Origin of the sequence: Acidovorax sp. 59 (assembly GCF_002754175.1) — a bacterium.
Classification (GTDB): Bacteria; Pseudomonadota; Gammaproteobacteria; order Burkholderiales; family Burkholderiaceae_C; genus Acidovorax; species Acidovorax delafieldii.
On record NZ_PEET01000001.1, the window covers coordinates 3,867,737 to 3,925,065 of the forward strand.

The window sequence follows — 57,329 nt, forward strand, 5'->3', positions numbered from 1 at the left end:
CCGCGCAGAAAACGGAACACGGGCGAATCCTGCGTAGCGGGCGGCTGCTGCAAAAAGTCGCCGATGTCGTTGCCCGCGCTGAAGATCGCCACGTCGCCCTGGAACACCACCACACGCACGCTGGCATCGGCCTTGGCGGCGTCGAGCGCATCGGCCATGGCGGCGTACATGTCGCGCGTGATGGAGTTCTTCTTGTCCACGCGATTGAAGGTGATGGTGGTCACGCCCGCTTCGGAGTGGACGAGGATGTCTTGGGTGGCTTCGGTCATGGTGGTGAAGGTTCCGGGTCGGATGGATTGGGACGAGAGGAATGCGGTACGGCACAGGGCAACAGGCCGACTTCCTATTCCTTGTAGTAAACGATCTGATGGCTGGTGGCCAGCATGGTGCCAGCCTCGTTCCACAGCTGCACGGTCTGGTCAAAGAAACCATTGCGGAATTCCTGCCCGCGCGCCTGGCCGAGCAGGAAGCCCGTGCCCGTGGCCTGCAGCTGCTCTGCCGTGGCGTGGAAGTACACGGTGATCGACACCGTGCCCGCAGGCACCTGGCGCGCACGGCGCAGCCACACGCGGGGGAAGAACACATCAGCCAATGCGGACAGCGCCACGAAGTCGATCGGCCGCGGAGGTGTGTCGCGCATCCACAGCTGCGTCAGGCTGTGGTCGCCGCTGCCGTCCCAGGTGCGCGGGATGAAGCCAGCGATGGGGCGCATCTCGTAGCGATTGAGCCATTCCACAGCGCCCAAGGGGGCGACGATGGCTTTTTGCTCTGCAGGTGGGGGCACCTGCGGCATGGGCACATCGCCCACGCTCCAGGTCTCGCGGCGCACGGCCGTGACGGCGGTGGCCGTGGTGGTGACCACCTGCGCGCCGTCGGCACCGGCCTGCAGGATCGACAGCGTCCAGTGCTGGGTAGAGCGGTTGGTGCGCACGGGCGTTGCCTGCACCGTGAACGCACCAGCTGTCAAAGCGCCCGCGTAGTTGACGGTGAGCGACAACGGGTCGCCGAGCCGGTCAGGGTGCTGCAGGATGGCCTGCAGCAGCGTGGCGGCGGTAATGCCGCCAAACGGGCCGACCATGTTCCAGTAGCCGGGGTGGGTCTGCCCTTCGTACTGGCCCGTCGCAGCGGACAAAGCCGTCAGTTGCAGCGCCTCGTCCAGCGGGTGGGTAGCGGAGGACGAAGACGCAGACGAAGAAGTGGATGAAGAGGAAGTCATGCTGCAAGTGTGCCGCGAAACGACCGCTCAGGCCGTCGTACCGGAGACTTCGCCGTGGGGCATTCCGCCGCCACCCAGGGCGGCCAGCGCAGCCGCTGCGCGCGGCCACAGGCTTTGGCGGAACTGGTCGCGAAAGAAACCAAAGTGCCCAATGCGCCGCACCTGCAGGTCGGCCGGTGTGATGCTCTCCACCCGGCGCTCGGTGTTGGCGTACAGGTTCACCAGGTTGTGCGTGCCACGCAAGGTCATCAGCTCGTCGTCCGCCATCGACAGCGCCAGCACCGGGAACCGCACCGCGCCATAACTCTGCGCCACCGCAGGCCCCTCAGCCCCCACGCTGTAAGCGGGGTCCAGACACCAGCGCCGCCACTGCAGGATCACCCCCGCAGGCAGGTCGCCCACCTTCTTGAGCGTGCGCCCCGGAAAGTACCCGCACAGCCGCGTGGCCAGCGGCACCAGCACCCACCAGAAATACGGAACGATCCGCTTGAGCTGAGGCGCGTTGTCACGCCAGTAGCCGCTGCCTGCGGCCACGCTGAGCAGGCCCGCCACCTGCTCGGGCTTTTTCAGCAAGCCCGGCAACTGCGCGCCCAGGCTGTGGCCCAGCAAATACAGCGGCTGCGACGGCAGCGCGGCCTTGGCGGCAGAAATCACCGCCTCATAGTCCTGCGCCCAATCAAACAGATCCGCCTTCACATCGCGCATCGCTCCCTGCAGCGAATCGCCGTGGCCTCGGTAGTCAAACGTGGTGACCCGAAACCCCTGCTGCGCCATCCACAACGCAAAGGCCTCGTAATACGACTGCCGCACCCCCATCGCGCCGCCGATGACGACGCTGGCGCGCGGTGCGCCCTCGGGTTCATAAACACGCAGCGCCAATGACACTGCCCCGTTCACCTGCAAGGTTTGCTTGTTCATGTCTGTCTCCTTGGTTCGAAACCGATCTGCGCCGGCTTGAAAAGAAAACTATCACTGAGAGGGCAGAACCCTGGCTTCGACAAGCTCAGCCCGAACGGTTTGGGTGAGAGCAATCAAGTCTTGCCCCGTCCATTCCCCTGTCTTCACACCCCGCCCTCAAGGGCGTAGCGAGCGACTTTCAGGCGAGGCGGACGGAGCGCAGCAACCGGAACGTACTTGCGGTACGTGAGGATTGCGAGCACCGCCCAACGACCCATGAAAGCCGCGCAGTAGCCAGTTAACTCACAGCGCTTCGATGATGCCGGCGGCGCCTTGGCCGGTACCTACACACATCGTGACCATGCCGTACTTCAGCTTGTGGCGGCGCAGCGCATGCACCACCGTCGCCGCACGGATGGCACCGGTGGCGCCCAACGGGTGCCCCAATGCAATTGCGCCACCCATGGGGTTCACGTTCGCAGGGTTCAGACCCAGCGTATTGATCACCGCCAGCGACTGGGCCGCAAACGCTTCGTTCAGCTCGTACCAGCCGATGTCATCGCTCTTGAGACCCGCATAACGCAGGGCCGCCGGAATCGCTTCGATGGGGCCAATGCCCATGATCTCGGGCGGCACGCCGCGCGCTGCGTAGCTCACAAAACGCGCCAGGGGCGTCAGGCCAAACTGCTTCACGGCCTTTTCGCTTGCCACGATGAGGGCACCGGCACCGTCGCTGGTCTGCGAGCTGTTGCCCGCCGTGACGCTGCCGCGTGCCGCAAACACGGGCTTGAGCTTGGCCAGGCCTTCCAGGGACGTATCGGGACGAGGGCCTTCGTCCAGGCTCACGGTGCGGCGCTTTTCCACCACTTCGCCGTTAGCGAGGTTGGGCGAACGCTCCACGATTTCGAAGGGCGTGATTTCGTCGCTGAACTCACCGGCCTTTTGCGCCTTGATGGCGCGCAGGTGGGATTCGAGGGCGAACGCGTCTTGCGCTTCGCGGCTCACCTTCCACTGCTGGGCCACCTTTTCGGCGGTCAGGCCCATGCCGTAGGCGATGCCCACGTTTTCGTCCTTGGCAAAAATCTCGGCGTTGAACGAGGGCTTGTTGCCGCCCATGGGCACCAGGCTCATGGACTCGGCGCCACCGGCGATCAGCACGTCGGCCTCGCCCACGCGGATGCGGTCGGCGGCCATCTGCAGCGCGGTGATGCCCGATGCGCAGAAGCGGTTCACGGTCACGCCGCCCACGGGGTGGTCGAACGCCAGGCCCACGGCAATGCGGGCCATGTTCATGCCCTGCTCACCTTCGGGGAAGGAGCAGCCAATGATGGCGTCTTCAATCGCCTTGGGGTCCAGCGTGGGCACCTGCAGCATCGCGCTCTTGATCGCGGCGACCAGCAGGTCGTCAGGCCGTGTGTTTTTGAAATAGCCGCGGCCCGAGCGCCCGATGGGCGTGCGCGTGGCGGCGACGATGTAGGCGTCCTGGACTTGTTTTTGAGCCATGGTGAAACTCCTTCAATTCTTGGGGGGGCGGCTGGAAGGAACCCAGGCCCACGTAAATACACATTCGACCGGCTCCACACCGGCTTCGTCGGTCACGGTGACCTTCACCTGCACCTCGCCCTTGTCGCTGGCCAACATGGCGGCGCGCTGCTCGGCGGTGAGCGTGGCCACGGCTTTGAGGCCGCCCGTGGCGCGCTTCTTGAACGCCATGCTCAGCTCCTTGGCCAGCGGCAGGCAGTCGTCGCGCACGTTCATGCCCACGACCATGCCGGTGGCCGTTTCAGCCAGCAGGTTCATGGCCGAGGCGTGCACACCACCAATGTGGTTTTGCACACGGTGCTCGTTGGCAAGATGCACTTCGACCCGCTCAGGCGTGAGCGACACGAACTTCACCCCGGCCGTGCCGGTAAAGGGCACAGCCCGGCGCAAGATGATGTTCTGCACGAACCCGCGCATGAAGGCGGGGGCCTCGTCCAGGCGCATCAGCGAGCGCTGCAATTTGTTGGGGGCGTGTTCGCTCATGTCGGTCTACCGGTATCCATCGACGTCCGGATCAGTTGCGAACCGGCTTGCCGGTAGACAACATGCCCAGGATGCGCTCATGCGTCTTGGGCTGGGCGATCAGGTGGCAGAACACCTTGCGCTCCAGCGTGAGCAGGTATTCCTCGCTCACCATCGAGCCAGCATCCACATCGCCGCCACAGACCACTTCGGCGATCATGGCGCCGATCTTGAAGTCGTAGGCGCTGATGAAGCCGCCGTCGCGCATGTTCACCAGCTGGGCCTTGATGGTGGCCAGACCGCTGCGGCCGGCCACGGGGAACAGGCGCTTGTGCGGCGCACGCCAGCCGCTCGCGGCCATGGACTTGGCTTCGTTGATGGCGACGAACAACAGCTCATCCTTGTGGGGCACGATCACGTCGCTGTCCAGCAGGTAACCCAGCTTGCGCGACTCCAGAGCGCTGGTGCCCACCTTGGCCATGGCGGCGGCGGTGAAGCCTTCGGTCAGGAAAGGCAGGATGTCCTTGGATGTGGAAGCTGCCATGTTCTCGGCCGCGCGGCGGGCGATGTAGGTCAGGCCGCCGGCGCCGGGCACCAGGCCCACGCCCACTTCGACCAGGCCGATGTAGCTTTCCATGTGGGCCACGCGCTTGGCCGAATACACAGCCAGCTCGCAACCACCGCCCAGCGCCATGCCGTGGATGGCCGCGACGACAGGCACCTGCGCATAGCGAATGCGCATCATCAGGTTTTGCAGCTCCTGCTCGATGCTTTCCACCGCATCGGCGCCGCCGACCATGAAGGCGGGCATCGTGGCTTCCAGGTCCGCACCCACGCTGAAAGGCGCGTCGCCGGACCAGATGACCATGCCTTGGTACTCGGACTCGGCCAGTTCCAGCGCTTCCATCAGCGCTTCCATCACCTCGGGGCTGATGGCGTGCATCTTGTTCTTGATGCTGGCGATGAGCACCCGCCCACCGAAGGGGCTTCCATCCTCGTCCAGCGTCCAGGTGCGCAGGGCTTTCGATTCAGCAATCGTGGTGCCAGCGGTGCGCCAGTCGGGCAGGCTGGTTTCGCCCAGCAGAGCCTCGGGGAAGATCTGACGCTCGTACACGGGCAGCTGGCGGCGGGGCACAAACTTGTTCTGCGATGCACTCCACGAACCTTGCGCGGTGTGCACGCCACCGGCTTCGGCCACGGGGCCCTTGAACACCCACTCGGGCAGCGGTGCCTTGCACAGCGCCTTGCCAGCGTCGATGTCCTCCTGGATCATCTTCGCGACTTCGAGCCAACCGGCTTCCTGCCACAGCTCGAAGGGGCCCTGCTTCATGCCAAAGCCCCAGCGCATGGCCTGGTCCACGTCGCGTGCGTTGTCGGCGATGGTGCCCAGGTGCACGGCAGCGTAGTGGAAGCTGTTGCGCAGGATGGCCCAGAGGAACTGGCCGGGCGCACCTTCGGCGTTGCGCAGCAGGCGCAGGCGCTCGGCAGCGGGCTTCTTGAGCATGCGGGCATACACCTCGTCGGCCTTCTGGCCGGCGGGCACGTACTCTTCGCTTTCCAGCTCGAAACGCATCACATCGCGGCCGACCTTCTTGAAGAAACCGGCCTTGGTCTTCTGCCCCAGGTTGCCCAGCTCCAGCAGCTTTTTCAGCACGGCGGGCGTGCCAAAGCTTTCGTAGAACGGATCGGTCTCAATGCTCAGGTTGTCCTGCAGCGTCTTGATCACGTGGGCCATGGTGTCCAGGCCCACCACGTCAGCGGTGCGGAAGGTGCCGCTGGATGCACGGCCCAGCTTCTTGCCCGTGAGGTCGTCCACCACGTCATAGGTCAGGCCAAAGTTCTCGACCTCTTTCATCGTGGCCAGCATGCCCGCGATGCCCACGCGGTTGGCCACGAAGTTGGGGGTGTCGTGTGCGCGCACCACGCCCTTGCCCAGGCCGCTGGTGACAAAGGCTTCGAGCTGGTCCAGCACTTCTGGCTGGGTGGTGGGCGTGTTGATCAGCTCCACCAGCGTCATGTAGCGTGGGGGATTGAAGAAATGGATGCCGCAGAAGCGGGGCTTGATGCTCTCGGGCAGCACTTCGGAGAGCTTGGTGATCGACAGGCCCGAGGTGTTGGACGCCAGGATGGCGTGCTTGGCCACGTGGGGCGCGATCTTGGTGTACAGGTCGAGCTTCCAGTCCATGCGCTCGGCAATGGCCTCGATCACGAGGTCGCATTCCTTGAGCAGGTGCATGTGCTCTTCGTAGTTGGCCTGCTGGATCAGCGCCGCGTCGTCGGCCACGCCCAGGGGCGAGGGCTTGAGCTTTTTCAGGCCTTCGACGGCCTTGGTGACGATGCCGTTCTTCGGGCCTTCCTTGGCGGGCAGGTCGAACAGCACCACGGGCACCTTCACGTTGACGAGGTGGGCGGCAATCTGCGCGCCCATCACGCCTGCGCCGAGCACGGCGACTTTTTTCACTTGGAATCGGGACATGGGTTGGGTTCCTGGTTGGGGCGTTGCGCAACACCGCAGGGGGCGCGCAATGCCACGGGAATGGGGTTTACTGGACGCGGATCCAGGTTTGCGTGCGGCCGAACGGGCCGATCGAGCCGCGCACTTCGAGCTTCTTGCCGCCCTCGACGGGGGTCATGCGCAGGGTGTAGTTGCGGCCGTTCTCAGGGTCGAGAATCTTGCCGCCCTCCCACACCTCTTTGCCGTCGGCCTTCTTTGCGCCACGGATGATCTCCAAGCCCACCAAGGGCTTGCCCTTGCGGTCGTCGGAGCACTCCTCGCAGACATCCTCGGGCTTGGCGTCCTTGGACAGGCGCTTTTCCAGCGCTCCGTGCAGCACGCCGCCACCAATGTCGCGGATGCGGATCTCGGCCTTGGCCTCGCCGGTCTTGTCATCGATGTTGCGCCACAGGCCTTCGGGCGTCATCTGCGCCCAGGCCGGCAGCGCACCCGCTACCAAAACAATAGCTGCTACCGCTTTGAACATCTGCGCTCCCTGGCAAAAAGGCTTGAAATCCGCATCCGGCACCGATCAGGCCAGGGCCAGATCGGTGTCCATCAGCACCTTGCTGCCGGCGCGGGCGGTGCGCATCAGCGTGGCGGTTTCGGGGAACAGCTTGGCGAAGTAGAAACGTGCGGTCTGCAGCTTGGCGCCGTAGAACGGGTCGGTGTTGCCGGCGGCGATCTCGCGCAGGGCGACCTGGGCCATGCGGGCGAACAGGTAGCCGAACACCAGGTGGCCGGCCACGCGCAGATAGTCCACCGCAGCAGCACCCACTTCGTCGGGGTTTTGCATGCCCTTGAAGCCGATCTCGGTGGTGAACTTGGTCATCTGGTCACCCAGCATGGCCACCGGGTTGATGAACTCAGCCATCTTCTCGTTCACACCCTCTTCTTCCACCAGCTTACCGATCAGCTTGCCCAGCTTTTTCAGCGTGGCGCCGTTGTTGCCCAGGATCTTGCGGCCCAGCAGGTCCAGCGACTGGATGGTGTTGGTGCCTTCATAGATCATGTTGATGCGGTTGTCCCGCACGTACTGCTCCATGCCCCATTCCTTGATGAAGCCGTGGCCGCCGAAGACCTGCATGCACGCGTTGGTGCTGATGTGGCCGTTGTCGGTGATGAAGGCCTTGACGATGGGGGTCAGCAGGGCCACGAGTTCTTCGGAATCCTTGCGCACCTTTTCATCGGGGTGGCTGTGCACCTTGTCCAGCAACAGCGTGCAGAAGATCTGCAGCGCGCGGCCACCTTCGGCGTAGGCCTTGGCGGTGAGCAACATCTTGCGCACATCGGGGTGCACGATGATGGGGTCGGCGTCCTTGTCCTTGGCCTTGGGGCCCGACAGGCTGCGCGACTGGATGCGGTCCTTGGCATAGGCCAGCGCGTTCTGGTAAGCCACTTCCGTCAGGCCCAGCGACTGGTTGCCCACACCCAGGCGGGCGGCGTTCATCATCACGAACATGGCAGCCAGGCCCTTGTTGGGCTGGCCCACCATGGTGCCGATGGCGCCGTCCAGTGCGATCTGCGCGGTGGCGTTGCCGTGGATACCCATCTTGTGCTCCAGGCCCGTGCAGAAGATGGGGTTGCGCTCGCCCAGCGAGCCGTCGGCATTCACGTTGAACTTGGGCACCACAAACAGGCTGATGCCCTTGCTGCCCTTGGGCGCATCGGGCAGGCGGGCCAGCACTAGGTGAACGATGTTGGCGGCCATGTCGTGCTCGCCGGCGCTGATGAAGATCTTGTTGCCGGTGATCTTGTAGGTGCCGTCAGGCAGAGGCTCGGCCTTGGTGCGCATCAGGCCCAGGTCGGTACCGCAGTGGGGTTCGGTCAGGCACATGGTGCCGGTCCATTCGCCGCTGGTCAGCTTGGGCAGGTACAGGGCCTTCTGGGCGTCGGTGCCATGGGCGTGCAGGGCTTCGTAGGCGCCGTGCGACAGGCCGGGGTACATCGTCCAGGCCTGGTTGGCCGAGTTCAGCATCTCGTACAGGCACTGGTTCAGCACGAAGGGCAGGCCCTGGCCGCCATAGGTGGGGTCGCAGCTCAGTGCAGCCCATCCACCCTCGACGTACTTGGCATAGGCGTCCTTGAAGCCGGTGGGGGTCTTCACTTCGTGCGTGGTCTTGTTCAGCACGCAGCCTTCGGTGTCGCCGCTGATGTTGAGCGGGAACGCGACTTCGGAAGCAAACTTGCCGGCCTCTTCGATCACGGCATTGATGGTGTCCACATCCACTTCGGCGTGGGGTGGCATCGCCTTGAATTCATCACTGACCTTGAGCACTTCGTGCATGACGAATTGCATGTCGCGCAGGGGCGGCGTATAGGTAGGCATGGGTTTACTCCTTGGATGTGGTGGTTTGGTTGGAAACTTTGCGGCGCGCCACTGTGGGTGCCTTGGCTGCCGCTGTCGGCGCGCTGTAGCGCGCCAGAATGTTGTGAAAGCCCACGACAGCCCGGTCGATGGAGCCCGGGGTCTGCAGGAACCGCGCCTCGTAGTGCAGCGCGAGGATCAGGCCGTGGATCTCGAAGAGCATCTGCTCTTCCTTGGTGTCGGCACGCAGCTCGCCCAGTTCCTTGCACTGCTCGATGGCGCGGCGCATGGCGGCATGCCAGGTCAGCACCGAACTGGCCAGCGCATCGCGCACGGGGCCGGTACGGTCATCGAACTCGACCGCGCCGCTGATGTAAATGCAGCCCGAGTCGATTTCGATGGAGGTGCGCTTCATCCAGTTGTCGAACAGCGCCGACAAACGCGCCACGCCACGGGGGGCGGACATGGCGGGGTAGAACACTTCCTGCTCGAAGCGGGTGTGGTACTCGCGGATCACCGAAATCTGCAGCTCTTCGCGGGAGCCAAAGTGGGCGAAAACGCCCGACTTGCTCATGCCCGTGACATCGGCCAGCGCCCCGATGGACAGGCCTTCCAGCCCGATGTGCGTGGCCAAGCCCAGCGCGGCCTCGACGATGGCCGCCTTGGTCTGCTGGCCTTTTTGCAAGGCACGGCCGGTACCACTGCGAGCACGCGGGATGCGGGTGACCTGGCGGGATTCGGGGATGGAGGACATGGGCACGAATAAAAACGAACGTTCGTTCTATTCTGCAGCAAATTCCCTGCAGCCCCCAAGCCCCCGGAAAAAATAGGGAGCCCCATCCAAACCACCCGTTGCAGCCGCGCCACCCCCGCCGTGACGCGCCGCCTCAACAGCGCGGACCGCTACAACATCAGCGCAAGGCTGGCTTCCAGGTGCTCGGTGGGCAGGCGCCGAAACCCCGAGCGGGCGTAGCACTGCAGGCGCCCGACCACAAAGGCCGTCAACACGCTGGCCGCCACCTGGGCATCGACTGTGGGCGTGCTGGATGCGGCTGCACTCGCGCGCAGGCACTGGCGCAGGGTGGATTCGATGCGGTCAAAGAACTGGTTCATGCGCTGCTGCAAGCGCTCGTGCTCGAACACCAGTGCGTCGCCCACCATGACCCGCACCATGCCCGGGTTGCGTTCGCCAAACTGCAGCACCAGCGCCACGATGCGCGCCGCCTGGCGCGCGCCCACGTCGGCAGGCTGTGTGGGGTCGGGCACGTCGCGCCCCGTGATCTGCTGCACCAGTGTGAACACCGACTGCTCGATGAAATCGATCAAGCCCTCGAACATTTGCGCCTTGCTGGCGAAATGGCGGTACAGCGCCGCCTCGCTGACCGACAGGCGCGCGGCCAGCGCGGCAGTGGTGATGCGCTCGGCCCCAGGCTGCTCCAGCATGGCGGCCAGGGCCTGCAGGATCTGGACGCGCCGTTCCCCGGGCTTGGGCCGCTTGCGTGCAGCCGCAACATCACCCGCTTCGGCGGTACTGGCAGGCTCGGGGAGGGGCGAGATTTCAGACATGCAGGACAGGGACTCCGGTGGGGCCCTGCTCCCGGTGCGCATGCCACTGGGCATGGTCGGATCACGGCAGGGCGTGGATCACGATGTCACATCTTGCCGCAGCCAGGAGGGGCCGGGCCGCCACCTGTTTGCACAAGTCAATCGTGTGTGGAAATGATTCTCGCACAGGCCCCTTGTCGGTCCGGACGGCCCGGGGCCCCGCACGACTACAGCGGAAACACCACCGTCACCAGCAGCCCGCGCCCCTGGGGGCCCGTGCCCAGCGTCAGTGCGGCACGGTGTACCCGGGCAATCTCGTCCGCAATGGCCAGGCCCAGGCCCGTGCCCTCGCCTCCCGCGCCGGGCACGCGGTAGAACCGCTGCAACACGCGGGTGCGCTCAGACTCCGGCACGCCAGGGCCGTCGTCCTCCACCTCCACGTAGGGCCGGGGCGGGCCCGCGCGCCCCTGGCGCAGTCCGCAGCGGATGGTGACCACGCCTCCTGCAGGTGTGTATTTGATGGCGTTGTCCACCAGGTTGGACAGCAGCTCGCGCAGCAGCCAGCCATGGCCTGTCACATGCACCAGCTGGACATCGAGCCCGAGGTCCAGGCCCTTGCCGGTGGCTGCGTCCAAAAATGTTTCCAGCAGCGACTCGCACAGATCCTTGAGGTCCACCCGCTGCGGCGGCTGCGCGTCCAGGCTGCGGGCGTCCGCGCGAGACAACGCCAGCAGCTGGTGCGCCAGCTGAGAGGTGCGGCGCGTGGCGTTGCGCAGCTTCTCGATCTGATCCGCTCCCAAAACAATAGCACCTTGTGCACGATCTTCATGCGCTAGCGGCATTTTCCGGTCGAAATCCGGGAATGACGTGCGTGGCGGCGCTGCCGCCTTGGCCATCATGGCCCAGGCCTCCACCTGGGCCTGCAAGCCCGCCAGCGGCGTGCGCAACTGGTGCGCCGCGTCGGCCACAAAACGCCGCTGCCCTTCGGCCTGTGCGTTGACCAGCGCAAACAGGCGGTTGAGCGAGTGCACCAGGGGCCGCACCTCGTCGGGCGAGGCGGCCTCGTCGATGGGACTGAGATCGCGGGGAGAGCGGCGCTCCACCGCCTCCGCAAGCCCCACCAGGGGTTTGAAGGCCTGCCGCACCGCCCAATGGATCGCAAAACCCGCGGCAATCAGCAATACGAGGTTGGGCAACAACACCCTCAGTAGCAGTTGCTGCGCCCATTTCTGGCGAGGGTCCGACCCGTCGGCGAGGGCCACGACCAGTTCGCCCGCCCCCGTGCGCCCGCGTTGCGCCGCCACCCGGTACGTCACGCCGCCGAACTCCACGCTGTGGAACTCCGGGGCCTGTGTGGTGGGCACGGCGCCGTGTACCCAGCCCTCTCCGAGCAACAGGCGCCCCGAGGTATCGCGCACGCTATAGGCCGCAAAGCCCGCGTTCTGGCGCAAAAACTCTTCGATGGGCGGCGCCAGCAGCAGCAGCGGTGGGTCGTTGTCGTGGATGGGCGGCGCCAGCACCGAATCGGCGAGCGCGGGCAGCAGCCGCACCAGACGCTGGTCGTGCTGGCCAGCTGCCTCATCGGCCGACCGGTAGTCCAGCCAGACCCCTGCCAGCACCAGCACACACAGGGGCAGTACCAGCATCAGCAGCAGCCGGGTGCGCAGGTCCGATGTCATGGCGCGCAGGCCGGGCCGCCGGGAAGAGTTTTTCCAAAGCATGGCGAGGCGGCGAACTGGGCGCGGAGAATCCCTGCTCAGGTTGCCTGCAGTTCAAGCCGGTAGCCAAAGCCCCGTATGGACCGCAGCGCCACACCGTGGGGTTCCAGCTTGCCCCGCAAGCGCGAGACATACACCTCCACCGCGTTGGGGGTGATCTCCTTGTCCCACCCCGTCAGCGCTTGCAGCAGCTTGTCTTTGCTAGCAGGCTTGGGGGCGTTGATGAGCAGGTATTCGAGCACCGTCCACTCGCGCGGGCCCAGTTCGATGACCTGCTCGCCAGCCGGTGTGCGCATGCTGGCCCGGCGCCCGGCCGTGTCCAGCTCCAGCGGGCCAAAACTCAGCACGGCCGTGGTCGCAGCCTGGGAACGGCGCAACAGCGCACGCAGGCGCGCCAGCAGCTCGGGCAGCTCGAACGGCTTGACCATGTAGTCATCCGCCCCCAGATCCAGCCCCTGCACCCGGTCATGCAGCGCGTCACGCGCCGTCAGTATCAAAACTGGCATGGCGGGGCTTGCCATGTCTGGACGGCGCAGGCGGCGTGTCAGCTCCAGGCCGTCCATGGCGGGCAGCCCGATGTCGATGATGGCTGCGTCAAACGACTCGGCGCGCAGCACCTCTTCGGCCCGCTCGCCACTGCCCACCCAGTCCACCGCATAACCCGCATCGGTGAGCCCCAGCTTGATGCCGCTGGCCACCATCACATCGTCTTCGACCAACAGCAGACGCATGGAGACCTCACGCTGGGTCAGTGAGAGCGGATCATGGTGCCGTAGGCCTGGTCAGTCAGGATCTCCAGCAGCATGGCATGGGGCACACGCCCGTCAATGATGTGCACCGCATTTACACCCGCCTTGGCGGCATCCAGCGCACCGGCAATCTTGGGCAGCATGCCGCCCGAGATAGTGCCGTCGGCAAACAGCTCGTCGATGCGGCGGGCTGTCAGGTCGGTCAACAGGTTGCCGGCCTTGTCGAGCACACCGGGGGTGTTGGTCAGCAGCATCAGTTTTTCAGCCTGCAACACCGTGGCCAGTTTGCTGGCCACCACATCCGCATTGATGTTGTAGCTTTCGTTGTTCTCGCCAAAGCCAATCGGGCTGATGACGGGAATGAACGCATCGTCTTGCAGCGCCTTCACCACGCTGGGGTCGATGGAAACGATGTCACCCACCTGGCCCACGTCGTGTTCGATGGTGGGATCCTTGCTGTCCACCATCTTGAGCTTTTGTGCGCGAATCATGCCGCCGTCACGGCCGGTCAAGCCCACGGCCTTGCCACCGGCCTGGTTGATCAGTCCCACGATGTCCTGCTGCACCTCGCCGGCCAGCACCCATTCGACCACTTCCATGGTCTCGGCATCGGTCACACGCATGCCCTGGATGAACTCGCCCTTCTTGCCCAGTCGGTTGAGCGCGGTTTCGATTTGCGGGCCGCCACCGTGCACCACCACCGGGTTCATGCCCACCAGCTTGAGCAGCACCACGTCCTCGGCAAAGTCGGCCTGCAGGGCCGGGTCCGTCATGGCGTTGCCGCCGTACTTGATCACCATGGTCTTGCCATGGAACTTGCGGATGTAGGGCAGCGCCTGGGCCAGGATTTCAGCCTTGTCGCGTGGGGCAATCGAAAGAAGGTCGGTCATGGAGGCGTGCCATCCGGAGAAAACTGTGAGGCGCAAATTGTGCCGCATTCGCCAGGCGCGCGAACACAAGAAGGCTTCAGTGGCGCAGCCAGTTCGGCACTTTGAACCGCACGATGGCCAGATAGGCCATAACATAGCTAACCACAAAAAGCCCGCAAAACGCCATGAGCAGGGGCGTGTTGTTCCAGAACAGCACTGCAGGCACCACCGTCAGGAGCGTAAAACCCCACAGATAGGGCGACGTACGGTTGTTGCGCATCAGCACCCGGCGGGACTCATCATCGTGAAACACCCCACGAACAATGCGGCGGTAGATGAGCTGGTGAAAATGCAGCGCATCGGCCACGCCCGGTGAAACGCCCCGCACCGCCTTGCGGTAAATGGAGAAAATCGTCTCCCACACCGGGTAGATCAGCAGAAGCATCGGGAACCAAGGCGATACGTCCGCATTGCGCTGCACCAGCGAGATGCTGGCCATGGCAATCACCACGCCCCACACATAGGCCCCCCCATCTCCGGCAAACAACATGCCGCGCGGATAGTTCCAGACCAAAAAACCGCCTGTGGCTGCAGCAGTGGATACCAGCAGCGCCGCCAGTGCCCGGTCACCCACCTGCAGCGCCACGTGCGCCAAAGCGAGGCACACGATCAAGGCAACCATTCCCGCCAGCCCGTTGTAGCCGTCGATGATATTGAAGGCATGGGGCAGGCCTGCGACTGCAAGCACGACTATGGCGATGCCAAGCCAGGGGGCAGCAACCAGGACAGCATCAAGCCAGGGCCAGCCCAGGCGTGGCAGATTGATACCCAAAAGCCATACCGCCAATGCGCCAGATGCCCCGGTCAAAGTGAGGCGGTAACGCACTGAAAGGCGCTGGGTAAGGTCTTCCGCAATGCCACCGATCACTGCGGGGAGCAGCACAACCATCCACGCTCCCACCCATACGTCTAGACGCAGCGACGCAGGATCCCCCCAATGGGAGGATTGAGCCACCCCCAAACCCCAACTAACCACCATCCCCAGAACCAAAGCTGCTCCACCCAAGCGTGGCACATGACCATGATGGAAGCGCTGGGGCATAGCGTCGCCATAAGCAGCAGCATGATCCTTGCACCAGCGGACTATCAAACCTGCGGCCAATGTCGCAACAATAAAACTAACCAGACACAAGAGAATCATAAGAGTGACGCCGCAGGGAAACTTGCGACCACGCGCCGGTACACTACACAAGGTGCGATTGCAAATGCAAGCCGAATATTTCCCAAGAGGACTAAGCACTTCATAAAAGAGCGAAATTTCAAGGTGCGGCAGCGGAAGCCTTGATGACCGCCTGCGAGAAACCCAAGCCTGGCTTTGCCCTTAAGACATCTGCCATAGCCCAGTAAAGCGCATCTGACCCAAAAGCTACATTTTGGGGGTCCAAAGAGAAGAGATTGATCCCGGGTTCGAAAAGCTTCCCCTTCACCCGCGGCTCCATAAAGAAGGATATGAATCGCGCGCCCTCCTCGTGGTGGCGAGTCAGAATTTCATTCAAATCATTTGCAGACATCGCCTTCAACGGATGGAACTCCGTTACTCCGTAAGCCCTGCTTCCTCCGTGCGCGCCCATGCCTGCCACCTTGGAGCGGCGTGATCGCAGCCAGTCGATCACCTCAGGGCCGTATGTCGCTCGCCCATACAGACTAACGCCAAGCTGCATTCCGGTAGCGTCGCCCAGAGAGTCATCGATGGCAAACCTAGAAGCGTCCCACCCAGGATTTGTGAACGGAACGATCTGATGGGTGTAAACAGGCCCTCCCCCTAGACAGGAGCGCTTTACTACACCAGCAAAATGTTTCAAATACTGGGTAACTTGATTTTGACGATAGTCATGCCAATGCTTGACCAAGGGGTTGTAGTACAGCGATAACTGGTCACTTGGTGTATCCACCCAGAAATTTGTATTTGACTGCTTCGCGCCCATGGGTGGCAATGGCGCCTGCGGCACCGCCACCACCGGTGCTTGGTCTCGTCCGATAATGCCTACCCAGCGTCCTGCCAAGTATTGCATTGCGCCACCATCAGTCGGTTCCAGCGCGATGTCGATGCGATGCATCCCCTTTGCCAACTCAGAGTAGTCAAAGTCGTACCGCCAGCCTACATCCGCTGAACCAACGGCAGGAACCGCCGCAAACACATCTTGCCGCGCCTGATTCGCAGGAACTCGTGCTACAGGCAGCCCATCTACAAAAACGTGAATCCACGGTGTCCGGTGTGGGGATGCTTTTGCCACATGAGCCCAGCCCGAAATAGGCAGCATACCTGTGGCATAAGAGTCAATGTGATCCTGATACCGAGTCATTCGTTGCGTACGTATGTCCTTTGCTGGGGGCACGACCTCGTCAAAAGACCCGTAGTCGCCACCCACTGCTTCATTGAGAGCACGCAAATTGATAAAACGTGTCCGCAAGAATTGACGGAACCCCAGAATCGACTTGTCACTGTAATCAGACACTTGATAAGAAGTAGACATCCCCATACCCGCCTCAAAGTCAGGAAAAAGGTGATGCAGCTCACCGAGCACCGTGACGCCGTGAACCTTCTGGCGATCCTGTGACGGCAGCCGGCACACTTGCTCCAGCACCGCGTTGATCGCCACTTCCCGCATGTGGGTCAGATCGTTGTCGCGATTTGCCAGACTCCATGGATAGATATCGAGGTGGTAATACCGCCCCTTGTCCATGGGCCTGCCCGCCGGACCAAACGCCAAGTTACGAGGATCGGCACCAAGTTGCTTTTCCAGCGCGCCTCCGACGGCAAAATGCGTCGAAAACAAATACAGAACCATCGAACGCGCTGATCGGTGTATGGTGTTGGCAACTCGTTTCGCGGCGGCGTCATCAATCATCCAACGCCCGTCTGCAGAAAGCGTGAACAATCGCAACAAAGGCACGTTTAGCGTGTAGCCCAGCTCGTAACGACCGTCTGCACTTGTGCTTGGTCCCAAGGAGTCCAGCGTGCCATCGATCAAGCCCGCCGCCGAGTCCGTATCACCTCCGCAGGTTTCGATATTGGACGCCATCCCGCGAGACAGGATGCAGTTGTCCAGCGCACCAATCATGGGCAATAACAACAAACGCTTTCGCGTCAACTCTCGTTGCATCCCCCAGCCCAGCAAAGCAAGACATATGAGTAGCGAACAGGTAAAAGCGATAGCCCACCCAGAGCGCCTCCTCACACCACACCCACTCTGCTGTCGTTGATTCATTCGACTCTCTTCATTCTTCATCTAAAAAACGGCGTTGCTCACCTTTTAGTAGCTTCGACCGCTACCCTCACTCTGCGGGCACCTGCGGATTCAAGCAACCCGCTACCTCGCAGACGTTCACAACTACTGCAGCCGCCGCTTTAACAGGCACCGCAAAGCGCCCCCTGAGTAAGCTGCGTCCACTTGTTGCCCAACTCTTCAAGCGGCGTCTTTGCGGGGTGATCGTTGATCAGAGGTCTCGCATTATCAGCCCTGACGGCATAATCCCTGGATGCCTTCCCTTGCAGAGCTACACCACGTCTATACCCGCGACATTCAGCCAGACGAGCACACATCGTTGAATTTTCTGGCTCACCATATTCCTGCGGGATCGAGCGTTTTAGACCTTGGATGTGGAACGGGCGCCCTTGGGCGCTGGCTCGTCAACCGTGGTCACACCGTGTTGGATGGCGTGACATTCAACAGCGCAGAAGCAGACATTGCGCGAACAAACTACCGGCAGATTGTGGAGGGAGACCTTGAAACGCTTGACCTGCTGACGGCGTTTGCGTCGCGCCACTACGACGTGATCGTGTGTGCTGATGTACTGGAGCATCTCAAGAACCCTGCTGTCGTCTTGGAGCAATGCAAGACCCTGCTTTCGCCCGAAGGGCGCTTGTTGATCTCCGTTCCCAACGCAGCCTACGCAGGCCTCATTGCCGAGTTGATGCACGGCCAATTCAGATACCGAGATGAAGGCTTGCTCGACAAAACGCATTTGCGGTTCTTTACACGCAGCAGCCTCCTGGATTTTCTGGAACTGGGTGGCTGGCAAGTTGCCTCTACGGAGACAGTGCGGCGAGAGCTTGTCGAGTCCGAGTTCACCCAACCCTTCGATGCAATCCCGCCATCTGTAGCCCGCTATCTGCTGACGCAACCGGATGCGCTGACCTATCAATTCGTCGTCACAGCGAGACTGAAGGCAGACTCCAAAGTAGAGGCAAGTGTCTTTGAAAACTCCATTGCAATGCCCGCTCGGGCAGAAACAGCAAAATTCAGCATGGAGCTGTTCTGGAACACTGGGACAGGCTATACGCAGGCGCAGAAAGCCCATGCGACAGGCATCATTGGCAAACAACATCAGACGGTCCAATTCGCCATTGCTCCGTCCACCGCTTCGCCGTATCTCACACTGCGCCTTGACCCTGCCGATAGACCAGGATTTCTGCATCTGCACGCATTGCGTGTGACCGACGCGCTCGGTGCCACTCTTTGGGAGTGGAAAGGTTGCGGCGATTGGGAGTCTGAAGCTGTTTGCACATTCCCTGCCTCGCATCAAATTCATTGGACCCAGCTTGGTTTCCCGACTTCTGTCCCGTTGCTGCTGTTGCTGGAGGACGATCCATGGTTCGAGCTTCCCATTGATGAGACCAGTCTTGCAATTTTGTCCGCCCGAGGGGGGCTGCTGGAAGTCACCGTCGGTTGGCCTATGTCGGCAGACTATCTTCAAGCAACCCACGCAATGCGAGACATCCGGCGCGCTTATGCCGAACAGTGCACGCATGCCGAAATATTGGCGTCCGAAAAGCATTCTCTGCAAGTTGAGCTGGTGCACACACGACAAGAAAATGACAGCTGGAAAGAAAAAACACGTACTGCACTTCAAGAGCGTGCTGCACTCATCGACACGCAAAACAAAACCCAGCGTTCACTGGAGGAACTGCAAACACACCTGCAGTGGATTGAAAACTCAACCGTATTTCGCCTCACCCGACCTCTGGTACGCCTGAAGATGGCGCTCAACAAATACATGCCATCGCCATCAACCACTCCTGCGCCCGCCCGGCAAGTGGCCGAGCGCGCACCGTCGCTAGCACAGCCCGTAGACGTTATCGTTCCAGTCTATAAAGGACTTTTTGATACACAGAGATGCATTACGTCGGTGCTCAACAGCACTTGCCAGACACCCTGGCGCTTGGTGGTTATCAATGACGCCAGCCCGGAGCCCGAGGTGACAGCTTGGCTGCGCGACATTGCGGCGTCAGAACCACGAATACTGCTTTTGGAAAATCCAGAAAACCTGGGTTTCGTTGGCACAGTCAACCGCGGCATGGCACTGTCTGAGCAGGCAGATGTACTACTGCTCAACAGCGACACTGAAGTAGCCAACAATTGGCTGGACAGGTTATGCGCCACCGCCCATGCAAATGGGCGCAACGGAACTGTCACCCCCCTCTCTAACAACGCCACCATCTGTAGTTATCCACGCTTTTGTGAGCCAAACGCACTGGTACCTGGTCACACCACTGCATCGCTGGATGCGCTGATAGCAGAAACCAACCCTGGGGTGTCAGTAGATGTACCGACCGGCGTTGGCTTTTGCATGTATATACGGCGCGACTGCCTTAATGCAGTGGGACTTTTTGATGTTCCCAACTTCGGCAAGGGCTACGGGGAAGAGAATGATTTTTGCCGAAGGGCACATTCTCTTGGATGGCGCAATCTGCAAGCGCTCGATACTTTCGTACTACATTCGGGAGGCGTAAGTTTCGGTGCCAGTAAAAGCCAGCGTGAATTGGACGCTATGGAGACATTGAGGCGCCTTCATCCCGAATATGAAGGCGCTGTGATGCGCTTTATCGCAGATGATCCATCGCTACCTTACCGCCGTGCACTTGACATTGCACGACTGCAGGCAAACCCTCTGCCCAAAATCCTATGCGTCATGCATGACCGTGCAGGGGGAACGCTGCGACATGTGCGCGAACTCGCCACCGCGTTGAGTGAGTCAGCCGTGATGTTGACACTCACACCGACACCCGGCTCTCGCGTACGCCTGGCTATGGCCCAGAGTACGGAAGAGTTTGCGCTGGAGTTTCATGTGCAAGAGCAACTCGACGCCCTGTTGTCAATACTCCGCTCCATTGGGGTATCGCTCGTGCACTTTCATCACCTGCTCGGGCACTCAGCCGCGATCAAAAGCCTTCCCCAGCGCCTTGGCATTCCATTTGACTTCACGGCCCACGATCACTACAGCTATTGCCCACAGATATCGCTCACAGATCATCACAACCGTTACTGTGGCGAGAAGGGTGTGGAGCAATGCAAAGATTGCCTTGCAAAGTCACCCGCACCCGGGGGTGTGAATATCGTTACCTGGAGAAACAATAGTCGCGATTTTTTACGACAAGCGCGACATATCCTGGCCCCCACCGCAGACATGGCGATGCGGATGGAGAGGTTTGTGCCTGAAGCGGACATTCGTCACGCGCCACACCTGGACATGGGGAGCATCACACTGCCAGCCATCGTCCGGCGCCCTCCTCGCCGTGCTGCCACCGCGCCCCTGAAAATAGTAGTCCTAGGCGCACTCAGCAGCATCAAGGGGGCAGATGTTCTCGAAGGGGTGGCCATCGCTGCGGCTAAAGCCAATGCACCGGTGGAGTTTCATTTGTTGGGATACGGCTATCGCAGCCTTAAGACCCGACCCAGAGCGCATCTCAGCGTCCACGGTGAATACGCCGACGCAGATCTTCCAAGCTTGCTGGACTGGCTGCAGCCTGACTTGGCTTGGTTCCCCGCACAATGGCCAGAGACATACAGCTACACACTGAGTGCCTGTCTACAAGCGGGGCTACCCATCGTCGCGTCCGACTTGGGCGCGTTCCCAGAGCGATTGTCAGGACGTAGTTGGTCGTGGGTATTGCCCTGGGACACTACAACTGACGCATGGCTCGACTTCTTTGTAATTCTGCATCGCGACTATCTGGTTGGCGACAAGCCCGCACCCCAGTGTCGACAATACGCTCCCTTGTGGCAGTCAGCCATGCCCCAATGGGACTATTCCAACGAATACCTGCGCACCAGCATCAGTAGCGCGAAACCCTCAAAGAGCATCACCGAAGAGAAGTCGCACCTAGACGCAGTGAGCTTGGCGGCTTTTCTGCCGGGGCGTAATCGCACCCAACCTCAGCAGGCAACGCTCGCGCTTCGACGAACCTTATTGACTATTGTGATTCGCCTCCGTTCTAGCCCTGGGTTGAGGCAAGCTGCGCGCTGGGTGCCACTTCGTTGGCAAACACGTGTAAAGAACTGGCTTGTGCGTTGAACCAACAGCCATCGGATTGACGAATCGTCAGCCTGCCGATTCCCGAAAACCCGACGCCCCCTCATGAGAGGACTGTTGCGGATCAAAATCCAGCCAACAATGGCATTGATTTTTTGACTTCAAATGGTTCTTTTTTGATACTTCATCGCTGTAAACATCGCTTTTTTGCCACCGATTTTCAGGAGAATCATTTGAAAACTACCCGATCCTTTGTGGTAGGTGCCGCACTCGCCTTCATCACCTATTCAAGCTTTGCCACCAGTCCCTACGATGGCATCTACGCAGACATGGCGTCGGCCAATTCGTATGTTTCTGTGCATACCAACGCCGATCAAATGATTGTTACGCAGTATGAAATTCTTCCCGCGTCGGGCGTTTTGTTCACCTCTCAACTTGGCTCAGTTATGCCCAGGCAGGTGAACACATGGCAGCTGCTGCAAGGAACCTTGACCGGCAGCACCGCATCGCTGAGCGGTCAACTGATGTTCAACCAGTGCAATGTTCGCCTGAATGCCACCTTTACCAACACAAGCCTCGTTGCAACGGTTACCAGCGCATCGTCGTCGGGAGCCGGTACATCTTCCACCATGAACTGCCCCGCACTCACAACGCTAGGCCCGCTTCGGTTCAACAAGATATTCTGAACGCCGTTTTGATTGACCAGCCCGGCATTGAATCAATTGCTGCATTGAGTAGATGCTTGGGTACGGTTCTCTTTGGAGAACGTCTCGACGACACGAACACCTGCACTTCGCACTTTGTAACCACCCAAGCCTTATGGGTGCGACGTGCTAGCCTTTGAAAAAGCGCTTCGCCTCAGACCAAAAATGCCACGCCTCAGGCTCTCGCTGGAGGACAGCCTCCAGCTCCGCAAACACTGCGTCGATGAGCGGAGACACCTCGTCGTAAACACCCAAGGAAATGATATTGAGCTGACGCCTACCGGTCTGAAAGTCGAAGCCGGTGATGTAGACATAAACAGGGACGCGGTGATCCACCGCCAAACGATGCAACGCACGCGGCACCGAAGCTTCAAGGCCCAGCAACCGTATCCGCTCAGCACTGTTTGATTGATCAGTAGGCACATCGATAGCGGCAAGTACTTGGCCCCCAGCCCGTAGTGCTTTGATGGCAGGCCGCAAGCTGCCAGACACATCTAAGGGCTCGCAACCCAACGCCTTGTGCACTGTAGCTGTGCGTGCACGGGCATACCACCCCAGCACGGCGCGCCCCAGGAAAGGAGCCCCCTCGGTCGAGGCAACCAAAGCGCGCGGAAGCAGCCCGCCCCGCGCAGCATGGCGCAGGCCCCACATGCCCGCGCCCCAGTGAAAAGTGAACAACATTGCAGCTTGGCTTGGGGGAGGCCACGCGCCTTGAACATCCAGGTGCGTGTCCATCCATTGGTCCTGCTGAGTTCTGGCAAGGTAATGGTCCGCATGGTCTGTCCAGGTCACCAAACGGCGATGCATCAGCCATGCGCGTTCATCGGACACCGGAAACCGAGCCTTGTATTCTGCCAACGCTTGTATGGCTGCTACGCGGTAGGCTGGCAACCAAATCAATATGCGCCGCGCCACACGGTATGCGACCGACCACGGCAGCACCGCAGCCAACGCGGGTAGAGCCACCAACTCAATGGCATCCTTACACTCAGTTCTTATCCGTCGAAGGCGACGCAGCACATGCAAGTTCATGCACGTTAGCTCCAGTAGTGGGGGAGTCGCACCAGTCCCGGAGTCTGGGTGGGATAAACAAACGTGAAAGTGATACACGCCTTCCATTCATCGCACACCACTAGCCCCTTTGCATCAAACAGGTAGGCGCTGACCACATATTCGCCGGTGTGCAACGGCAAGTCGGGGAAGGTAAGCGAGATCTCCCACAGCCCTGCCGCCAACTGGCGCGGCACCACACCTTCTACATGCGAGGCTAGCGATGTGATGCCTACGCCATGGGACTGCTCCAGCATCACTCCGATGCTGGGTGCGACGTCGCCAGGCGCAGTGTGTGCGCGCACAGTCACCACTAGATCGGGCGAGCAAAGCAAGGGCGGTGTGGATTGGTCAAGACTGGCCACATCAACGCTCACGAGGTGCGATGACGTTACGGCAGTACCTGCGCCGGGCACGCCCACTTGGTCACTCTTGCTGTTGTCACCTGCTCCATCACCTGCCTCGGCAACAGCGACAATTGCACGCCCGTGTTTGCCATCGGATGCGGAATGGGGGCCACCCGAAGATGCCTCCGGCGTCCCACCTGAGACTGACTGGTCATCGTCCTCCAAACCAGGGGCGTTCCGCGCCATCTGGGTGTGCTGGCGCAAACTGGCTTCGTAGGAGGCGAGCACCGCCTCTGTACTGCCAAACTGACGTACCTGACCATGCTCCATCCAGAGGGCTACATCACACAGCTGACGAACATGGTAAAGACTGTGCGAGCAAAACAAGATGGTGCAACCATTCCGGCGGAATTCCTCTATGCGCTCTACGCACTTCTTCTGAAAGTTCTGGTCGCCTACGGCCAAGGCCTCGTCCACAATCAGCAACTCTGGCTGCACCGCAGTCACCAAAGCGAAAGCCAAGCGCACCACCATGCCAGATGAATAGGTTTTGACTGTACGGTCGATGGCGTTGCCCAGCTCTGAAAAAGCAATGATCTCTGATTCCAACGCGACAATGGTGTCAGCGTCGAGCCCGATCAGCCCCCCTGCAAAGCGCAGGTTGTCACGTCCAGAGAAGTCGGGATGAAAGCCCGCACCCAACTCTAGGATGGCAGTGATACGCCCTATGCACTGTGCCGAGCCTTCCGTGGGCTGCAATGTGCCAGCCAGCAGTTTGAGCAAAGTGCTTTTACCAGCGCCATTGTTGCCCACCACGCCCAGACACTGCCCTGGGTACAACCGAAAACTCACGTTGCGCAATGCCCAATGGCTGCGGTGCAAAGAGGCTCCCGTGATCAGTGCACGTAGCCGTTTGCGCGGATGGTCGTATAGCTTGTAGCCCTTGCCCAGCCCTTGCACATTCAGCACAGGTACCGAGGCCGCGGCCATTTCGTGCGGCGTGGCGGGCGGGCGGCCGAATTGATTAGGGCTTTGTGTCATAGCCAGTCCACCAATTCATCGCGACTGCGACGCAGCAAAGGAGACAACACTGCGCAAGCAGCACCAAACCAGACCACCATGCCAACGCAAGACTGCCAACTGGGCCACTGGCCTTGCAGCAAAACGTTTTGGTAGGCCAACACCCACGCGGTCATGGGGTTGAGCCACAGTAGCCAGCGCCAGTCCGCAGGGAATAGCGTTACCGGAAACAAGATAGGCGACAAAAACACACCCACGGACAAAGCAAACGTGACGATTTGTACCGTGTCACGCAATGCCGCCGCCATGATGGCCAATATATAGGCCAGTAAAAAGACCAGCGCAAATTGCGTGACGACCAGCAGCGGCAGGCTTACCAGCGCCAAGGCTCCACGGTGCAATGGCACGTACGCCAGGGCCAATAACACCAACAGAGGCATATACACCGCAGCACTGGCCAGAACGGTGCGCAGCACCATCAGCACAGGAGGTAGCGCATTTTTTTGCAGCAAGTGACCCGAATCGATGAGGCTGCTGGTGCCACGGCCTACAGCCTCGCAAAACGCTTGCCATGGCAACATACCCACAATGAGGAACGTTCCTACGGCCTTGGTGGGAGCCGCATCGCCCAGGCGCATGGCAAACACTACGTCAAACACGAGGTAGTACGCAGCCACCGTCAACAGTGGCTGCACATAGACCCATGCAAGCCCCCCGGCTGTGCCCGAGTGGCGCGCAGCCAATTCGCGCCACACCATGACGCTCAGCATGGCACGCATTGCCCATGCTGCACGCAAGTTTTGCCACATGTTGTACTGATGTTCTATTCGTTATAGGCGGCGAACGCAAAGGCCAGCCTGATTACTGTCGTTACAGTCATTTTTTACGTTCAATCAACGACTGCCGACTGCGCATCACACAAGACATAACCAACATAGGACGCGCAGCGTTACTTACCCGGCTGCTGGTTCGCCACATAGGCTTCTAGAACTTCTGGGTGCGCCTTTGCACGCTGCATGATCTGTTGACCTGCTTTGATGCGCCCTTCAGTCAGTATCTTTTGCGTCACCTCTTGCAGCAAAGCACTCCGAACCTCTTCAAACGGCTGCTTGCCGGCCTCTTTGCGGTCCGTCACCTTGATAATGTGATAGCCAAATTGGGTTTTGACCAGACCGCTAAGTTCACCCACCTTGAGCTGAAAGGCGACCTCTTCAAACTGCTTGGCCATGCGGCCACGCACAAAGAAGCCCAGATCACCTCCTTTGGAACCACTGCCCAGATCTTGCGAGCTTGCCTTGGCTAGCTCTGCAAAATCTTTACCCCCCTTGAGGTCCGCCAACAGTTCCGCCGCCTTGGCTTCGGCATTTTCTTCCGTGGCAAGAACCAGGATATGACTGGCTTTGACTTCTTCTGGAATTTCAAACCGCTTGGTTTCTGCACGATAAACGTCGCGGGCCCGTTGCTCCAGCACCATGTCGCTGGGTCGATTGGACTGGTCTAGCTGGGCCAATTGAATATCCGACAACACGCGGTCCTTACCCAGCTGCAGCGCGGCCTGATTGAAAGGAATTTGGGCCAAACCTGCGACCTCTGCCTGTTTGGCCAGCGCGCGGCGCATCAACAGGTTAGAGGCTAATTGGGCCAGCCTTTCGGGCTGCTGCATGAAACCGGACCGCACATCGGGGGGCGCCTTGGACAGCTCGGCCTCAAGGTCCAGCATCGTGATGCTGACGCCGTCCGCCTCGATGACCACGGCGGGCGCTGGCTTCGCATTCTGGGCCCAGACGGCGTTACATGACAAGGCGAGGGCCAACAAAGTAACCGACGAAGAAAGCTTGAACAAACGGATGCTGCGGATCATACAAAAAGGATCATTCAGTCAATCAAAATTACCCAAGGACAACAAATGTGGGCAGTCTGTGAGCGTACAAGATACAAATTTGGCCTGTGGCCTTGAATAACAGGCGACAGGCCAAAAAAGGTAAAAAAGGCGGGAAAATTCCCGCCTTTTTCAAGAAACCACCGAAGTGGTCTTATGCACTACCAACCGAATTAACGGGTGAAGCGGTGGGGCCACACGGCGCCGAACGCGCTGGACTTGGCGAAAGCCGCACCCAGAACTGGCAGACCGGCGTTAGCCAAGCCAGAAGTACCCAGGCTGATCCAGCCTTCGTTAGCGGTCACATTCAGGTTTTGCAGTGCCACCGAAGCGGACAGCGAGCCAGAAGCAGTGTTCGTGCCATTATTGATGGCCAGAACCGAGGTTTCGCCGCAGAAGCGAATGTTAGACACGGTGCCGGGAGAGATCACAAACTGGCTGGAGGTCGTGGTTTCTTCGCGATCCCACTGATTCACGCCAGCGGCGCCCGTATCAGCTGCCACGCACACTTGGTTGTTCACCAACGAGGTGTTGGTTGCGCTGAAGAAGTTAGCAGCACCAGCAGCAGCCGTCCAATCCGAATAAACGCGGCTGTTAGTCGACAGCGGGCTGGTGAAACGATAATTCACAGCCACGTTGTAACGACGGGTAGGCATAGAGAACACCCAATCCGTGGTAGCACCGATGGAAGTGGTCGTCAGGTACTCGTTAGACACCGACTTAGCAGCCAGAGCCGTGGTCAGCGCAAACGCTTGTGACAGAGGTGCCGTCGCAGAAACGGCAGTCACGTAAGGCGTCGACAGGTCAGGCAGATCGTAGTACGAAGCCGAGATGAAAGGCGTCGTGCTAGCAACTGCGCCCACGGCGCCAGAAGCTGCGTCCGTTGCAACACGGTTAGCACCGCGCAGCAGAGGATCAGCAGTAACAGTGTCAATTGCGATGGCTGGCGTGCTGGAAGGACCGGCAGCATCATCAGACTGCGGGAAGAACACCACGTTAGCATTGATGTCAGCGGCACCCGCGCCCGTTGCACGGACAGCAGTAGCAGCACCGGAGAACGTCGCAGTCTTGACGGTGTCGATGATGGTCCAGTTAGCCATCAGCTTGCCGGTGGGGTTGGTCAAACCTTTACCCAGGGCAGTTGTAGGAGCATTTGCAGCGCCGGTACCCAGAGCTGTCGTGTCCGCCTTCAGCGTATCCAGTACGGTTGTCGTGCAAGGCGCAACACCGTTCACATGCTTGATTGCAGTGAACAATGGGCTGACTGCAGGAGTGGTGCCGCCAGTTGGCTGCTGCTCAATCACACCAGCCTTGAAGATGTCAGCCATCGCCAAGATTTCAATGTAACCTTCACGGGTTTCATTGGCCTTTTGAGCATCCGTCAGAGCGGGGTTCAAACGAGCAGTTGGGAACGAGTTCTTTTGCGTTGCAACGATGGATGGCAACGTGCAAGACTTATCAGCGGTTTCCAGCTGCGAGCGACCATCTGCGCCTTGACTCACCTTGGCAGCCCACACGTCACCAGGAGACAGTGCAAGCGTGAAGTCAAAAATATCGTCGGAGTTGGAAGCACCGCGGAAACGCACCTTCACCAGCTTACCATTCACGGTGTCGGTGTTAGTGATGTTCATCAGCGTTGCGTTCGTGCCCTGCGTCGTGAAGTAAGGCACCACCAAGATGTGACCAGTACCAGCTTCATTGATGCTCAGCGTTGTGGCAGCGTTTGCAGCTGGCACGTGCACACCAGCGTTAGCCACACCAGCCAAGCCAAGGCCACCAATCATGGCAGCAATGCTTGCAGAGAGAATACTTTTTTTCATTGATAACTCCGTTAAAAAAGTTGGTAAGCGCAACTACCAGGATTGTTTACGCTTCGAAATGTTAGCACAGGGTCTGAAGGATTAGTCTTCAGAGACTACCAGCCGCTCTGAGTTGTGCACAAAAAGCAACAGGCAACAGCATGAGCTTTAAAAACAGTCACTCGATAGGACAGTCTCCCTTCAGATTGCTTGCACCAACAAGCAGATCAAGCCCAGCGGCGCATACTTTAGATGAGCGCGTGCAACACACTGCGCAGCACACCCCCACCACAATACAATCCACCACTGCCGTATCCGGTCAGGGCTTCTCGTAATAGTACCAGCGGCCACTCTCATTGAGCCATGTTTCGGTGAAGAAGGTGCTGATTGTGTCGCCTTTGCCACGCCCAAAGGGCGAGGCAACAGTCAGCTCAATGCGCACCTCGCATTTTTCTGATTCGCAGGTGGTGCTAGCCACTTCGGCACGCCGCCATTGCACGGCGCCTTTGAACTGGGATTGGTATTCACGCAGGTCATGCAGACTGCGATAGGCGGGGGTGAGCATGTCATAGGCTTTTTGCCACTGCCCATCAATGAGGTAGCCCCAACGTTGGCTCGCCAGCAGAGATGTTTGCTGCTCGGGCGTCATCGCGGTCGTTGCGCAGCCCGAAAGAACCACTGTAGCAGCCACAAGTGCTGCCGCGCAGGTGCGGCACGCAAGAGAAAGCGCGGACATCGTTGTCATTCCAAAATCTCCTTGTTAGCAAATAAATCCATCAGTCACGCTGGTCGATATGGTGCCCCACCCGGCGGGTGATCGCTGCACCGGACACAGGCAAGCCCAGGATTGGACGCGATGTTCAGTCGCACGCGAATGCCAATCGACTCCCGGTGCAGAGCGACGTGAATATGGCGGCGTCCTGCCGCATTCCAAGCACGTCACAATTCTTTGGCTGCCAAACAGCTCCTTCGTATCTGGAAAAAACGCAGCGCCGCAACACCCAACAGCTGCTGGCAATAGCAAACCAAAACGCGAAGGCCCGAACCCTCACAGTAACAGCTCCCGCCTACTTGGAACGGACGCGCCGCTGGCTCAAACAAAATTAACACTTTGGGACGCGCCCGATGTACTCTGAACGCCACCACTTGGTTTACTGACGGGGAGAAGTAACACTACCGTCAGACATCCCAACACCCTGAGGGGCAGAAGGGGCAGAACGAGGCTGCGGTGTACCTACGGCTGGAGCTAGGCCACGCATGCGCTCGCGCAGGTCGTCGCTTACCTCTCGGATATCGATGTCGGTACGCACCACGCGCGGGGTTATGACCACAAGCAGTTCCGTCCTGCTGCCAATGTTGGAGGTTGAGCCAAACAAATTGCCTAAAACGGGAATGCTGTGCAGGATGGGGACTCCCGATTTAGACGTGGTGTTGTTACTCTGAATCAAGCCCCCCATCACAATGGACTCGCCAGAGCGCACGGCAAGCTTGCTGGACAACTGGCGCTGCAAAAAGGCCCGCTGGCCGCTGACCTCGTCTTTTTGTCCCACGTCTGTGACGGACTGATCTACCTGCATGGTGACTACATTGCCAGAGTTCACTGAAGGCGTCACCATAAGGTTGACGCCTGTGTCCTTGTATTGGATGCTAGTGCGCACAATGCCGTCGCTAGTTACGGTTTCGCCAGCCTGAATGGGAGTTTGCGTGCCCACGGCAATGGAAGCCATATGGTTGTCCAGCACCATCAAAGATGGACTGGCAATGACCTTGACCATCGTCTTCTTAGACAATGCATTGAGCACTGCACGCACATTGCCAGCCGGGTTTTTGAGCGTGTAAGAGAAACCTGCAAGCGCACCGCCCAGCACACCGCCCGCGCTGGTGCTCAACGCACCGCTGCCGGTGTAGCCAGTGTTGGCACGGCTGTCGCTAAACGCCCATTGCAGGCCATATTCGAGGTCGTCATTCAACGTGACCTCGACAATGCTGGCTTCGATCAGCACCTGGGTCAGCGGCAAATCAAGACGCTTGAGCGTGGCTTCGATCTTTGCGTACTCGGCCTTGGTGCTCCACACGAGCAGAGAGTTGTTTAGCTCATCGGCCATCACCCGTATGCTTCCAAGGGTTGCCACCGCTGCGCCCTGGGTTTGCGTTGCTGTAGCGGCTGTGTTACCCAGCGAGCCCACACTGCGACCACTCAGCGTGCCCCCGCCTGCGCCAGAGAACGTGCTGCCGCTGCGTATGCCTGTGCTGTTACCCAGGTTGCTGCCATAGAGGCCTGAGTTGGTGCCACCAAAAACACTGTTGGGTGTGGAGGATGCACCAAACCCTGATGTCATGCCAGTCGCATTACCCAAGCCAGGCGCAACGCCGGTGTTGGTAAATGCGCTGTTCGTTGGTGCGGCAGTGCCGCCAAAGATGCCGCTCAATACCGACGCAAGATGGCGGGCGTTGACGTTCTGCACTTGATAGATGAACAACTGGGGCTCCGTGCTGTTGCCTCCTGGCTGATCCAGCTTGTCAATCCAACGCCGCGCTTCATCCAGGTAGGCCGCCCGGGGGGTGACCACCAAAATGCTGTTGAGTCGCTCCATCGGCAGCACACGGAACGCGCCGAAGAGGGGATTGGACTCTGCCATACCACCAGATGGCACCACACCACCCGCGCTTGCGCTAGGGCGCGCCGTAGCCGTCGAGCTGCCCGCCGCGCCGCCAGATACGACAGAGGACGCAGCACCAGAGCCCCCTCCCAAAATAGACAGCGCGGCCTCTACCTCTTTGACAGACACATACTTGAGCGGAAACACCCCCACCGACATACCTTTAAGAAGATCAACGTCAAAGGTGTTGACGAGGTCCAACCATCCCTCGGCCTGCGTGCGGGTACCGGCAAGCACCAGGAGATTTCGCAGGTTGTCCACCCGGACAATGGCCTCAGGCGGCGCCATGGGGCGCAATATGGCGGCCATTTCTGATGCACCAATGTAGTTGAGCCTTACCACGATGGCGCCGCTGCCAGGCGGCAGCGGCGCCCCGGCCACAGCCTGGCGCACCGCCGGCACGATGCCTCGCACAGCCTCCGCCTTGCCGACATGGTAGGTGCCACGCGTGTCTCGTGCCATGACAAGCCCGTTGGCTTGCAGAGCACTTTCGAGCAAGAGTACGGCCTGATCCGGAGAAATATCGCCATTGGTGGACAGAGTGACAGAGCCCGTCAGTGGTTGATGCAGGACATAGTCGGCTTTGAGCACGTCTTTCAGGACGATGGTCGCAAACTCTGCGATGGGCGCTTCTTCAAACTTGAAGCCCGTCGCGCCCACAGGCAGTGCCGTGGTGGCGCGGGGGGGGGCTATCACGGTGTCATTGCCGCGCATGATTCGGGGTTCCACGCTGGGAGCCGCATCCGCCGGTTGCGGGAGTTGTTCTGGTGACTGGGCAAAGGTCACGCCCACATACACGGAAAGGCATGCAACTGCCAGCCGTTTGAATTGATCCATGGTCGAAATACTCATTCTTTGACGGGGGGAAGCCCAGCTTTGCGAAACAGTTCGTTGCGTTGGCGCAGCCGCTCACGGGCAGCCTCTTGCTCTTGTTGTTGAATGGACACGAGGTCAGGACGGCCACCGATTGACGGCGACGCAGCAACAGGCGCAGGACTGCCTGCGGCAGCGGGCGGCTGCGGTCCAAACACATGCACTAGGCGGACGCTACGAGTCTCATCACCACGAGCAAAAGTGACTTCTCGTCCCTCGATGGACTGTACCGTCCACTCACCCAGCGGTTCGTTGAGGCGAACCCTGCGAACTTTGTCGTTCACCCGCGCCACGATGCCACTGAAATCAGGGCCTTTAAAAATGCCATACAGGGTCAGCCCAGCCAACGGATCTGGCTTTGGCGCCTCAGGAGCGGCATCAGGGGGAGGCGGCGGGCGCCGGTCGGGCGCAAACAAGGGGCGATCCAAAATAGCCACATATGCGCCGACCCCAGCACCCTGCTTTGTCTCCAGCCCAGCAGGCAGCTTGGGCGCAGGCATGTCGGGGGTAATCGGCGCAGGAGGAGTCCAGGCATGAGACCGCAGTTGACCAGAAGGCGCCACCCACATCCATGCGAGCCCTCCACTCAAGGCGATCATCAAGACCACCAATGCTCTGAATGCGGTCATGAGCGGACTCGCAGGACGAAGAGATTGACTTGTGCAGCAAGACGCTGCGCGGATTTAGGCTTGACTGCACCGATGGTTTGAATGGACAAGTTGTCCACCCACACCGTTGGCGATTGCTTGTCCAGTAGCGCCATGGCGTTTTGCAGGCCAGCAAGGTCGCCCTCTACCCGCAGCGCTATCCCTATGCGGTCAAAGACCTGCTGCTCTTTGGCCGGCAATACCTGGATACTTCCAATGTCGAGTTTGCTATCGGCGAAAAGGGTGCGTATGCGCTGCTGCGCGTCGTTGCCAGCCTGAACAGCATCCTGTGCGTTTGGATAAGCCTGGCCTGCCAATAGCGCTTTTGCAGATGCCTCGGCCTGTGCCAGGCTGTCTTTGCCCTTTTGCAAACCAGATAACCTGGCAAAGCGGGGCTCCAGTTGTGACAATTGGTCCTGTGCCCAGCGGTGCTTGTTCCAAACAAACACCCCCGCGATCACAGGGATCGCCAGCAAGATCGCAAGAATGATCGCCTGCAGTACGGCTATGCGAGGAGGAATTCGGTTCAAGGCTTGGCTCCCGAAGATGCGGCTGGCATCGAGGGTGATGGCGATGCAGAAGCTAACCCACTGGCCTGGGTAAGGTCTACCAGCAGTTCGATGCTGAAGCTCTCTTTGATTGCACCGAGGGGTTTGACTGCCGCTGAAGGGGCCTTGACGTCCTTAAATCCAGGCTGCGCGCCCAGTTGTTGCATCAAGGCCGCTGCGTTACCCGTTTGCCCCACCAACAAGACTTTAGGTGGCTTTCCCGGGCCTTCTGGCGCGGACAATTGAAAAGATTGCAACGAGGTGTCGTCAGGGAGCGCGCGGGTAATCATGTCCAGGATTTGGAGCGCCGCCCCCGGGGGAACTGCATACTCAGGAAGGGCCTGCAGAAAACCTTGCGCCCTGACGTAGGCTTCGCGCTGCTGAATCAATGGAGCAACCTGCTTTTGCAAGGCCGTGTACTGATCGACCGCATCTAGGGCGCGCAGACGCAACTGCAGGGTGGGCGTTACCAGCAACCCTGCCAACAGCAGCACCGTACCGGAACACAACACAGCGTTTACTCGCTGCCACCGGCTCTGGTAAGCAAGGCGCCGAGCCTCCCCAAACCCGGGAAGGACCGCAGGCCGCCCATTCCCCATATCCACCCACACCTCCGGACTGACCGCATTGGACGCTATGGCCTCTGTCGATTGCATGGCTGCAAGATGCGCTTGAACCATGCTGCGCGATGTAAGGACAACAGCAATGCGGCGCCCCTGGCTGAGTGTTGCTTGTCCGGCGTCACGCTCACGATCATTTATGTCACTGCTGACCCATAACAATTCATCCCAAGGAAAAGGGCTCAGGTTCTGCACCTCGAACAACAAGGCCCCCTCTGAAGCAGCGCTGGGCAATGGTGGTAGTTGAACCACGTGGCGCAACAGCAGGTCGTCAGGCACTTCCACCGCTGCGAATCGAGCCGCCTTGGCTGCGGCGGGCGATACACGGGGATCCTTACGCAAACCCCGATAGACCTCGCTTTGCCGATTGGCCCTCAGCCATCGAACTACAGGCTCGGGACGCAGCCATGCGAGAACACGCCAACCCAGCATGCCACACCACGCTATCTTCAGATCATCCAGCACGCTACTCAGGTCCAGCCCGAACAACCGTGCATCATTTTGAATAGATGCCATTTAATGCTTATCGCGGATCAATTTGCCGACGACAGGAGTCGCTGGCGCTGCTCAATGACACGCCACGGCAGGCCATTACGACCAGAAGAAGACAGCGCAACCACCCAGCTACGTTCCAGCGTTACAGCACCATCTAACGGAACCTCCGCAATGACACTCAGCGGCCCACCCGAGCCGCCGCCCTTGAAGGCGGCATTGAGTGACGTCGTGTCCATGGGAAGGGGCGAATTTTCACGCTGGGCGTATAGCTGGCTCGCCAGAGCGACGTTACCTTCTGCGAGTACCACCAGCACAGGGAGCGGCGCAGCCTCGGGATTCACCAGCCCGCCCCCTCGTAAGGAGGCCGAGATGAGATCTTGAATCCTAGCATAGAGGGCATAGTCCACCCCTGGAACAGTCAGCAGGTCTTCTGGCGCATCGAAGCCTATTGGCGTACCACCCGCTGCAGGACGCTTGCGCCATTCCACCACAGCGCGCGCCAGAACCGCAGCATTGGCAGGAGCCACTCCTGCAGCATGCTGAAACAAGGCAGCCAAAAGAGGTTCTGCGGCATTGTTAATGTCTACCAACCCGTTCAGACTTTGCGCTCTTACACGAATCCACCGGCCTCCAAACTCCAACTCTACATGCTCGCTTTTATTGACTGGTAGAGCGCGCGCAGTGATTTCTTGCAGGACCAACCGATTCGCGGCGTCCCCGAGTGCGGCAGCCTCCACAACCGCGCGGTGGCGCGAAGCCTTGCGAATCTCCAGCTTGGCAGAGTGGATCAGCCCAGTGGCAGCCAGGCTGAGCGCGGCCACAATCCAAAGCACCGCGATAAGTGCAAGGCCTCTATGAGTCGGCACTTCTCGGATCATGACGACCCACCACCGACAGTAAAACCGCCGCCCGAGCCGGAGCCTTGCAACAACGGAAAAATGCCGATAACGGTCGGTGGCCATGCGCCGTCAATATCGGATATCTGCAGGCGCACCCGCTCTGGCAACTGATCCGCGACCGGCCAGCCCTCCACCCACCCCTTTGGCCACGATTGCAACGGAGCGCCAGCTGGGGGCCGCCCTTCAGCCTGGACATTGAATTGCGTCAATTGATGCACCAGCACCCTGCTATCACTTCGCCGCCAATCCGGCGTATCGCCCGCCTCAGGGAGCCACGGCACAAAGCGCAGCACCAACTGGAATTGACCGGTGGAAGCTTTTTCCACCCCCAGGCGGAAATAATGCCGCCCCCCAACGCCCGGACGAGCAGGCATGACGCCCACCCATTCAATCATGGATGCACTGGCACGAAATTGCACGACCTGACCGGTACCCGATTCGGCTGTTTGCATTTGCAGCTTACGCCCCGATACGCGCGCAATAAGTTGCCGCATGAGTCCTACAGACACACGCATCTCGTCGATGCGTCCAAGGCGTTGGTCCACCCTGGACTCAGTCTGAGCGATGGTCCGCAACGATGACCCCAGTGCCACCATGATCACGGCCAGCAGTGACACAGCCACCAGCATTTCGACCAAGGTGAATCCTTTTTCGGCGGCTTTCACTGCGCAACCTCTCCAGGATCCGGCTTGCGCTGGGGGAGCAATGTTTGCAGTTCCCATTTCTGCGGCCTGGAGCCATCCATCCAATTCAATGTGATCACTACCTGGTGCAGTCTGGTGACGTTGAGAGATGTGGAGGACGCAGACAGCGATGCAGGCCCAGCGCTTCGGACATAGGGAGTACTTCGAACCTGCCACGCAAAGCCAGCGGATTCCCCCGACTCGTTCCATCCATCGGCTGCGACAGACTCTCGGGAGGACAAAAGAGACTCTGCAACCATTGCGGCCTGTTGCTGGTAAACCATTTCCGCCACATTGCGTGCGCTGGACCCCATGCTGCGATACAGCAGACCAAGAGCGATTGCCATGATTGCAAAGGCAACCAACAACTCGAGCAGCGACAGACCGTGTTGCACGGCCCGGAAACCCCTGCGCATGGTCATTGGCTGAATGGCTCCTGCTCCACTCGGCCCGTCAACCAATCAACACGGATTCGAGTGCCGACACCCGAAGGGCGGGCCAGCTCCAGGGTGCCGCCGGTCGCTCCACCGTCTGGCAAGAACAGGATATTCGCTACCTGTCTGTCTGTCAGTTCTTGCTGCCCCACAGTCGCCCGAATTTCAAGCGCAGAAGGGATGGCCCGAAAACGCTCACCCTGCAAACCAAACTCCCTGTGCCGCATATCCATTTGAAACCGGACGGGCGAACCGCCGCTTGCAGCCCGCATGCGCGCACTGCGGAGTTCTGCAACTACGGCACGTACCGTGGTGCGGTACTGGGTGGCCTCCCGCAACTTATCAAAGGCCACAGGGGCCAGACCCACGATCAGCGCACCGATGGCAAAAACCACCAGCAGTTCCACAAGCGTAAATCCCCCGGGACGCGAGTAGCGCCGAAATCTGGCCACGCCCAATGGAGGCTGCGGCATCCGACAAGTCACGGCAATGCCCGCAGTTCGCTATTGCTGGTTGCGCACATCAGCGTTTTCACCATCGCCCCCGGCGACACCATCGGCGCCGAAGGTCAGAATTTCGACCCCCCCACCAGGCGCCGGGCTAGTGTACTTGTAGGGCTTACCCCAAGGGTCGTTCGGAACTGAGCCTTTGATATACGGACCGTTCCAGCCGTTAGCGGATCCGGGCTTTGCGGTGAGCGCCTGTAATCCCTCTTCGGTTGTTGGGAAACGCCCGACATCCAGCTTAAAAAGTTCCAGTGATTTTTCGAGGTCTGCAATTTGCACGGCGGCTGTCTTGCTCTTCGCCCCACCCAGTTGCCCGAGAACGCGTGGCCCCACAAGGCCTGCCAGCAAAGTAAGAATCGCCAAAACCACCAGCAACTCAATCAACGTAAAACCCCGGTGCTTTTGAGCGCGTTCATTCAACATAAAAGGGGACATGGATAAGCCTTCGATAGGGGAGAGTAGCAGCCGCCATCAGGCAGCCAAATCGTTCACTGAAAGGATGCCGAGCAAGATCGACACAATAATGGCCGCAATGAGCAGACCCAACACCAGAATCAGTAGCGGCTCCAGCATGGTCAGCGCGCGCTTGATTCCGGTTTCTACATCACGGTTATAAATATGGGCCAACTCCAGGAGCATAGGACCGATACGACCGGTCTCTTCGCCCACTCTGATGAGGTTGATAGCCAAAGGTTCAAACACCTGGGTCGCACCTAAGGCGTCTACCACCTTGGCGCCGTCCTTCACCCGAGGAGCCACATTGGCGAGCGAGGCTCTGAGGCTAACGTTGCCGACGGTCTCAGTCGCGATGTGCAATGCCGAGATCAACGGGACACCATTGCCCAGCAGCGTACCCAGTGAACGCGAGAAGAGCGTCAGATCGTATTTGTGCAGCAATCGCCCCAATACGGGCATCCCGAGCGCCCTCTTTTGCCACCAAACTTTACCTTGCGGTGATCGCCACCAGCGGCGCAAAGCCCACCCCACCAGAAAGCTCAGTATGGCAATCGCCCAGCCATATTGCGTAAATGCTTGGCCCAGGTGCATTACAAATCGGGTCGGCGCAGGCAGGGCATCACCCATGTCTTTGAACAAGGTTTCAAACTGGGGCACTACGAAGCCCAACATAGCACCGAGAGACAGTACGGCGACTCCTAGCAAAATCGCCGGATATATGGCTGCAGACACAACGCTCTCACGCAGAGCCCTGAGTCGCTCCATGTGTTCGACAAGTCTCTCGAAGACCGCACCCAACTGGCCACTGGCTTCTCCAGATCTCACCATGTTGATATAGAAGTCCCCAAACAGGTCGCGGTGCCTAGTGAGCGCCTTACTCAAGGAGACCCCCCCTTTGACGTCATCCAAGATCTGGTGGGTTATCTCTGAAACTGCGGGCTTATGACTCATCCCGATAAGCACCCGCAACGCCGTGTCCAAAGCCAAGCCAGCCTTGAGCATTATGGAAAGCTCCGACGTCAGCAGCAGCACATCACCCGCCCCCGCTGCTCCCCCCTGTGATCTGCCGAGCTTCCAGAAGCGCTGTTTGGACTTTGCTGGTTCCGAGACGCCGGTCGTACTCACAGGACTCGCGGCTGAAAGGAGCTCTACGACGCTAATGGGCGTAAGGCCCTGAGATCGCAGATGACGCAGTACTTGCGCCTGCTCAAGCGCTTCGAGATGACCCTGGGACATCTGCCCTTGGGACGTCGCCGCTTTCCAAAAAAAATCAGGCATCCGACTGGTCCTCGGTCACTCGGAGCACCTCATCCAAGCTAGTTTGGCCTTCTGCTACTTTGCGTAAACCATCGTCATAGAGGCTAATCATTCCGGCCGCCACTGCTTTGGCATGCAATAAGGAAGCATCTGCACCGTCCAGAATTGCGCGCCGTAGCACATCATCGACAACCAGTAGCTCGTGAACTCCCGTTCGTCCGCTGTATCCCGTTCCCCTGCAGTGCTCGCAACCAACAGCCCTGTAGACGGGAGCACCAGGAGCAATAAACCTCCCCAGCCCCGTGGTTTCCAGCACCGAGGCTTCTGGAACATGAGGCTCCCGACAGAGCTTGCAAAGACGGCGAACCAGGCGCTGAGACAAAACGCCATTGACTGATGAAGTAATCAAATACCGTTCAACACCCATGTCGGTGAGGCGAACCACTGCGCCAGCGGCAGTGTTGGTGTGAAGGGTAGACAGGACCAAGTGTCCAGTCAGCGCAGACTGCACCGCAATTTGGGCCGTTTCGCCATCGCGCATTTCACCAATCATGATGATGTCGGGGTCTTGGCGCAGGATCGATCGTAAGGCGCGCGCAAAAGTCAGCCCGATCTGGGCATGCACCTGTATCTGGTTGATCCCCTCCAATTGGTATTCGACGGGCTCCTCGACAGTGATGATCTTGTGCGCGTCTGCGTCAATTTTGGAGAGCGCTGCGTACAGCGTGGTCGTCTTGCCAGACCCTGTGGGTCCCGTGACCAGCAAAATGCCGTGCGGCCTAGCCAGCAGGCCATTGAACCGCTGCAAGGTCGTTCGCGCAAATCCCATGTCCTCCAGGCTGAACAAGACGCTCGAGCGATCCAGCACGCGCATGACCACACTCTCACCATGAACAGTAGGAACCGTTGACACACGGAGGTCTAGTTCGCGGCCCTTGACCCGGGTCTTGATGCGCCCGTCTTGCGGCAAACGACGCTCTGCGATGTCCAGGTGAGCCATGAGTTTCACGCGTGAATTGACCGCAGCGCTATGCCGCGGCGGAACAATTTCTGCCGTGGAAATGACACCATCGACCCGATAACGTACATGCAGTCCGTCATCGAAAGGCTCTAGGTGTACATCCGAAGCGCGCAGATCCGTCACCCGACCAATGATGGCATTCACGAGCCGAATCACGGGCGCTTCGCTCGCCAAATCCTTGAGGTGCTCAACGAAGTCTCCCCCATCGCCCTCAAATATCTCGTGGTCGGGTTCTTCCTCTACTGCCTCTACCTGGGTGGACAACGCTTTTTCCACGTCGGCCGCCAGCGCAAGACACGGATGGATAGCAAGACCCGTGGCAAGGCGCAGCGCCTTGATGACGTATGCGTTTTGCGGAGCCACCATGGCCACTGTGAGCCCCGTGTCATCGAGACGTATCGGCACGATGCCGTGAGCACGCGCAAACTCGGGCAAAAGGCCTGCCACTTCGGGAAGAACCGACGGAAATTGCTCGCCCTGCAGCCAGGGTACAGACAGCTGCCGGGACAGCGCTTGAGCGACATCCACCTCGGATACTAGGCCCAAGCGAGAGAGCACGCTCCCCAGCAGCCCCCCCATTTCCTCCTGGGCCGCCAAGGCGCGCTCAAGATCACGGCCTGACAACTTCCCAGCCGCCACAAGCAACTCACCCAATCGCATGCTTGGTGCGGAGGTTAACGTGGGATCAACAATAGCAATGGTGGAGTTCATGCAGTGGCCGGTAGGGACAGATCGATGGCAGGGACCGAATGGTAACGGTCATCGACCACGCGGGGAGTGGGTCCGAAGAGCATGACGCTGCCGCCAGAATCTCCAGCAAGCAGAGGAAAACCACAGCCGCCACAGGCTCCGAATATGCCAAAGTAAATGGTGCGCATCGCTACGACTTGCCCGCCGCGCCGTGTGCGTAACACACGCATTTGACACCCCCACCAAGCGGTAACCCGCCAACTGCAACCGCAGGCAGATGTCGACATCCTCGCAATACATGTGGTAACGCTCATCAAATCCCTGAATTTCAGCAAACACCTCGGCAGGAAACAGTAATAGCGCGGCACTTACCCAATCGGGAATGTGCACATCTCGCTCGGACGAACTTTTCAACACATGCCTTTTCCATAGCGCCCACGGCGTGGGAAGCAGACGCCGGTAGTCCTGAGGTCGTCCTTTGCCGTCGATTTGTATGGGATATACGCAACCAACCTCCGGCTGACAAGCGCTATCCAGCAAGGCGAGCCAAGGATCCGCACTCCACGAAATATCTGGATTCATCACAACAAAATACTTGGAAGGACTATTTTGCGATCGATCCTTCAAAAAAGCCTGGTTGTGATTTGCACCAAACCCCAGGGGGTGCCGGTTAACGATCAAAAAAAATTTGATTCGCCCGATGCAATACTCTCCATTGACCTGCCATGGTCGAAGACCATCCAATAGCTTTGGCTCTGGCACATTGATGGTGATCCAAATGCGCTGGCACCAAGACAAGTCAGGTGCAGCCGATAGCAGCTGCAAAAGAGCCAGCACTTGCGCACCATGCCCGTGACTAACCACGGAAATACTCACAGACACCCGAAGACCCCGAACATCTATTGATCCAATATCGCAATGAGATCGTCGAGACGAGGAGCATCGCGGTCTTTGTTTGATAGCACAGGACTATCGCCAGTTTCTGGCCATGTCACTCCGATGCGCGGATCGTTCCAGGCGATAGAACGCTCAGCCTCTGGGGCATAGTAAGCAGTAGTTTTATACAAAAAATCTGCGGTATCGCTCAACGTTAAAAATCCATGGGCAAAGCCAGGGGGCACCCACAGCTGTTGGTTATTTTCCTCAGTCAGCTCGGCACCAACCCATTGTCCAAAAGAGGGCGAGTTTTTTCGAATATCAACCGCCACATCGAAAACAGCCCCTCTGACACAGCGTACCAACTTGCCCTGCGCCCACGGTTCCAACTGGAAGTGCAACCCCCTCAAAACGCCCTTAGCGCTGCGGCTGTGGTTATCCTGGACGAACTGATGGGACGTCCCCGTCGCTTCGTTAAAAACCCGCTGATTGAAGCTCTCAAAGAAAAACCCGCGGGCATCCCCGAACACCTTCGGCTGGATCAGAACGACGTCGGGAATAGCGAGGGGGGTGGCTTGCATACGGGTTCTCAATAAATTTTTTCCTGGGCCACGCGCAACAGATACTGGCCGTAGCCGTTCTTGGTGAGGGGCAGCGCAAGGCGCTTAAGCTGGGCGGCGTCGATCCATTGCTGGCGCCACGCGATTTCTTCGGGGCAGGCGATCTTGAGACCCTGGCGGCGCTCGAGGGTGGCGATGAACTGGCCCGCCTCCAGGAGACTTTCATGCGTGCCTGTATCGAGCCACGCATAACCCCGCCCCATGATCTCTACGCTCAACTGCCCTTGCTCCAGATACAGACGGTTCAAATCAGTGATCTCCAGCTCTCCACGCGGCGAGGGCTGAAGTTTCTTGGCCATCTCAACCACTTGGTCGTCGTAGAAGTACAGGCCTGTGACCGCATAGCTGCTCTTGGGTTGTGCTGGTTTTTCCTCCAGAGAAAGCACTTTACCCCGGGAATCGAACTCAGCCACGCCATAGCGCTCAGGGTCCTGCACATGGTAGGCAAAAACACTGGCCCCCACTTCTCGCTGCCGGGCGTTTTTCAGCAGCTCGTGGAAGTCGTGCCCGTAGAAGATGTTGTCACCGAGCACCAGCGCACTAGGAGCTCCACTCAAAAAGACTTCGCCGATCAGGAAAGCCTGCGCCAGGCCGTCTGGACTTGGCTGCACTGCGTACTGCAAGTTCAATCCCCACTGGCTGCCGTCACCCAACAGTTGCTCAAAACGGGGCGTGTCTTGCGGTGTACTGATGATGAGGATGTCCCGAATGCCCGCGAGCATGAGCGTGCTCAGGGGGTAGTAGATCATCGGCTTGTCGTACACCGGCAGGAGCTGCTTGCTGATAGCCAGGGTGGCCGGATGCAGCCGAGTGCCGGAGCCTCCAGCCAGGATGATGCCTTTGCGTCGCGTCATGTAGAGAGTACCGATCAGAGAACTTCAGCCAGCATGCGCGCCACGCCCGCTTGCCAGTGCGGCATCTGCAGGCCGAAGGTGGTCTGCAGCTTGCCGGTATGAAGGCGCGAATTGTGCGGGCGCACCGCAGGAGTGGGAAATGCGCTCGAAGGGACGGGCGCGACTTCTTTTGCTTTGATTTGGATAGCAGGTTGCGCAAGCTGCGCCTGCGCGATCACGAACTTTGCGTACTCGTTCCAGTTCGTTTCACCGGCTGCGACACAGTGGTACAGACCTGCGTCCTGCGGGCGCTGCTGCACGTGACGCAGCGCATGCGCCGTCACATCGGCCAGCAGGTCGGCCCCCGTGGGCGCGCCCCACTGGTCGTCGATCACGGTCAGGCGATCGCGCTCCTGCGCCAGCCGCAGCATGGTCTTGGCGAAGTTGCCGCCGCGCGCCGCATAGACCCAGCTGGTGCGCAGAATGAGGTGCTTGGGGCACGCCTGCGCGATGAGCTGCTCGCCCTCGAGCTTGGTGCGGCCGTACACGCTCAAGGGAGCAGGCATGTCGGTCTCGACCCAGGGGCGGCTGCCGCTGCCGTCAAAGACGTAGTCGGTGCTGTAGTGCACCAGCCATGCGCCGAGCTTCGCCGCCTCCAGCGCGATGGCGCCGGGAGTGGTGGCATTCAGCGTGCGAGCGAAATTGGCTTCGCTCTCGGCCTTGTCCACAGCGGTGTGGGCCGCAGCATTGACGATGATGTCGGGGCGCAGGGCGCGCAACGTCTCGGCCACACCCGCCGGGTTCGCAAAGTCGCCGCAGTGATCCGCGCTGTCGTGGTCCAGCGCCGTGACCGTGCCCAACATGGACAAGCTACGCTGCAACTCCCAGCCAACCTGGCCGCCTTTGCCAAAGAGCAGGATGTTCATGCGCGGGCGTCCGCTGCGGGGGTTGGCTGCTGCTCGTACTGGGTCTCCACCCAATCGCGGTACGCACCAGTCTGCACACTGGCCACCCAGTCGCCATTCTCCAGGTACCACTGCACGGTCTTGCGGATGCCGGTGTCGAAGGTCTCCGCAGGCTTCCAGCCCAGCTCACGCTCGATCTTGCGCGCATCGATCGCGTAGCGGCGGTCGTGGCCGGGGCGGTCTTTCACGTACGTGATCTGGGCCTTGTAGCTCCTGCCGTCGGCGCGGGGGCGCAGCTCGTCGAGCAGCGCACACACCATGTTCACGATCTCTATGTTGGGCTTCTCGTTCCAGCCGCCCACGTTATAGGTCTCGCCGGGCGTACCGGCTTCCAGCACGCGGCGGATGGCGCTGCAGTGGTCCTTCACGTACAGCCAGTCGCGCACCTGCATGCCGTCGCCATACACCGGCAGGTTCTTGCCGGCCAGAGCGTTCACGATCATCAGCGGGATCAGCTTCTCGGGGAAGTGGTACGGCCCGTAGTTGTTGCTGCAGTTGGTGGTGAGCACAGGCAGGCCATAGGTGTGGTGCCAGGCGCGCACCAGGTGGTCGCTGGCGGCCTTGCTGGCGCTGTAAGGGCTGTTGGGCTCAAAGCCACGCGTCTCGGCGAAGGCCGGGTCGGTGGGGGCCAGCGATCCGTAGACCTCGTCGGTGGACACATGCAGGAAGCGGAAGGCGGCACGTTCGCCCTCGGGGAGCGCGCTCCAGTAGGCACGCACGGCCTCCAGCAGGCGGAACGAGCCCACGATGTTGGTCTGGATGAAATCCTCGGGGCCATGGATGGAGCGATCCACATGCGATTCAGCCGCGAAGTTGACCACGGCGCGCGGCTTGCGCTCAGCCAGCAAGCGGGCCACCAGCGCGGTGTCGCCGATATCGCCCTGCACAAAGATATGGCGCGCGTCGCCCTGCACGCTGTCCAGGTTGTGCAGGTTGCCCGCGTAGGTGAGCTTGTCGAGGTTGACCACGGGCTCGCTGGAGGCAGCAAGCCAGTCAAGAACGAAGTTGGCGCCGATGAAACCCGCGCCGCCAGTAACCAGAATCATAGGGAGGGCCGTGTGAAATGCCAGCTCGGCAGAACCCATGATTATTCCACCCCGCCCGGCCCCCGGGTAACAGAGTTCAACGCGGGTATTTCTGTCTGGGCCGGCGGGTCATCAGAAGTGGATGCCACGCATCATTTGCTGCAGCGCTACCGCCTCGGCGGACAACTGCGGCTTGGCATCCTTGGCGCCCTTGGCGGCGGTGGAATCCGGGAACATGCGGAAGCTCGTGTTCATGGTGATCTGCGCCACGCGCGGCACCAGGGCGTGCAGCAGTTGGCCGGTGATGCCCAAGCGCGTGGCGATACGCACCGGCTTGAAGATGCAGGCTTGGGCGATCATGTCCGCTGCCTCTTCAGGACTCAGCGTGGGTACGTTGTTGTAGATCTTGGTGGGCGCGATCATGGGCGTGCGCACCAGGGGCATGTTGATGGTGGTGAAGGTGATGCCCTGGTCCGCGAACTCGCTGGAGGCACAACGCGTCCAGGCATCCAGTGCTGCCTTGCTGGCCACATAGGCCGAAAAGCGGGGTGCGTTGGTGAGCACGCCAATGGAGCTGATGTTGACCACATGGCCCTTGCGCTTTTCGACCATGCCAGGCAAGAAGCCCATGGTCACCCGCAGGCAGCCGAAGTAGTTCAGCTGCATGGTGCGCTCGTAATCGTGGAAGCGGTCGTAGCTCGACTCGATGGCGCGGCGGATGGAGCGGCCCGCGTTATTGATCAGGAAATCCACACCGCCATGCTTGTCGATGAGCAGCTGCACAAAGCGATCGCAATCGGTCATGTCGGCGATGTCGGCCGAGTACGCGATGAAGCTGTAGCCTTTCGCCTTTGCCTCGGCACAGGCCTCGTCCAGCTTGTCCTGGTCGCGCCCGCAAATGATGGTGGTGGCACCCGCCTCGGCAAACTTGTGCGCCGCCGCCAGCCCGATGCCAGACGATCCACCGGTGATCAGCACCACCTTGCCCGCTACCGTGCCCTTGAGGGTGCGGTCGATGAAAAGCTCGGGATCCAGATTGCGCTCCCAGTAGTCCCACAGGCGCCAGGCGTAGTCCTTGAGGTTGGGGCAGGTCACCCCCGAACCCTTGAGAGCTGCCATGGTCTCGCGGCAGTCGAAGCGGGTGGGGTAGTTCACGAAGGTCAGCATGTCCTCCGGCAAGCCCAGGTCTTTCATGACGGCATTGCGCACGCGGCGCACGGGCGCCAGCGCCATCAGACTCTTCTTCACACTCTTGGGAATGAAGCCCAGCAGCGCGGCGTTGACGAACAGGTTCATGCGCGGCGCATGGGCGGCGCGGCTGAAGATGTCGAGCACATCGCCTACACGGTAACCCACTGGGTCCACCAGGTGATAACACTTCTTGGTGATGTCTTTTTGGTGGCTGATGACGTTCAGTGCGTTCACCACAAAGTCCACCGGCACGATGTTCACGCGCCCTCCTTCCAGACCCACCGTGGGCATCCAGGGCGGCAGCAGCTGGCGCAGGCGCTGGATGAGCTTGAAGAAGTAGTAGGGGCCGTCGATCTTGTCCATCTCGCCGGTCTGGCTGTCACCCACCACCATGGCCGGGCGGTACACCGTCCAGGGCACCTTGCAGTCTTGGCGCACGATCTTTTCGCTCTCGTGTTTGGTCTGGAAGTACGGGTGGTCCAGGCCCTCGGCTTCCTCGAACATGTCTTCGCGGAACACGCCTTCGTACAGACCTGCGGCCGCGATGGAGGAGACATGGTGGAAGTGCCCGGCATCAATCGCCTTGGCCAGGTCCACCGTGTTGCGCGTTCCCTCGATGTTCACGGCCACCTGGGTTTCTTCGTCAGCAGAGAGGTCATACACCGCGGCCAGGTGGTAGAAGTGGTCGATCTGGCCCTTGAGCTTCTTCACGTCGTCTGCCGAGACGCCCAGCTTCTTGGCGGTGAGGTCGCCAAACACGGGGATGGCGCGTGCAGGGCCTACGCCCCAGAAGCTGCGCAGGTCGGCCACCTTGTCCGCACTTTCCTTGCGGATCAGGAAATGCACCACCGCCCCCTTGCGCTCCAGCAGCTTCTTGACCAGCCGCTTGCCAATGAACCCTGTTGCCCCCGTCACGAAATACTGCATGGATAACTCCTCTGAGATAGCTTCATTCTTGCCCAAGGCCTGCACACCCCGATTCAGCAGAAACCCGCGCCGATGCTAGGTGCCCAGCGGGCACGCGGGCTAGATGGCACGCTCTACATTTTTAGGAGCGCGCGCCTACACCTTGCGCACCGTGCGGCGTACAGTGCGGCCATGAGTCGAAGGCAAAATCGCCCCGGCAACCCCAACCAACCGCACCATGGAGGCCTTATGGTCAAGAAACTGCAGAAACTCAGCGCTGACAAGAAGAAGAGCAACGCCCAACTGTCCAGCACCGTCAAGGACTCCGCCCAGCAGATCTGGCTGGCCGGTCTGGGTGCCTTCTCCAAGGCGCAGGAAGAAGGTGGCAAGGTGTTTGAAGCCCTGGTCAAGGAAGGCCTGACCATCCAGCGCAAGACCCAGGCCGTGGCCGAAGAAAAGATCACAGAAGCCACCAGCCGCGTGACCACCATGGCCAGCGACATCGGCTCCAAGGCCCAGGGCCAGTGGGACAAGCTCGAAAACATCTTTGAAGACCGCGTGGCCAAGGCCCTGGCCAAGCTGGGCGTGCCCTCGGCCCGCGACCTGGAAGCCCTGAGCGCCCGTGTAGACGCCCTGGCCAAGGGCAGCAAGGCTGCCCCCGCCAAAGCTGCTGCCAAGGCAGCCGCCAAGCCTGTTGCCAAGGCCCCTGCCAAGAAGGCGGCTGCAAAGAAGGCCGCGCCTGTCAAGGCAGCGGCAAAGCCTGCAGCCAAGGCCCCCGCCAAGAAGGCTGTGGCCAAGAAGACCGCAACACGTGCCGCTGCCGACGCAGCCCCCAGCACGCCGTCGGCCAGCTGATCACGGCTTGCCAGCGGCAAGCACCCAGCTCGCACCAAGCGGTCCGCGCGCCACGGCGCCTGGACCGCTTTTCTTTTTTTGGTGAAACCCGTGAAGTGCGCTAAAAGCGATCTGGGAGCGACACGCGCGTCCTCTTCTCATGTCGCACTGCAGCATGACTGCGTGGGTTAGAGTAGCCATCAGAGACAACGCAACAACGACACACAACGACGCGAAGGGGCCCACACACATGGTGAAGAAAGCGCCACGCCGCACCGCAGAACGCATTCTGGAAGTGACGCTGGACCTGTTCAACCGGTTCGGTGAACCCAACGTCTCCACCACCCTGATCTCGGCCGAGTTGCGCATCAGCCCTGGCAATCTCTACTACCACTACCCCGCCAAGGACGAGCTGATCAACGCGCTGTTTGATCGTTACGAAGGCTCGCTCACCGAGCTGCTGGCCGCAGCAGATGGTGTGCGCAATGTGGAGGACGCCTGGTTCTTCATGCACTCGCTGTTCGAGCTGATCTGGCAGTACCGCTTTCTGTACCGCGATCTCAACGACCTGCTGTCCAAGAACCGGCGCCTGGAAACCCACTTCCAGGCCATCCTCAAAAACAAGACCCGCGCCGTGCGCGCCATGCTCGATGGCATGGGACGCGCAGACGCGCTGCACATCGACTCGCGCGAGCTGGAGGCCACCGCCACCAGCATGGTCGTGGTGCTCACCTACTGGCTCAGTTTTGAATACGTGCGCGACCCGCGCCGCGCGCTGGAGCCTGAAAGCGCCCAGGCCGCGCTGCTGCGCGGAGCCCACCATGTGCTGAACCTGCTCATGCCCTACCTCGAAAGCGGCCAGCGGGCCCACCTGCTGGAGCTGGTCGGCGCCTACGCCGCAGTGCCTGGCTGATACAGAGACGGCCCACCACAGACACCCAACCACAAGAACTTCCGGAGACACACACCATGGCCAAATGGACCCCCTTCCCCCACGCCGGCGACTACCAGTTCGACGCTGCGAGCGTCAAGAAGCAATGGGCACGACTGCATGGCGGTGATGCCGAACCCTGCCCCAAGGACGTAGCCGCGCTGGAAGCGTGGGCGCTGTTCCACAACGGCGACTTTGAGAAAGCGGCGGCTGCAGGCCTGGCGGCCGGTGGAGGGGGCATTACCGCAGCCAACAAGGCCACCTCCATCTACGCCAACTACCTGGAGCCTAAGGAAAAGACGCGGCTGGACCTGTTCATGCAGGTGGCCGAAAGGGCCGAGGCCCAGGCAGCCGCAGAACCGAACAACGCCAACGCCTGGTACTGGCATGCGTATGCGCTGGGCCGCTACAGCCAGGGCATCAGCGTGGCCAAGGCGCTGGCGCAGGGCCTGGGCGGCAAGGTGAAGGAGTCGCTGGAAAAGGCCATCGCCCTGTCGCCCAAACACGCCGATGCGCGCATTGCGCTGGGTGCCTTCCATGCGGAGGTGATCGACAAGGTGGGTTCGCTGATTGGCGGCATGACCTATGGCGCCAAGAAGGACACGGGCCTCAAGTTGTTCCAGGAGGCCCTCAAGCTCAACCCGGGATCGGCCATCGCCATGATTGAGTACGCCAATGCCCTCGTCATGCTGGAGGGCGACAAGAAGATGAAGGAAGCCACTGCGCTCTACGAAAAGGCCGCCACCGCAGAACCCATGGATGCCATGGAGCGGCTGGATGTGGAGATGGCACGGGCGGAACTGGAAGAAGAGTAAGAGGCATCCCCCTGAGCGGCTTTGCCGCTTCCCCCTTCTCTCGACTGGCTACGCCATTCGGGAAGGTGGACGACACCCTCACTGCGGGACGGCCCTTGCTCGGTGTCTCTGGCTTGCGCAGCGCCTGTTTTGCACAGAGGTTTGCAGTAGATTGCCGTGTCGCGCTGCTATGGATGCGGAGCTCAAAAGCCCTCAGCCCCCAAACCGCTGCGCGGCAATCTCCAGCAGACCGTCAAAAATCAGGTTGTCCACCAGCTCAAACGGCCGCGTCATGCTGGGCGCCATCTTCCAGCCGGCGCCGCCGGTCATGATGCAGGCAGGCTCCTGGCCGCAGTGCTGCAACAGGTGCTGGTACATGCGCTCCACGGCCCCCGCGATGGCGTAGGTGCCTCCACTGGTCAGCGCATCGCTGGTGTTGGTGGGGAACGGGCGCACTTCGCCCGTAGGCACGTGCAGGCCGGCGGTGCCGGACTCGAGCGCACGCAGCATGATGCCGTGGCCGGGCAGGATCAGGCCGCCCATGAAGCGGCCCTCGGTGTCGATGCACTCCACCGTCACGGCCGTGCCCACCATCACCACCACCAGCGGCCGTGCAGGGCCGCTTGCCAGCACATGGTGGCGTGCGCCGATCATGGCCACCCACCGGTCCGAGCCCAGGCGCGAGGGGTGGTCGTAGCCGTTGGTCAACCCCGCCTCTTGCGCCGATGACACCACCCACGAGGGGGTGACGTCCCAGATTTCCATCTGCTCCTGTACGCGGCGTTTGACGGCATCTCCCGCCACCACACAGCCCAGCATGCGTGTCGGATGGGGCAGCGAGGCCCAGCTGCCTTCGGCCAGGCGGTCGATGTGGTCGAGAAACTCGGCGCCATGCGCAATGAGCGCAGCCCCGGGGCGGGGAGCGTCGTACAACGCCCATTTGAGACGGGTGTTACCGACGTCGATGGCCAGAAAAGTCATGCGGCGGATTATCCCGAGTTTTGCGATGCGCCCCTGCCCGAGGGCGACAGCCACGGCGGCACCACCTCTCCCCGACCCCCAAATTGTGAAAAATCGTGTCGCGCCCCTGTCCGACACGATGCAGCCGCCCGTACCCGCTACAGTGGTCCTCCCTGTTTCTGCAACATTAGGAGGTACGACATGGGTCTTTTCAGTTTCATCAAGGAAGCCGGCGAAAAGCTGTTTGGCGGCAAAGAAGCGCAGGCTGCCACGGCAGCCGCCCCCACGCAGGATGAACTCAACGCCAAGGCATCCAAGGCCATCGAGACCTACATCGCGTCCCAGAACCTGGGCGCCAGCAACGTACAGGTGGCATTCGACGGCACGCAAGGCAAGGTCACCGTCAAGGGCACCGCGCCCACCCAGGCCGCCAAGGAAAAAGTCACCCTGTGCTGCGGCAACGTGGCCAGCGTGACCAGCGTCGAGAACCTGATGGAGGTGACCAACCCCGAGCCCGAGGCCCAATACCACGACGTGGTGCGCGGCGACACGCTGAGCGCCATTGCCAAGAAGTTCTATGGCGACGCCAACAAGTACCCCGTGATCTTCGAGGCCAACAAGCCCATGCTGAGCCACCCCGACAAGATCTATCCCGGCCAGAAGCTGCGGATTCCGCCACTGACCAAGTAATCTCTCGCAGATTCAAGCCCTCTGAGCTGCCAGCGCTAGTAGAAAAAGCGCTGGCAGCTCTTTTTTTGATAGCGAATCAGCCCTGCTTCCACGGCAGGCCATGAAAGCGCCAGCCACCACGTTTGCCGCGTTGGCCTTGCGCATCCGCATCGCCCTCAAACCCTTCGAGGATGTTGTAAGCGGTGATACCCAACTCGGTGGCGCGGCGCGCGGCGGCAATGGAGCGCACACCGCTGCGGCACAGCAGCACGGCCCGTCCACCCTCCGGCACAGCAGCGCGCATCTGGGCATCGAAGTCGGCATTCATCGCCATGCCCGGCCATTGCTTCCAGGCCACCGCAGCGGCGCCGGGCACGTGGCCCACCCACTCGCGTTCGGCGTCGCTGCGCACGTCCACCAGCACGGCCTGCCCCGCCTGCACCCATTGCCAGGCCTGTTGGGGCGTCACGTCACCGGCATAGCCTTCGGCGGGAGTAACGGAGGAGAGCGTATTTGTCATGGTTTCGATCCTTTCTGGGCACTAGGCAAAACGTTTGGACTGGGCGCGACCGGCGCGAGGGACGCAAGCCAAGGGCCGCCCCGCAGCGAGGGCGTCGTCCCCCTTGAGGGAAGGCGCCGAAGGCGACTCAGGGGGGATTCACCATAGCGGGGCGGGTTCATCACGAAGATGGCTGCGCAGCTGCGCATAGTCCGGCACCACGGTGGCCACGGTGTCCCAGAAGCGGGGACTGTGGTCCATCACGCGCAGGTGGGCCAGTTCGTGCGCCACCACGTAGTCGATGATGGCCGGGCGGTAGTGCAGCAGGCGCCAGTTCAGGCGGATGGAGCCGTCGGCCTTGGCGCTGCCCCAGCGGGTATTGGCACTCGACAGGCGTAGGCTGGCCCAGCGCACGCCCAGCAGCGGGGCAAAATGGTCCAGCCGCTCGGTGAAGTGGCGGCGCGCGTCGCGCATCAACCAGGCCTGGACGGCATCGCGGACCTGTGCGGGGCTGGCGCTGTGCGGCAGGCCAATGTGCAGGCTGGGCGTCGTGGCTGCGCCGCCCTGCTCCACCGCTGCCACCAGCGCTCCGCCTTTGCCCGCAAAGCCGTGGCTCGGGTCCAGCACCAGCCTCAGCGGCTCCCCCAGATAGGGCAGCTCTGCGCCATGGGCCCAGACGATACGACCGCCTTCCATGCGCTGCTGGCGCTCGCGCGCCTCCGACAGCTTGCGCAGGATCCAGTCGGACTTCTCGCGCAGCGCGGCATCCACTGCGCCCAGCGTCACCCAGCTGGGGGCCCGCACCGACAGGCCATCGGCCCCCACGGTAAAGCCGATGCTGCGGCGGCGCGCGCGCTGCAGCGCATAGGCCACGACGGCATCTCCCAGCAACACCTCGCGGCTGGCCTGGGGGTGGCGGAATTCGGCGGGCGACAACAGCGAAGGCAGCGGCACCGCTGGCGCCGAAGGCCGGCTCACTATAGTTTTAGGAGCTACCGGCGCTTGATCGACTAGCGCTTGTGGCTGATTGGGCTTGAAACCTGCAGCCACAGGACTGGGGCCTGCTGCAGGGGCCCCGGGCGGGTCGAACAGGTCCAGCGCCAGTTGCACAAGCCGCTGCATCACGGTCGGTTTACTTCCCGCTGGGGGCCGTGGTGTTGGCCGCTGGGTAAGCCTCTGGGTCCAGGCGACGCATCTCGGCCTCGATCCAGGCCTCCACCTCGCGCATCAGTTCGTCGGGCTGGCGCCCCACGCTGGAGATGGGCTTGCCAATCGACACATCCACCACGCCGGGGCGCTTGACGAACGCCTTGCGCGGCCACACCTTGGCCGAGGTCACGGCGATCGGAATCACTGGCGCACCGGTGTCAATCGCCAGGCGCGTACCGCCGGTCTTGTAGTTGCCCTTCTGCCCCCGCTCAATGCGCGTGCCCTCGGGGAACATGATGATCCAGATGCCCTTGGCCAGCAGGTCCTTGCCCTGCTGCACCACCTTGTTGAAGGCCTGCGTGCGCTGGTTGCGGTCGATGTGGATCATGTCCAGCCGCCCGATGGCCCAGCCGAAGAAGGGCACGTGCAGCAGCTCCTTCTTGAACACGTAGGCCAGGGGGTGCGGCATGATCACCGGCATCAGGAAGGTCTCGTACGTGGACTGGTGCTTGACCAGCAGGATCGCGCCTTCATTGGCGCCCTGCGGCAGGTTCTCCATGCCGGTCACCTCGGCGCGGATGCCCAGAACCACCCGCGCGCCGCTGATGCACAGCGACAGCCAGGCCCGGGCGATGCGGTACAGGGGCACACCCCGCACGCCCAGCAGCGTGCCCAGCATGATGGCCAGCGCGTAAGGCACCACGGTGATGCCCATCCAGAGAAGGTGAATGACAGAACGGATAAGAGCCATTGGGATGTCTTTTTGGCCGCAAGCGCTAGTGAAATATGCGCCAACAGCTATGAATTAAATAGCATCAAGATGCTGCTGCGCCCTGTCACGACAGCGGCAAGGGCGCTGCGGCCACGGCGGCTGCGGCGCTTGGCACCACCGGCAGCAACTGGTCCACAAAATCTCCGAGGCTGGCGTGCAACTGCGTACCCGCCGGCAACCCCGCAGGCAACGCCCCGCCTGGCCGCAACGCGGCAGACCGGCCGGTGCACACCAGGTGCAACTGGGCCCCCAGGGCGGCACCCGCCTGCAGGTGGGCCTCGCAGCTGCCGACCACGCGGACCTCGTTGCGCTCCATGCCGTAGCGGTCGCAAATCTGCTCCAGCAGGCCCGGGGCGGGCTTGCGGCAGCTGCAGTCCTCGTCGGCCGCATGGGGGCAATAGAACACCGCGTCGATGCGCCCGCCCACCGCCGCCACCTGCCGGTGCATCTTGGCGTGGATGGCGTTGAGCGCCACCACGTCAAACAGCCCCCGCCCCAGTCCCGGCTGGTTGGTGGCCACCACCACATGCCAGCCGGCATGGTTGAGGCGGGCAATGGCTTCGAGCGCGCCGGGCACCGCCGCCCACTCGTCGGCCGAAGTGATGTATTCATCCCCCATCGGGTTGAGGGTGCCGTCGCGGTCGAGGATGGCGAGTTTCATAGGAGGGGTTTGCCTTGTGAGAACCACCAGCCTACCAGCACCAGGGGTCAGGCCGCCAGACGGGACAAATCGGCCACGCGGTTCATGGCTTCGTGCAGCGTCTTGAGCAGGCCCTGGCGGTTCAGGCGCAGGTCCAGTTGCTCGGCGTTCACCATCACGTCGTCAAAGAACGCATCCACGGGCGCGCGCAGCACGGCCAGGGTCTGCAGGCTGGCGGTGTAGTCGCCCGCGTCGAACTGGGCATTGGCCTCGGGCACAAAGCGCTGCAGCGCGGCGTACAGGTCCTGCTCGGCCTTTTCCTGCAGCAGGTTGGGGTTGACGTGGGCATCCACCGGGCCTTCGACCTCGGCCTTTTTCAGGATGTTGCCAACGCGCTTGTTGGCGGCTGCCAGGGCGGGGCTTTCGGGCAAGGCGGCAAAGGCACGCACTGCAGCCAGCTGCTTCTCGACCAGGGCCAGGCGCTGCGGGCGCAGGGCCAGCACGGCGTCCACTTCTTGCGCGCTGTAGCCTTGCTCACGCAGGCTGCCGGCAAGGCGGTCGTAGATGAAGTCGGCCAGAGCGGGCGTGGCGTCGGTGATCTTGTCGCCAAAGGCAGGCACGGCACCGGCCAGCAGCGCGCTCAAGTCCAGCGGCAGGTCTTTTTCGACCAGCATGCGGATCACACCCAGTGCATGGCGGCGCAGCGCGAACGGATCGCGGTCGCCTGTGGGCAGGTTGCCGATGCCGAACATGCCGACCAGGGTTTCGAGTTTGTCGGCCAGCGCCACCACAACGCCGGCGGTGTTGCGCGGCAGTGCATCGCCCGCAAAGCGGGGCTTGTAGTGGTCTTCGATCGCGTTCGCCACGGTCTCGCCCAGGCCGTCGTTCAGGGCGTAGTAGCCGCCCATGATGCCCTGCAGCTCGGGGAACTCGCCCACCATATCGGTCACGAGGTCGGTCTTGGCCAGTTGCGCGGCCAGGTCGGCGTCCTGCACCAGTTGCGCGTCGCCCAGCTGGGATGCAATCGCCTTGGCGATGGCGCGCACGCGCTCCACGCGCTCACCCTGCGTACCCAACTTGTTGTGATAAACCACCTTGCCCAGGCCCTCGACACGCGAGGCCAGGGTCTTCTTGCGGTCCTGGTCAAAGAAGAACTTGGCATCGGCCAGGCGGGGGCGCACCACGCGCTCGTTGCCGCCGGTCACAAAGCTCGTGTCTTCGGGGCTGATGTTGCTGACCACCAGGAACTTGTTGGTGAGCTTGCCCGCGGCGTCCAGCAGCGGGAAGTACTTCTGGTTGGCCTTCATCGTGAGGATGAGGCACTCTTGTGGCACACCCAGGAACTGCTCTTCAAACTGGCAGATGACCACGTTGGGGCGCTCCACCAGCGCGGTCACTTCGTCCAGCAGGGCTTCGTCTTCGATGGGGCGGGCGCCGTTGCCCACCTTCGCAGCAGCCGCAGCCAGCTGGCGCGCGATCTCGGCCTTGCGCTCGGCAAAGCTGGCGATCACGGCGCCGTCCTTCTTCAGCGTGGCGGCGTAGCTGTCGGCATCGGCCAGCACCACGGGCGACACGGCGGCTTCAAAACGGTGGCCGGTGGTGCTGTTGCCAGCGGTCAGGCCCAGCGCCTTCACGGGCACCACGGTGCTGCCATGCAGCGCCACCAGGCCGTGTGCGGGGCGCACAAAGTTCACGCTGGTCCAGCCGGGCAGCTCGCAGTCGGTTTCGAGCTGGTAGCTCATGACCTTGGGGATGGGGAGCTTGGCAATGGCTTCGTCCAGCGCCTTTTGCAGGCCCGCCGCCAACGTGGCACCGGGCACCACGCTGTCGTAGAACAGGGCTTCGGCCTTGCCGTCCTGCGCGCGCTTCAAGGCGGCTACAGCGGCTGCGGGGTTGGACACATCGGCGCCCAGCGCCTGCAGCTTTTTCAGCAGCGCAGGCGTGGCGTTGCCGTCCGCTTGAAGACCCACGGTCACGGGCATCAGCTTTTGCTGTACGGCCTTGTCGGCGGCCTTGTCGGCCACGGCGGTCACATGCGCGGCCAGGCGGCGGGGCGAGGCGAAGGGCGTGACCACCGAGGCGGCAGACGCCAGGCCCAGGGCCTTGAGCTGGTCGCCCAGCACGGTGGCGAAAGCATCGCCCAGCTTCTGCAGCGCCTTGGGCGGCAGCTCTTCGACAAACAGTTCAACGAGGAGGTTTTGGGTTGTCATCGTCATTTCTCTCACGCAGCCTTCTTCGTCATCTGTTCCACCCACTCGCGCGGCGCCATGGGGAAGCCCAGGCGCTCGCGGCTCTCGTAGTAGCTTTGCGCCACGGCACGGGCCAGGTTGCGGATGCGGCCAATGTAGGCAGCGCGTTCCGTCACGCTGATCGCGCCGCGCGCATCCAGCAGGTTGAAGCTGTGTGCGGCCTTGAGCACCTGCTCATACGCAGGCAACGCCAGCTGCTGCTCCATGAGGTACTTGGCCTGCTTTTCGTGCGCGTTGAAGGCCGTGAACAGGAAGTCCGCGTCGCTGTGCTCGAAGTTGTAGGTGGACTGCTCCACCTCGTTTTGCTTGTACACGTCACCGTAGCTCAGTGTGTCGGTCCACTTCAGGTTGTAGACGTTGTCCACGCCCTGCAGGTACATGGCCAGGCGCTCCAGGCCGTAGGTGATCTCGCCCGTGGCAGGCTTGCAGTCGATGCCGCCGACCTGCTGGAAGTAGGTGAACTGCGTGACTTCCATGCCGTTGAGCCACACCTCCCAACCCAGGCCCCAGGCGCCCAGGGTGGGGTTCTCCCAGTCGTCTTCCACAAAGCGGATGTCGTTCTTCTTCAGGTCAAAGCCCAGGGCTTCGAGCGAGCCCAGGTACAGCTCCAGGATGTTGGCCGGTGCGGGCTTGAGCACCACCTGGTACTGGTAGTAGTGCTGCAGGCGGTTGGGGTTCTCGCCGTAGCGGCCGTCCTTGGGGCGGCGGCTGGGCTGCACGTAGGCGGCCTTCCAGGGCTCGGGGCCAATGGCGCGCAGGAAGGTGGCGGTGTGCGAGGTGCCGGCGCCCACTTCCATGTCATAGGGTTGCAAAAGGGCGCAACCCTGCGCGTCCCAGTAGGACTGCAGCTTCAAAATGATTTGCTGGAATGTCAACATGGCGTCTGTGGCTGAGGCACTGGCAAGCCAGGGCCTGGCAAGTAAGGGGAAAAGAAGAAAACGGGGTGCGTGAGCCAAACCCAGCGCCCGCCGCCCCATGGGCAACAAGGACGGGCATCGCGCGCGCAAACCAGTGATTTTACGGCGCGCAGCCGCGCGTGCTGCGGCAGCGCCAGCAACACCGGCCCGCGCCCATGAAAAAAGGCCGGAGCCCTTTTGGAGCCCCAGCCTTCCCAACCAGTCACGCGAGCTATAAGCCGGTGCGTACCGGTGGCCACACAGGTGTGGCCGTCAACGCATGCATCGCGTCAAAGCATGGCGTTCTAACCTCGAAAACAGGGATCAATACTCCCAGAAAATGCGCTGCAGTTCCTTGCTGTCATTGGTCTTGGTGAGGGCCACCATGGCCAGGATGCGGGCCTTTTGGGGGCGCAGGTCATGAGCCACCACCCAGTCGTACTTGTCGTCGGGCTGCTCGGCATTGCGCAGCACAAAACCATCGGGCACGCGGGCCGAACGGATGATCTGCACGCCCTGACCACGCAAGGCCTTGAGCGAATCGACCGCCTGTGCGGCCACCGAGCCGTTGCCGGTGCCGGCATGGATCAGCGCCTTGACGCCGGCCTTGCCGTAGGCCTCGATGCCCGTGGTGTTCATGTTGCCGTAGCCGTACACGATGTCCACGGCGGGCAGCGCCTTGATATCGTCGATGTTGAACTCGGAGTTGGTCGTGTGGCGCTTGACCGGGGCGCGGAACCAGTAGTTCTTGCCTTCCACCACCATGCCCAGCGGGCCCCACTGGCTCTTGAAGGCCTCGGTCTTGATGTTGATGGTCT

52 protein-coding genes (2 of these 52 running past the window's edge) are annotated in these 57,329 nt (G+C 61.1%); 6 read left to right on the forward strand and 46 right to left on the reverse strand.

Features of this window, described 5'->3' with window-relative positions; genetic code table 11:
• The 15 genes from CLU87_RS17595 to CLU87_RS17665 all read right to left on the reverse strand — a co-directional run.
• A protein-coding gene (locus CLU87_RS17595; RefSeq protein ID WP_099731277.1) for an enoyl-CoA hydratase crosses the window boundary here: on the reverse strand, positions 1–269 show its 5' portion. The gene continues 508 nt to the left of window position 1, outside the view; 269 of the gene's 777 nt are visible here — the first part of the coding sequence; the start codon lies at positions 267–269; the stop codon falls past the left edge of the window.
• A gap of 74 nt (positions 270–343) precedes the next feature.
• The gene (locus CLU87_RS17600; RefSeq protein WP_099731278.1) at positions 344–1,216 is read right to left on the reverse strand and encodes an acyl-CoA thioesterase II; all 873 of its coding nucleotides are present in this window, start codon (positions 1,214–1,216) and stop codon (positions 344–346) included.
• A 27-nt stretch (positions 1,217–1,243) separates the two neighbouring features.
• Positions 1,244–2,134: an alpha/beta fold hydrolase gene (locus tag CLU87_RS17605; protein ID WP_099731279.1), complete on the reverse strand. Its 891-nt coding sequence runs from the start codon at positions 2,132–2,134 to the stop codon at positions 1,244–1,246.
• A 282-nt stretch (positions 2,135–2,416) separates the two neighbouring features.
• Entirely contained in the window at positions 2,417–3,616 is a 1,200-nt protein-coding gene (locus CLU87_RS17610) for an acetyl-CoA C-acyltransferase (RefSeq protein ID WP_099731280.1), read from the reverse strand.
• 12 nt (positions 3,617–3,628) lie between these two features.
• Complete coding sequence (locus CLU87_RS17615) at positions 3,629–4,138, reverse strand: DUF4442 domain-containing protein (RefSeq protein ID WP_060984111.1); 510 nt, start codon at positions 4,136–4,138, stop codon at positions 3,629–3,631.
• Positions 4,139–4,169: 31 nt separating this feature from the next.
• Positions 4,170–6,593: a 3-hydroxyacyl-CoA dehydrogenase/enoyl-CoA hydratase family protein gene (locus CLU87_RS17620; RefSeq protein ID WP_099731281.1), complete on the reverse strand. Its 2,424-nt coding sequence runs from the start codon at positions 6,591–6,593 to the stop codon at positions 4,170–4,172.
• Positions 6,594–6,660: 67 nt separating this feature from the next.
• Entirely contained in the window at positions 6,661–7,098 is a 438-nt protein-coding gene (locus CLU87_RS17625) for a DUF2147 domain-containing protein (RefSeq protein ID WP_056059410.1), read from the reverse strand.
• 45 nt (positions 7,099–7,143) lie between these two features.
• Complete coding sequence (locus tag CLU87_RS17630; protein ID WP_099731282.1) at positions 7,144–8,940, reverse strand: acyl-CoA dehydrogenase C-terminal domain-containing protein; 1,797 nt, start codon at positions 8,938–8,940, stop codon at positions 7,144–7,146.
• Between the two features lie 4 nt (positions 8,941–8,944).
• Complete coding sequence (locus CLU87_RS17635) at positions 8,945–9,673, reverse strand: TetR/AcrR family transcriptional regulator (protein WP_099731283.1); 729 nt, start codon at positions 9,671–9,673, stop codon at positions 8,945–8,947.
• A gap of 149 nt (positions 9,674–9,822) precedes the next feature.
• Entirely contained in the window at positions 9,823–10,485 is a 663-nt protein-coding gene (gene slmA / locus CLU87_RS17640) for a nucleoid occlusion factor SlmA (RefSeq protein WP_099731284.1), read from the reverse strand.
• A 206-nt stretch (positions 10,486–10,691) separates the two neighbouring features.
• The gene (locus CLU87_RS17645) at positions 10,692–12,143 is read right to left on the reverse strand and encodes a sensor histidine kinase (protein WP_056745383.1); all 1,452 of its coding nucleotides are present in this window, start codon (positions 12,141–12,143) and stop codon (positions 10,692–10,694) included.
• A 77-nt stretch (positions 12,144–12,220) separates the two neighbouring features.
• Complete coding sequence (locus CLU87_RS17650) at positions 12,221–12,913, reverse strand: response regulator transcription factor (protein WP_056059420.1); 693 nt, start codon at positions 12,911–12,913, stop codon at positions 12,221–12,223.
• Positions 12,914–12,930: 17 nt separating this feature from the next.
• On the reverse strand, positions 12,931–13,821 hold the full coding sequence (argB, locus tag CLU87_RS17655; protein WP_056059422.1) for an acetylglutamate kinase: 891 nt from the start codon (positions 13,819–13,821) through the stop codon (positions 12,931–12,933).
• Between the two features lie 76 nt (positions 13,822–13,897).
• Positions 13,898–15,001, reverse strand: coding sequence for a glycosyltransferase family 4 protein (locus CLU87_RS17660; RefSeq protein ID WP_099731285.1), 1,104 nt, complete (start codon positions 14,999–15,001; stop codon positions 13,898–13,900).
• 118 nt (positions 15,002–15,119) lie between these two features.
• Complete coding sequence (locus tag CLU87_RS17665; RefSeq protein WP_143227289.1) at positions 15,120–16,922, reverse strand: hypothetical protein; 1,803 nt, start codon at positions 16,920–16,922, stop codon at positions 15,120–15,122.
• Positions 16,923–17,340: 418 nt separating this feature from the next.
• Here CLU87_RS17665 and CLU87_RS17670 point away from each other — a divergent pair, with 418 nt between their 5' ends.
• Positions 17,341–21,156, forward strand: a complete 3,816-nt coding sequence (locus tag CLU87_RS17670) for a methyltransferase domain-containing protein (RefSeq protein ID WP_099731287.1) — start codon at positions 17,341–17,343, stop codon at positions 21,154–21,156.
• A 191-nt stretch (positions 21,157–21,347) separates the two neighbouring features.
• On the forward strand, positions 21,348–21,800 hold the full coding sequence (locus CLU87_RS17675; RefSeq protein ID WP_143227291.1) for a hypothetical protein: 453 nt from the start codon (positions 21,348–21,350) through the stop codon (positions 21,798–21,800).
• Positions 21,801–21,947: 147 nt separating this feature from the next.
• Here CLU87_RS17675 and CLU87_RS17680 read toward each other — a convergent pair whose 3' ends face one another.
• The 23 genes from CLU87_RS17680 to CLU87_RS17775 all read right to left on the reverse strand — a co-directional run bounded on the left by CLU87_RS17680 (position 21,948) and on the right by CLU87_RS17775 (position 46,139).
• Positions 21,948–22,850, reverse strand: coding sequence for a hypothetical protein (locus CLU87_RS17680; RefSeq protein ID WP_143227292.1), 903 nt, complete (start codon positions 22,848–22,850; stop codon positions 21,948–21,950).
• A gap of 5 nt (positions 22,851–22,855) precedes the next feature.
• Complete coding sequence (locus CLU87_RS17685; RefSeq protein WP_099731290.1) at positions 22,856–24,205, reverse strand: ABC transporter ATP-binding protein; 1,350 nt, start codon at positions 24,203–24,205, stop codon at positions 22,856–22,858.
• Positions 24,206–24,252: 47 nt separating this feature from the next.
• Positions 24,253–25,044, reverse strand: coding sequence for an ABC transporter permease (locus CLU87_RS17690; protein WP_099731291.1), 792 nt, complete (start codon positions 25,042–25,044; stop codon positions 24,253–24,255).
• Positions 25,045–25,184: 140 nt separating this feature from the next.
• Positions 25,185–26,096 carry a peptidylprolyl isomerase gene (locus CLU87_RS23550; RefSeq protein ID WP_233193810.1) on the reverse strand — a complete coding sequence of 304 codons (912 nt, stop codon included), beginning with the start codon at positions 26,094–26,096 and terminating at the stop codon, positions 25,185–25,187.
• A gap of 191 nt (positions 26,097–26,287) precedes the next feature.
• The gene (locus tag CLU87_RS17700) at positions 26,288–27,934 is read right to left on the reverse strand and encodes a cell surface protein (protein WP_099731292.1); all 1,647 of its coding nucleotides are present in this window, start codon (positions 27,932–27,934) and stop codon (positions 26,288–26,290) included.
• A gap of 298 nt (positions 27,935–28,232) precedes the next feature.
• Positions 28,233–28,658: a hypothetical protein gene (locus CLU87_RS17705; protein WP_143227293.1), complete on the reverse strand. Its 426-nt coding sequence runs from the start codon at positions 28,656–28,658 to the stop codon at positions 28,233–28,235.
• Positions 28,659–29,064: 406 nt separating this feature from the next.
• Positions 29,065–31,410 (reverse strand): type II secretion system secretin GspD, encoded by a 2,346-nt coding sequence (gene gspD / locus CLU87_RS17710; protein WP_233193811.1) that lies wholly within the window; start codon positions 31,408–31,410, stop codon positions 29,065–29,067.
• A gap of 11 nt (positions 31,411–31,421) precedes the next feature.
• Positions 31,422–32,075 (reverse strand): hypothetical protein, encoded by a 654-nt coding sequence (locus CLU87_RS23190; RefSeq protein WP_143227294.1) that lies wholly within the window; start codon positions 32,073–32,075, stop codon positions 31,422–31,424.
• Positions 32,072–32,623, reverse strand: a complete 552-nt coding sequence (gspM, locus tag CLU87_RS17715; RefSeq protein ID WP_158236085.1) for a type II secretion system protein GspM — start codon at positions 32,621–32,623, stop codon at positions 32,072–32,074. The genes CLU87_RS23190 and gspM overlap by 4 nt, the downstream gene beginning before the upstream one ends.
• Positions 32,620–33,777: a PilN domain-containing protein gene (locus CLU87_RS17720; protein WP_143227295.1), complete on the reverse strand. Its 1,158-nt coding sequence runs from the start codon at positions 33,775–33,777 to the stop codon at positions 32,620–32,622. The genes gspM and CLU87_RS17720 overlap by 4 nt, the downstream gene beginning before the upstream one ends.
• A 17-nt stretch (positions 33,778–33,794) precedes the next feature.
• Entirely contained in the window at positions 33,795–34,718 is a 924-nt protein-coding gene (locus tag CLU87_RS23195) for a general secretion pathway protein GspK (protein ID WP_143227296.1), read from the reverse strand.
• Positions 34,631–35,320: a prepilin-type N-terminal cleavage/methylation domain-containing protein gene (locus CLU87_RS17725; protein ID WP_158236087.1), complete on the reverse strand. Its 690-nt coding sequence runs from the start codon at positions 35,318–35,320 to the stop codon at positions 34,631–34,633. The genes CLU87_RS23195 and CLU87_RS17725 overlap by 88 nt, the downstream gene beginning before the upstream one ends.
• Complete coding sequence (locus tag CLU87_RS17730; RefSeq protein ID WP_233193812.1) at positions 35,317–35,760, reverse strand: prepilin-type N-terminal cleavage/methylation domain-containing protein; 444 nt, start codon at positions 35,758–35,760, stop codon at positions 35,317–35,319. The genes CLU87_RS17725 and CLU87_RS17730 overlap by 4 nt, the downstream gene beginning before the upstream one ends.
• Positions 35,757–36,245 (reverse strand): GspH/FimT family pseudopilin, encoded by a 489-nt coding sequence (locus tag CLU87_RS17735; RefSeq protein ID WP_099731298.1) that lies wholly within the window; start codon positions 36,243–36,245, stop codon positions 35,757–35,759. The genes CLU87_RS17730 and CLU87_RS17735 overlap by 4 nt, the downstream gene beginning before the upstream one ends.
• 30 nt (positions 36,246–36,275) lie before the next feature.
• Positions 36,276–36,713: a type II secretion system major pseudopilin GspG gene (gene gspG, locus CLU87_RS17740; protein ID WP_099731299.1), complete on the reverse strand. Its 438-nt coding sequence runs from the start codon at positions 36,711–36,713 to the stop codon at positions 36,276–36,278.
• Between the two features lie 36 nt (positions 36,714–36,749).
• Positions 36,750–38,012: a type II secretion system F family protein gene (locus CLU87_RS17745; protein ID WP_099731300.1), complete on the reverse strand. Its 1,263-nt coding sequence runs from the start codon at positions 38,010–38,012 to the stop codon at positions 36,750–36,752.
• Positions 38,005–39,723: a GspE/PulE family protein gene (locus CLU87_RS17750; RefSeq protein WP_099731301.1), complete on the reverse strand. Its 1,719-nt coding sequence runs from the start codon at positions 39,721–39,723 to the stop codon at positions 38,005–38,007. Before CLU87_RS17750 ends, CLU87_RS17745 begins: the two co-directional genes overlap by 8 nt.
• Before the next feature lie 48 nt (positions 39,724–39,771).
• A complete protein-coding gene (locus CLU87_RS23200) occupies positions 39,772–40,539 on the reverse strand; it encodes a glycosyl transferase (RefSeq protein WP_233193814.1) in 768 nt (255 codons plus the stop codon).
• Positions 40,540–40,601: 62 nt separating this feature from the next.
• Entirely contained in the window at positions 40,602–41,159 is a 558-nt protein-coding gene (gene rfbC / locus CLU87_RS17755) for a dTDP-4-dehydrorhamnose 3,5-epimerase (protein ID WP_099731302.1), read from the reverse strand.
• Positions 41,160–41,167: 8 nt separating this feature from the next.
• Entirely contained in the window at positions 41,168–42,052 is an 885-nt protein-coding gene (gene rfbA, locus CLU87_RS17760) for a glucose-1-phosphate thymidylyltransferase RfbA (protein ID WP_099731303.1), read from the reverse strand.
• A 14-nt stretch (positions 42,053–42,066) separates the two neighbouring features.
• Positions 42,067–42,957, reverse strand: coding sequence for a dTDP-4-dehydrorhamnose reductase (rfbD, locus tag CLU87_RS17765; protein ID WP_099731304.1), 891 nt, complete (start codon positions 42,955–42,957; stop codon positions 42,067–42,069).
• On the reverse strand, positions 42,954–44,042 hold the full coding sequence (gene rfbB / locus CLU87_RS17770) for a dTDP-glucose 4,6-dehydratase (RefSeq protein ID WP_099732231.1): 1,089 nt from the start codon (positions 44,040–44,042) through the stop codon (positions 42,954–42,956). The genes rfbD and rfbB overlap by 4 nt, the downstream gene beginning before the upstream one ends.
• 111 nt (positions 44,043–44,153) lie before the next feature.
• A complete protein-coding gene (locus tag CLU87_RS17775) occupies positions 44,154–46,139 on the reverse strand; it encodes an SDR family oxidoreductase (protein WP_099731305.1) in 1,986 nt (661 codons plus the stop codon).
• Between the two features lie 228 nt (positions 46,140–46,367).
• Between CLU87_RS17775 and CLU87_RS17780 the strand changes: the two genes are divergently transcribed.
• The 3 genes from CLU87_RS17780 to CLU87_RS17790 all read left to right on the forward strand — a co-directional run bounded on the left by CLU87_RS17780 (position 46,368) and on the right by CLU87_RS17790 (position 48,698).
• Positions 46,368–46,973, forward strand: coding sequence for a phasin family protein (locus tag CLU87_RS17780; RefSeq protein WP_099731306.1), 606 nt, complete (start codon positions 46,368–46,370; stop codon positions 46,971–46,973).
• 229 nt (positions 46,974–47,202) lie between these two features.
• Complete coding sequence (locus tag CLU87_RS17785; RefSeq protein WP_056059478.1) at positions 47,203–47,865, forward strand: TetR/AcrR family transcriptional regulator; 663 nt, start codon at positions 47,203–47,205, stop codon at positions 47,863–47,865.
• A gap of 56 nt (positions 47,866–47,921) precedes the next feature.
• Complete coding sequence (locus CLU87_RS17790; protein WP_099731307.1) at positions 47,922–48,698, forward strand: hypothetical protein; 777 nt, start codon at positions 47,922–47,924, stop codon at positions 48,696–48,698.
• A gap of 192 nt (positions 48,699–48,890) precedes the next feature.
• Here CLU87_RS17790 and CLU87_RS17795 read toward each other — a convergent pair whose 3' ends face one another.
• A complete protein-coding gene (locus tag CLU87_RS17795; protein WP_056059481.1) occupies positions 48,891–49,658 on the reverse strand; it encodes a type III pantothenate kinase in 768 nt (255 codons plus the stop codon).
• A gap of 180 nt (positions 49,659–49,838) precedes the next feature.
• Between CLU87_RS17795 and lysM the strand changes: the two genes are divergently transcribed.
• Positions 49,839–50,327 (forward strand): peptidoglycan-binding protein LysM, encoded by a 489-nt coding sequence (gene lysM / locus CLU87_RS17800; RefSeq protein ID WP_056745437.1) that lies wholly within the window; start codon positions 49,839–49,841, stop codon positions 50,325–50,327.
• 76 nt (positions 50,328–50,403) lie between these two features.
• Here lysM and CLU87_RS17805 read toward each other — a convergent pair whose 3' ends face one another.
• The 7 genes from CLU87_RS17805 to CLU87_RS17835 all read right to left on the reverse strand — a co-directional run.
• A complete protein-coding gene (locus tag CLU87_RS17805; protein ID WP_099731308.1) occupies positions 50,404–50,826 on the reverse strand; it encodes a rhodanese-like domain-containing protein in 423 nt (140 codons plus the stop codon).
• A gap of 138 nt (positions 50,827–50,964) precedes the next feature.
• A complete protein-coding gene (locus tag CLU87_RS17810) occupies positions 50,965–51,927 on the reverse strand; it encodes a M48 family metallopeptidase (protein WP_099731309.1) in 963 nt (320 codons plus the stop codon).
• A gap of 10 nt (positions 51,928–51,937) precedes the next feature.
• Positions 51,938–52,705 carry a 1-acyl-sn-glycerol-3-phosphate acyltransferase gene (locus CLU87_RS17815; RefSeq protein WP_099731310.1) on the reverse strand — a complete coding sequence of 256 codons (768 nt, stop codon included), beginning with the start codon at positions 52,703–52,705 and terminating at the stop codon, positions 51,938–51,940.
• An 85-nt stretch (positions 52,706–52,790) separates the two neighbouring features.
• Entirely contained in the window at positions 52,791–53,387 is a 597-nt protein-coding gene (gmhB, locus tag CLU87_RS17820; RefSeq protein WP_056059492.1) for a D-glycero-beta-D-manno-heptose 1,7-bisphosphate 7-phosphatase, read from the reverse strand.
• A 47-nt stretch (positions 53,388–53,434) separates the two neighbouring features.
• The gene (gene glyS / locus CLU87_RS17825) at positions 53,435–55,576 is read right to left on the reverse strand and encodes a glycine--tRNA ligase subunit beta (protein ID WP_056745445.1); all 2,142 of its coding nucleotides are present in this window, start codon (positions 55,574–55,576) and stop codon (positions 53,435–53,437) included.
• A gap of 11 nt (positions 55,577–55,587) precedes the next feature.
• Entirely contained in the window at positions 55,588–56,493 is a 906-nt protein-coding gene (gene glyQ / locus CLU87_RS17830) for a glycine--tRNA ligase subunit alpha (RefSeq protein ID WP_010462637.1), read from the reverse strand.
• Positions 56,494–56,835: 342 nt separating this feature from the next.
• Positions 56,836–57,329 carry the 3' portion of a type II asparaginase gene (locus CLU87_RS17835; RefSeq protein WP_099731311.1) on the reverse strand. 583 nt of this gene lie beyond the right edge of the window, so 494 of the gene's 1,077 nt are visible here — the last part of the coding sequence; the start codon falls outside the window, past its right edge; its stop codon occupies positions 56,836–56,838.

What these genes read in the sequence shown, in the direction of transcription:
- CLU87_RS17600 (WP_099731278.1), bottom strand. Translation starts at nt 1,216, where the DNA reads ATGACTTCCTCTTCATCCACTTCTTCGTCTGCGTCTTCGTCCTCCGCT.
- CLU87_RS17605 (WP_099731279.1), bottom strand. Translation starts at nt 2,134, where the DNA reads ATGAACAAGCAAACCTTGCAGGTGAACGGGGCAGTGTCATTGGCGCTG.
- CLU87_RS17610 (WP_099731280.1), bottom strand. Translation starts at nt 3,616, where the DNA reads ATGGCTCAAAAACAAGTCCAGGACGCCTACATCGTCGCCGCCACGCGC.
- CLU87_RS17615 (WP_060984111.1), bottom strand. Translation starts at nt 4,138, where the DNA reads ATGAGCGAACACGCCCCCAACAAATTGCAGCGCTCGCTGATGCGCCTG.
- CLU87_RS17620 (WP_099731281.1), bottom strand. Translation starts at nt 6,593, where the DNA reads ATGTCCCGATTCCAAGTGAAAAAAGTCGCCGTGCTCGGCGCAGGCGTG.
- CLU87_RS17625 (WP_056059410.1), bottom strand. Translation starts at nt 7,098, where the DNA reads ATGTTCAAAGCGGTAGCAGCTATTGTTTTGGTAGCGGGTGCGCTGCCG.
- CLU87_RS17630 (WP_099731282.1), bottom strand. Translation starts at nt 8,940, where the DNA reads ATGCCTACCTATACGCCGCCCCTGCGCGACATGCAATTCGTCATGCAC.
- CLU87_RS17635 (WP_099731283.1), bottom strand. Translation starts at nt 9,673, where the DNA reads ATGTCCTCCATCCCCGAATCCCGCCAGGTCACCCGCATCCCGCGTGCT.
- slmA (WP_099731284.1), bottom strand. Translation starts at nt 10,485, where the DNA reads ATGTCTGAAATCTCGCCCCTCCCCGAGCCTGCCAGTACCGCCGAAGCG.
- CLU87_RS17645 (WP_056745383.1), bottom strand. Translation starts at nt 12,143, where the DNA reads ATGACATCGGACCTGCGCACCCGGCTGCTGCTGATGCTGGTACTGCCC.
- CLU87_RS17650 (WP_056059420.1), bottom strand. Translation starts at nt 12,913, where the DNA reads ATGCGTCTGCTGTTGGTCGAAGACGATGTGATGGTGGCCAGCGGCATC.
- argB (WP_056059422.1), bottom strand. Translation starts at nt 13,821, where the DNA reads ATGACCGACCTTCTTTCGATTGCCCCACGCGACAAGGCTGAAATCCTG.
- CLU87_RS17660 (WP_099731285.1), bottom strand. Translation starts at nt 15,001, where the DNA reads ATGATTCTCTTGTGTCTGGTTAGTTTTATTGTTGCGACATTGGCCGCA.
- CLU87_RS17665 (WP_143227289.1), bottom strand. Translation starts at nt 16,922, where the DNA reads ATGATTGGTGCGCTGGACAACTGCATCCTGTCTCGCGGGATGGCGTCC.
- CLU87_RS17670 (WP_099731287.1), top strand. Translation starts at nt 17,341, where the DNA reads ATGCCTTCCCTTGCAGAGCTACACCACGTCTATACCCGCGACATTCAG.
- CLU87_RS17680 (WP_143227292.1), bottom strand. Translation starts at nt 22,850, where the DNA reads ATGAACTTGCATGTGCTGCGTCGCCTTCGACGGATAAGAACTGAGTGT.
- CLU87_RS17685 (WP_099731290.1), bottom strand. Translation starts at nt 24,205, where the DNA reads ATGGCCGCGGCCTCGGTACCTGTGCTGAATGTGCAAGGGCTGGGCAAG.
- CLU87_RS17690 (WP_099731291.1), bottom strand. Translation starts at nt 25,044, where the DNA reads ATGTGGCAAAACTTGCGTGCAGCATGGGCAATGCGTGCCATGCTGAGC.
- CLU87_RS23550 (WP_233193810.1), bottom strand. Translation starts at nt 26,096, where the DNA reads ATGATCCGCAGCATCCGTTTGTTCAAGCTTTCTTCGTCGGTTACTTTG.
- CLU87_RS17700 (WP_099731292.1), bottom strand. Translation starts at nt 27,934, where the DNA reads ATGAAAAAAAGTATTCTCTCTGCAAGCATTGCTGCCATGATTGGTGGC.
- CLU87_RS17705 (WP_143227293.1), bottom strand. Translation starts at nt 28,658, where the DNA reads ATGACAACGATGTCCGCGCTTTCTCTTGCGTGCCGCACCTGCGCGGCA.
- gspD (WP_233193811.1), bottom strand. Translation starts at nt 31,410, where the DNA reads ATGGATCAATTCAAACGGCTGGCAGTTGCATGCCTTTCCGTGTATGTG.
- CLU87_RS23190 (WP_143227294.1), bottom strand. Translation starts at nt 32,075, where the DNA reads ATGACCGCATTCAGAGCATTGGTGGTCTTGATGATCGCCTTGAGTGGA.
- CLU87_RS17720 (WP_143227295.1), bottom strand. Translation starts at nt 33,777, where the DNA reads ATGGCATCTATTCAAAATGATGCACGGTTGTTCGGGCTGGACCTGAGT.
- CLU87_RS23195 (WP_143227296.1), bottom strand. Translation starts at nt 34,718, where the DNA reads ATGGCCACCGACCGTTATCGGCATTTTTCCGTTGTTGCAAGGCTCCGG.
- CLU87_RS17730 (WP_233193812.1), bottom strand. Translation starts at nt 35,760, where the DNA reads ATGACCATGCGCAGGGGTTTCCGGGCCGTGCAACACGGTCTGTCGCTG.
- CLU87_RS17735 (WP_099731298.1), bottom strand. Translation starts at nt 36,245, where the DNA reads ATGCCGCAGCCTCCATTGGGCGTGGCCAGATTTCGGCGCTACTCGCGT.
- gspG (WP_099731299.1), bottom strand. Translation starts at nt 36,713, where the DNA reads ATGTCCCCTTTTATGTTGAATGAACGCGCTCAAAAGCACCGGGGTTTT.
- CLU87_RS17745 (WP_099731300.1), bottom strand. Translation starts at nt 38,012, where the DNA reads ATGCCTGATTTTTTTTGGAAAGCGGCGACGTCCCAAGGGCAGATGTCC.
- CLU87_RS17750 (WP_099731301.1), bottom strand. Translation starts at nt 39,723, where the DNA reads ATGAACTCCACCATTGCTATTGTTGATCCCACGTTAACCTCCGCACCA.
- rfbC (WP_099731302.1), bottom strand. Translation starts at nt 41,159, where the DNA reads ATGCAAGCCACCCCCCTCGCTATTCCCGACGTCGTTCTGATCCAGCCG.
- rfbA (WP_099731303.1), bottom strand. Translation starts at nt 42,052, where the DNA reads ATGACGCGACGCAAAGGCATCATCCTGGCTGGAGGCTCCGGCACTCGG.
- rfbD (WP_099731304.1), bottom strand. Translation starts at nt 42,957, where the DNA reads ATGAACATCCTGCTCTTTGGCAAAGGCGGCCAGGTTGGCTGGGAGTTG.
- rfbB (WP_099732231.1), bottom strand. Translation starts at nt 44,042, where the DNA reads ATGATTCTGGTTACTGGCGGCGCGGGTTTCATCGGCGCCAACTTCGTT.
- CLU87_RS17775 (WP_099731305.1), bottom strand. Translation starts at nt 46,139, where the DNA reads ATGCAGTATTTCGTGACGGGGGCAACAGGGTTCATTGGCAAGCGGCTG.
- CLU87_RS17780 (WP_099731306.1), top strand. Translation starts at nt 46,368, where the DNA reads ATGGTCAAGAAACTGCAGAAACTCAGCGCTGACAAGAAGAAGAGCAAC.
- CLU87_RS17785 (WP_056059478.1), top strand. Translation starts at nt 47,203, where the DNA reads ATGGTGAAGAAAGCGCCACGCCGCACCGCAGAACGCATTCTGGAAGTG.
- CLU87_RS17790 (WP_099731307.1), top strand. Translation starts at nt 47,922, where the DNA reads ATGGCCAAATGGACCCCCTTCCCCCACGCCGGCGACTACCAGTTCGAC.
- CLU87_RS17795 (WP_056059481.1), bottom strand. Translation starts at nt 49,658, where the DNA reads ATGACTTTTCTGGCCATCGACGTCGGTAACACCCGTCTCAAATGGGCG.
- lysM (WP_056745437.1), top strand. Translation starts at nt 49,839, where the DNA reads ATGGGTCTTTTCAGTTTCATCAAGGAAGCCGGCGAAAAGCTGTTTGGC.
- CLU87_RS17805 (WP_099731308.1), bottom strand. Translation starts at nt 50,826, where the DNA reads ATGACAAATACGCTCTCCTCCGTTACTCCCGCCGAAGGCTATGCCGGT.
- CLU87_RS17810 (WP_099731309.1), bottom strand. Translation starts at nt 51,927, where the DNA reads ATGCAGCGGCTTGTGCAACTGGCGCTGGACCTGTTCGACCCGCCCGGG.
- CLU87_RS17815 (WP_099731310.1), bottom strand. Translation starts at nt 52,705, where the DNA reads ATGGCTCTTATCCGTTCTGTCATTCACCTTCTCTGGATGGGCATCACC.
- gmhB (WP_056059492.1), bottom strand. Translation starts at nt 53,387, where the DNA reads ATGAAACTCGCCATCCTCGACCGCGACGGCACCCTCAACCCGATGGGG.
- glyS (WP_056745445.1), bottom strand. Translation starts at nt 55,576, where the DNA reads ATGACAACCCAAAACCTCCTCGTTGAACTGTTTGTCGAAGAGCTGCCG.
- glyQ (WP_010462637.1), bottom strand. Translation starts at nt 56,493, where the DNA reads ATGTTGACATTCCAGCAAATCATTTTGAAGCTGCAGTCCTACTGGGAC.